Source organism: Actinomadura luzonensis, assembly GCF_022664455.2.
Classification (GTDB): domain Bacteria; phylum Actinomycetota; class Actinomycetes; order Streptosporangiales; family Streptosporangiaceae; genus Nonomuraea; species Nonomuraea luzonensis.
Map to the genome: position 1 here is coordinate 5,648,693 of NZ_JAKRKC020000001.1, position 56,135 is coordinate 5,704,827.

Sequence of the window (56,135 nt, forward strand, 5' to 3'; positions counted from 1 at the left end):
GGGCGTGGGCCTCGGGCAGCGGCTGCGCCGGGTGGTGGAGCTGGTCGTCGGGGTCAGCCTCGGGGTCGGGGTGGGCGACCTGCTGGTGTCCGCGATCGGGTCGGGGCCGTGGCAGATCGCGCTGGTGGTGGCGCTGGCGATGGCGATCGCGGTGCTGCTGGACGGCGGGGGGCTGTTCGTGGCGCAGGCCGGGTCGTCGGCGGTGCTGGTGGCCACGCTCGTCCCGACGGCGGGCGCGGGCGGCCTGGACCGCATGGCCGACGCCCTGACCGGCGGCGTCATCGGCATCGCGGCGGTCGCGCTGATGCCCGCGAGCCCGTTCACCATCGCGGCCAAGCACCTGTCCGGGGTGCTGGACGCGCTGTCCACCGCACTGGAGCGCGCCGCCGAGGCCATCGAGAAGCGGGACGTGGACCTGGCCGCCGAGGCGCTGGAGGAGGCGCGCGGCACGCAGGCGGCGGTGGAGGAGTTCGAGAAGGCGCTGGAGACCAGCAAGGAGATCACCACGATCTCGCCGCTGCACTGGCACCGGCGGGCCCGCCTGGCCCGCTACGAGACCGCCGCCGTGCCGGTGGACCTGGCGATGCGCAACGTCCGCGTGCTGTGCCGGCGCACGCTCGCCTCGCTCGGCGAGGCGAGCCCGCCCCCGGCCACGCTCGCCGAGGCCATGCGCGAGGTGTCGGAGGCCGCGCTGCTGCTGCAGCTCGAACTGGGCGCGGGACGGGAGCCGACGCTGGCCAGGCAGGCGCTGCTCGCGGTGGCGGCCAGGGAGCGGCCCGAGCACCTGGGGTTCTCCGCGCACGTGATCATCGCGCAGCTCCGCTCCGTCGTGGTGGACCTGCTCCAGGCCACCGGCATGGAGCACGAGGAGGCCACCGCCACCCTGACCCCGCTGGACGGCACGACCGGCTGACGGGCGCCGGGTCAGCGCCCGGGGGTGAGGTGGAAGAACGAGCCGTCCGCCGGGGCGGTGTCCACACGGGAGACCTCCTCCAGCCGGGCCCGCGCCTCCTCCGGCAGGTCCAGCTCGAACGCCGCCAGGTTCTGCCGCAGCTGCTCCACCGACCGCGGCCCGATCAGGGCCGAGGTCACCCCGGGCCGGGAGGCCGCCCAGGACAGCGCCACGTCGGCCGGCGCGGCCCCCACGGCGGCGGCGACCGCGGCCACCTCCTCGGCGATCTCCAGGTTGCGCCGGGTGAGCAGGGACTCGGCCCAGTGCCGGGCGCCGGGCAGGTCGCTGCCGAGCAGGCGGCCCATGCGGGTGTCCCGGCCCGGGGCCTCGCCGGCGCGGTAGCGGCCGGTCAGGACGCCGCCGCCGAGCGTGCCGTAGGCGATGACGCCGAGGCCGTGGCGTTCGCAGGCGGGCAGGATCTCGGCCTCGGCGGCCCGCTGGATGAGCGAGTACTGCGGCTGCAGGGCGACGAACGGGGTGCCGCCCGCCCGGGCCGCGGCCCACTGGGACTCGACGATCTGGGCGGCGCTGAAGTTGGAGCAGCCGAGGTAGCGGACCTTGCCGGCGCGCACGAAGCCGTCCAGCGTGGCCATGGTCTCCTCGATCGGCGTGCGCGGGTCCCACTGGTGGCACTGGTAGACGTCGACGTGGTCGGTGCCGAGGCGGCGCAGGCTGGCGTCGAGGGCGCGGGTGAGGTGGCGGCGCGACAGGCCGCGGCCCTCGGCGCCGGTGGGCATGGCGCCCTTGGTGGCCAGCACCACCTCCTCGCGCCGGCCCTTGATCGCGCGGCCGACGATCTCCTCGGTCTCGCCGCGGTGGTAGAGGTCGGCGGTGTCGACGAAGGTGCCGCCGGCGTCGAGGAAGGCGTGGATGATGCTCCTGGCCTCGCTCTCGTCGCAGGCGGCCAGGCCGTGGGCGGTGCCGAAGTTCATGGTGCCGAGGCAGGCCCGGGTGACGCGTAGGCCGGAGCGGCCCAGGTTGAGCTGCTGCATGAGACAATCCCCTAGAGGCGGAATGCGTGTTCCGCTTGGACCATACGGAACACCGGTTCCGCTTGTCAACGGGAGGAACGGATGATGCGCGCCGACGCCCAGCGCAACCGCGCCCGCGTGCTGGAGGCCGCCGAGCAGGTGCTGGCGAGGGACGGCCTGGCCGCGTCGATGCGGGAGATCGCCGAGGTGGCCGGCGTCGGCGTGGGGACGATCTACCGCCAGTTCCCCACCAAGGAGGCGCTCTACCAGGCCATCGTGCTCGACCGCCAGCGGCGCCTGGCCGAGCGGGCCGCCGAGCTGACGGGAGCGTCCGACGCCGGGGAGGCGTTCTTCGCCTTCTTCACCCGGATCGTCGAGGACTCGACCGTCAAGAAGGTCCTCATCGACGCGCTGCGGGAGGCCGGCATCGACCCCAAGGCCGGCATGCCGGACATCCGCGGCGCGATCGAGGCGTTGCTGCGGCGCGCCCAGGACGCCGGCGCGGTGCGCGCCGACGTCGGCATGCCCGAGCTGCTGGCGCTGCTCAGCGCCACGTCCCTGGCCGCGCAGCACAACAACTGGGACGCGGGCCTGCGCACCCGCACGCTGCGGGTGGTCTTCGACGGGCTCAGGCCGACAGGCGCTTGAGCCGCGCCACCGCCTCGTCGATCACCTCGTCCTTCTTGCAGAAGGCGAACCTGACGTAGTGCCGCCCGCGTTCCTGATGCTCGTAGAAGACCTGCGTCGGGATGGCGACCACCCCGGCCAGCTCGGGCAGCCGCCGCGTCAGCTCCAGCCCGTCGGTGAAGCCGAGCGGCCGGATGTCGGTCTGCACGAAGTACGTGCCGGCCGGCCGCAGCACCTCGAACCCGGCCGCCGTCAGCCCCTCCATCAGCCGGTCGCGTTTGTCCTGCAGCCCGGCGCGCAGCGCGGAGACCCACTCCAGCTCGTGCCGCAGCCCGTAGGCCACCGCGAGCTGCCACGGCGCGCTCGCGGTGAAGGTGAGGAACTGCTTGACCGTCTGCACCGCCGTGACCAGCGGCGCGGGCGCGCACACCCAGCCGGTCTTCCAGCCGGTCACCGAGAACGTCTTGCCCGCCGACGAGATCATCACCGTGCGCTCGCGCATGCCGGGCAGCGTGGCCAGCGGCACGTGCGCGACGCCGTCGAAGGTCAGGTGCTCGTACACCTCGTCGGTGATCGCGATCAGGTCGCGCTCGCGGCACAGCCCGGCGATGACCTCCAGCTCCTCGCGGGTGAACACGGTCCCGGTCGGGTTGTGCGGCGAGTTGACCAGGATCGCCCTGGTACGCGGCGTGACGGCGGCGCGCAGCTCGCCGGGGTCGAAGGTGAAGCGGCCCGCGACCGGCCGCAGGGTGACCGCCACCAGCCGCGCCTGGGCGAGCGCGACGGAGGCGGCGTAGGAGTCGTAGAACGGCTCGAACACGACCACCTCGTCGCCGGGCTCGCACAGCGCCAGCACGCTCGCCGCGATCGCCTCGGTGGCGCCCACCGTGACCAGGACCTCGCCGGACGGGTCGTAGTCGAGCCGGTAGTGGTCGGCCCGGTGCTCGGCGACCGCGCGGCGCAGCTCGGGCAGGCCGGGGCCGGGCGGGTACTGGTTGGCGCCGGAGGTGATGGCCTGCATCGCCCGGTCGAGCATGGCGGCCGGCCCGTCGGTGTCGGGGAACCCCTGGCCGAGGTTGATCGATCCGGTCTGCACGGCGAGAGCGCTCATCTCCGCGAAGATGGTGGTACCGAAGGCTCGCATCCTGGACACAAGTGGTTCCGTCACGGTCACAGACTATTAGTCTCGTGCCGTGATCATTCGGGTCGTGCTCGCCCTCGCCCTGTCCGCGCCGCCGGTCCTGATCCCCGCGGCGCCGGCGTCCGCGGCGCCGCAGCCCCGCCCCTGTCCCGTGGCCGTGCCCGCGCGGACGACCTGCGGCTTCCTCACCGTCCCCGAACGCAGGGACGCCCCCGGCAGGACGATCCGCGTCGGCTACGCGCTGCACCGCTCGGCCGCCCGCGACCGCAGGCCCGACCCGGTCGTCTACATGAGCGGCGGCCCCGGGTCGGCGTCGCTGCAGCTCACCGGGTTCCTGGCGCAGATGTTCCCGGACCGGGACGTGGTGACGGTCGAGCAGCGCGGCGGCCGCTACTCCGAGCCCGTGCTGAGCTGCCCCGAGACCGCGGCCGCGCTGCTCGGCCAGCTCCGCACCCCGCGCGACGACGTCGCCGCCGCCGCCGTGAGGTGCCGCGACCGGCTCCGCGAGCAGGGCGTCGACCTCCGCGGCTACACCACCAGGGAGATCGCCGCCGACGTCGTCGCGCTGCGCCGCGAGCTGGGCTACCCGAGCTGGAACCTGTTCGGCGTCAGCTACTCCACCCGCGTGATGGCGCTGGCCGCCGCGACGGACCCGGACGGCACCCGGTCCCTGGTCCTGGACTCCTACCTGCCGCAGAGCGTCGCCTGGTACGACGACGCCGCGCGCAACCTCACCGACACGATCGCCCGCCTCGGCGCCGCGGACGCCTACGCGGCCATGGTCGCCCGGCTCAACGCCTCCCCCGCCCGCGTGCCGACCACCGACCCGCTGCTCGGCCGCGCGTTCACCGCCAGGATGAGCGGCGACGACGTGTCCGCGGTGCTGTTCGAGGGGCTGGCCGAGGCGGACGTGGCGGCCGTGGCCCCCCAGCTGGTGCGCGCGCTCGCCACCGGCCACGACGAGCTGCTGCGCCCGCTCGCCGACGCCGTGGGCGAGGGGCTGGTGTCGCACGAGTTCGGGCTGTACCACGCGGTCCAGTGCCAGGACGAGCTGCCGTTCAACACCGGCCGCTCCCCGCTGTTCACCCACCGGGCCGACCAGGCGGTGTGCGACGCCTGGGGGCTGCCGCGCTCGCCGCCGGAGCAGGGCGTGCCGCGCGCGCCCGCGTTCGTGCTCGGCGGCCGGTACGACCCCACCACGCCGGTCCGCACCAGCAGGCCGGCCGCCGCCGCGCTGCCGGGCGCCCGGTTCGTGGAGGTGCCGCACGCCTCCCACGCGGTCTTCCTGTCCAGTGCGTGCGCCCGCCGCGAGATCGCCGGGTTCGTCGCGGACCCGGCCGGCCGGACCGCCGCCCCCTGCCTGGACCCGCCGATCACGCCGGGCGAGCTGCGCGTGACGGCGGCCCCGTACGAGATCTCGCGGGCCCCCTGGCTGGCCGCGCCGTTCGCGGTGTTCGCGCTGACCGCGCTGGCGCAGCTCGTGGTGGCCGGGCTGCGGGGCCGGGCGTTCGCCGCCTTCGGCGGGTTGTGCGGGGTGGCGTTCGCCGGGCTGACCGGCCAGGCCGTCTGGGGGCTCGCCGCCCGCAACGAGACGGCCCTGGCCGTCGGCGTCCCCGCGGTCGTCGGGCCCTGCACGTGGATCGCGGTCGCCGCGGTGGCGCTCACGGCCGTCGGCGCGGCGCTGCGGTGGCGCCGCTGGCCGGGCTGGGCGGCGACCGCTGTCGGCGGGGGATTCCTCGTATGGTGGTTGGTCTGGTTCCTATGACGCGCATCAGAGAGCTCGACGCGCTCCGCGGGTTCGCGGTGTGCGGCATCATGCTGGTCAACACCTGGCAGCACACCCGCGAGCCCGACGTGCCGCTCAACGGCGTGGACCTGGTGGTCCAGAACCTCTTCCAGAGCCGCTTCTACCCGATCTTCTCGGCGCTGTTCGGCATCAGCTTCCTGCTGTTCCTGCGCGGCAACAGCCGGTGGGCGCTGCTGAGCCGGCTGTTCTGGCTCTACTGCATCGGGCTGGGGCAGGGCCTGTTCTACGAGGGCGAGGTGCTGACCGACTACGCCTTCTGGGGGGCGGTGGTGCTGCTGCCCGCCTCGTTCCTGCCGGGCGGCTGGGCGCAGCTCGCGCTCGGCGTGGCGGGGCTGGTCGCGGCCCAGCTCGCCAAGGGCGGCGGGGCGTGGCTGATCCCCGGCCTGCTGCTGGTGGGCATGGGGCTGTGGCGGCTGCGGCCGCCCCGGTCGTGGCTGCTGCCGGGCTTCGCGGTGTCCGCGGCGGCCACGCTGCTGCTCACCTGGGCCGCGGGCGGCGCCTTCCGCTGGCACCTCTACAGCGCGGCGGCGCTGGCGGGGGCGCTGGCGTACGCGCTGGGCCTGCTGCTGGTGCTGCGGCCGGGCCTGTCGGCGGTGCTGGAGCCGCTCGGCAGGATGGCCCTGACGAACTACGTGACCGGCACCGCCGTGATCGTGCTGGCGCTGCCGCTGCTCAAGGCCGACCCGACCCGCTGGGCCGTGGTGGGTCTCGCGGCGGTCACCGTGGCGGTGCAGGCGGCGGGCAGCAGGTGGTGGCTGGCCCGGTTCCGGTACGGGCCGCTGGAGTGGGTCTGGCGGTGCCTGACCTGGTTTCGACGGGTGCCCAACCGGTTAGAGTCGGGCCGTGACCACAATCGCCCTCTGCCAGATCCCGGTCTCACCTGACCCCTCGACGAACCTCAAGAGGGCCAGGGAGGCGCTTTCCCGCGCCGAGGGGGCCGACCTCGCGATCTTCCCCGAGGCCACGCTGACCCGTTACGGGCGGCGCGTCACGAGCCTGGCCGAGCCGCTGGACGGGCCGTTCGTGTCGGGGCTCGCCGACGCGGCGCGCGAGCACGGCCTGGCGGTGATCGCCGGGGTGTTCGAGCCGGGCGGCGACCGCGTCCACAACACGGCCGTGGCCCTCGACGCCCAGGGCTCGCTGCGGGCCGCGTACCGCAAGATCCACCTGTTCGACTCCTTCGGGGCGAAGGAGTCCGACCTGGTCGCGCCGGGCGCCGAGCCCGTCGTGGTCGAGCTGGCCGGGCTCCGCGTCGGGCTCGTCACCTGCTACGACGTGCGCTTCCCCGAGCTGGCCCGGGCGCTGGTGGACCGCGGCGCGGAGCTGTTCGCGGTCATCGCCGCCTGGGGCTCCGGGCCGCTCAAGGAGGACCACTGGGTGACGCTGGTGCGGGCGCGGGCGCTGGAGAACACCATGTGGACGGCCGCCGTCGGCCAGGCGCCGAACCCGGGCGAGTCCTCCGACGGCTACGGCGTGGGCCGCAGCATGCTGGTCGACCCGCTCGGCGTGGTGCGCGCCGACCTGGGCACCGCGCCCGGCGTTCAGGTGGTGGAGGTGGACCGGGAGTACACCGGGACCGCGCGGGCGACCCTGCCCTGCCTTCAGCACCGGGTCTTGTAGGGGTCAAGCGACCGTAAAGTAGATGCGTGAGCGGAACGCAGATGCAGAAAGTGATCCCGCCGCGTCTGCTCGTCCCCTATCTGTCGGGCAAGCGCACGGTGATCTCCGGTTACGTCTACCGGGTGCAGGACTGCGTCAGGCTGACCAGCCCGGAGGCGCTCTATTGGGGGCTCGACCTGTCCTTCGACGGGTCCGAGCTGTTCGCGGAGGTGCCCGAGGTGTATCTGATGCGCTGGTACGCGCGTGACGTCGACACCTACGCGGTGCCGTACGGGCCGCACATGGGCGGCGACTGGAGCGACGCGCCGCCGTTCGCGGGCAACGGGTTCACCACCTCGCCCGACCACGTGGTGCCGCAGTTCCACACCGTGCCGATGCCGATCCCGGCGGGCGCGGAGATCGTCCACGTGACGCGCGACGGCGAGCGGCCCTTCGCCGGCTACGACGGGCTGACCTGGCGGCCCGCCGCATGAGCGAGGACATCACGCCGGTCGCCTCCGGCTTCGTCGCCCGCTTCGGCGATCGCACCCTGCCCGCCGCCCTGGGGCCCGACAACGACCAGGTGGTGCTGTTCAGCGAGGTCGAGCTGCCCGGCTTCGAGCCGGGCAGCGGCTACTGGCGGCGCACCGTGCCGCGCTCCGAGGTGGAGTGGGTGGTGCTCATCCGCACGGTCGGGGCCTTCGGCGGCGAGCCGTGCATCGTCCTCGACGAGGACGAGGACGGCCTGCACATCGCCTACACCGGGCACAGCGGGATGAAAGCGGAGGCGTTGGGCTACTGGATGGTGGATCATGGCGCCTACGAGGTCGTGGTGCCTCGCGAGGAGGTCTTCTCCCTCCGGGTCGAACGCATCCCGGTGCCCTGAGAGGTGAGCTGACGTGTTCGCGACCGAGCTGGGCGGCGGCGCGCTGCTGCGGCCCCTGGAGCCGTGGCGGGCCGAGGAGTTCCTGGCGCACATGGAGCGCGGCCGGGAGCACGTCGGGCGTTTCATCGGCCTCGCCGACGCGGTGACCGACCTGGAGTCCAGCCGGGCGTACCTGCGCTCGTACGCCGACAAGGCCGCCGCCGACACCGGCCGCCTCTGCGGCATCTGGCTGGACGACAAGCTCGTCGGCGGCGTGCTGCTCCGCACCATGGACCTCGCCCTGGGCGTCGCCGAGGCGGGCTGCTGGCTGGAGCCCGCGGCCACGGGCAGGGGCCTGGTCACCAGGGCGGCCGGCGTGCTCATCGACTGGGCGGTCGAGGAGCGCGGCATCCACCGCGTCGAGTGGTGGGCGGCGGCGGAGAACACCGCCAGCGTCGCGGTGGCGCGGCGGCTCGGCATGAGCCGCGACGGCGTGCTGCGGGAGTACTACCCGCATCGCGGCAGGCGGCTCGACATGGAGATCTGGTCGGTGCTCGCCCCCGAGTGGCGCGAGCGGCGCCGTTCCGCCTGAGACGTCAACCTGATCCGGGTCCGGGTGTCTCTTCAGATGTGATCGACACACCGACCACGGCGCCCCCGTCGTTCGCGGAGCTGTTCGCCGCCCAGTACCCGCACCTGGTGCGGCTGGCGGGCCTGCTGGGCGCCGACGACCCCGAGGACATCGCCCAGGAGGCCTTCGCCCGGCTGCACGCCCGGCGGCTGCGCGACGACGCCGCGGCGCTGTCGTACCTGCGGGCGACCGTCTGCAACCTGACCCGCAACCGCCTGCGGCACCTCCGCCTGGTCCGCCTGCGCCGTCCCGACCCGCCCGAACCGGCCCGCAGCAGCGAGCACGCCGTGCTCGTCGCCGAGGAGCACCGCGCGCTGCTGGCCGCGGTGGACCGCCTGCCGCGCCGCCAGCGCGAGGCCCTGGTCCTGCGGTACTGGCTGGACCTGTCCGAACGGGAGATCGCCGAGGCCATGGGCGTCTCGCCCGGCTCGGTGAAGACGCACGCCAGCCGCGCCATCGCCGCGCTCGGCCGGGCGCTCAAGGAAGAGGAGGACGCGCGATGACCGAGCTGGAGGAGCGGCTGCGGGCCGCGTTCGACGCGCGGGCGAGGACCTTCGAGTCGAGCCCGGACGCCTGGGCCCGCGTCCAGGCCCGCCACGGCCGCCGGGACTACCGGCGCTGGGCCCGGCCGCTGCTGGCCGCGGTGCCCGTGGCGTTGCTGGCGGCGTTCGTCCCGGTGCTGCTCGGCGGGGGCCTGGGCCGGGAGATCGCGGCCGGCCCCGAGGAGGTCTACGGGCGGCTGATGAAGGGCCGCGAGCCCGCCGGCGAGCAGGTGACCGTGGACAACCCCACCGAGGGCCGCCCGATGCGGATCTGGTTCGCCGAGGCGTCGCTCGGCTACCCGGAGGTCTGCTACGTCGTGGAGCGCGCCGCCGCCGAACCGTACGGCGGCTGCGCGCCGGTCCAGGAGTGGGCGCAGGCCGACTTCGTCGGCAGCACGCTGCGGAGCGGCGCGGAGACCGCGATGGACTGGGGCGTGGCCACGCCGGAGGTCGGCGCCGTCACCGGCGTCACCGCGGGCGGGCGGCGGATCCCCGGTGCGGTGCTGGCCCCGGCGGGCGCGCCGTACCGGATCTGGACCGTGGACTACCCGGAGCGGGAGCCCATCCAGAAGATCGAGTACGCCGACGCGCGCGGCGGGCACCTCGGCTGGTCCTCCCGCGACATGCTGGCGACCACGCCGGGACCGGCGCTGGGCCAGGCCGTCGAGCTGCCCGAGGGCGTCACCGTCCGGCCGCACCTCGCGGAGCAGGGCACCACGCTCGCCTGGACGCGCGCCGGCGCCGGGATCGCCGAGAGCCGGGTCGACGGCAAGGAGACCCTGTACGTCGGCGTGACCCGCGACGTGATCGCCGGGTACGCCCCCGCCGGCGTCACCCGGGTCGCGGTGTCCTTCCCCGGCGAGGGGACGGTCACCATGGAGGTCACCCCCGACCCCTGGGGCCTCGGCATCGGGCTGTTCTCCGGTGCGAGCCCGCGGTCCGACACGTACGCCGGCTACACGGCGATCGCCTACGACGCCTCCGGCAAGGAGGTCAAGCGGCTCCAGGAGCCGGTCAGGGAGCAGCCAGGAGGGGCGGAGAAGCCGATCGGCGCGGTGATCGACCTGCCCGGCACCGAGAACTCGGGCCGGCCGACGCGCGTCTGGTTCGCCCGCCCCGGCGACGGGCCGACCGTGCTCTGCGCGACGGGCGGCGCGTCGCCGTACGGGCAGGGCTCGTCGTGGTGCGCCCAGACCGGCCCGGCCAGTGACCTCCCGCGCTCCACCGCCACCGCGTACCTGCCGAAGCCGGGCGTGGTCGTGCACTTCGGCCCGGCCGGGGACGACCTGGAGCAGGTGGAGGCGGTGCTGTCCGACGGGAGCCGGGTGCGCGCCGCGTTCCTGCGGCCCGAGGGCGCGCCCGGCCGGCTGTGGCACGTGGCGGTGCCGCTCGGGGCCCGGGTCGGCGGCTACCTGGTCAGGACGCGCGGAGCGGAGCCCCGGGCGGTGCCGGTCGTCGACAAGACGTGCGGCCGGACGGTGTCGGCGGCCGAGCCGGGCGGGGTGAGCCTGCCCGCGGACGTCACGGCCCGGCTGAACGGGTCCTGCCTGGCCTTCCGCGAGGGCGGCGAGCTGGTGCCGGCGCTGCCGGGGCCGGTGCCGGGGAGCAGGCTGAGCGAGCAGTTCGGCGGGCGTTTCCCCGCGTACTGGGCGCACGGCGAGCGCGCCTGGTACGGCTACGCGCCGGCGGGCACCGCCAAGGTGGTGATCACCTGGAAGGGCGGCGGCCGGGCCGAGGCGGCGGCCACGCCGGACCCCTGGGGCCAGGGGGTGGCGCTGTTCGCGGGCCAGGGCCCCGAGGGCGCCGACTACGCCGAGACGCGCCTGACGGGGTACGGCGCGGGCGGCGAGGAGCTGTGGCAGGCCCCCCGCTGACCCACCCCGCCTGAATCCCGGCAGCCGCCGGGGCTCAGGCAGCCGCCGGGGTTCAGGCGCCGAGCCTGCGGTAGCGGGCCTGGCGGGCCGCGAGGCGGTCCGCCGGGCTCTGCCGCAGCAGCCCCGCGATCTCGTACTGCAGCGCCCGCCCCACCCGCTCGCAGAACCGCCGCGGCTCGTAGGCGGCGTCCGGCACCTCCGGCACCACCCGGTCCACGATGCCGTCGCGCCGCAGGTCGGTGGCGCGGATGCGCTGGAGCTGGGCGATCTCGGGCGCGAAATCGACCGAGCGGTAGAGGATCGCCGAGGCCCCCTCGGGCGGCAGCGGCGACAGCCAGGCGTGCTGGGCGCACAACACCCGGTCAGCGGGCAGCAGGGCGAGGGCCGCGCCGCCCGCGCCCTCGCCCAGCAGCAGGCAGACGGTCGGCGCGTCGAGCAGGACCAGCTCGGCCAGGCAGCGGGCGATCTCGGCGGCCAGCCCGCCCTCCTCGGCCGCCTTCGACAGGTCGGCCCCCGCGGTGTCGATGACGGTGACCAGCGGCAGGCCCAGCTCGGCGGCCAGCCGCATGCCGCGCCTGGCGACCCGCAGCCCGGCCGGGCCCAGCGGCGAGTTGACCCGCTGCAGCCGCCGGTCCTGGCCGAGCACCACGGCGGGCGCGCTGCCGAAGCGGGCCAGCGCGAGCAGCAGCCCCGGCTCGTTGTCGCCGGTGCCGGTGCCGCTGAGCGGCGTGACGTCGGCCGCGGCGAGCTTGAGCAGCGTGCGCACCCCTGGCCGGTCGTCGCGGCGGGAGCGGGTGATCGCCTCCCACGGCTCGACCGGCCGCAGGTCCTCCTCCGGCGGCTCGCCGGCCACCACGGCGTCCTTGTCGGCGGCCAGCACGGTCAGCGCCCTGATCGCCACCGCCCGCAGGTCGCCGGCCGACACCACGGCGTCGAGCAGGCCCTTGTGGTAGAGGTTCTCGGCGACCTGCACGCCCTCGGGGAACGGGTAGCCGTGCAGCGCCTCGAAGACGCGGGGCCCCATGAACCCGATCAGCGCCCCCGGCTCGGCGGCCGTGACGTGCCCGAGCGAGCCCCAGGAGGCCAGCACGCCGCCGGTCGTCGGGTGGCGCACGTACACGAGGTAGGGCAGGCCGAGCGCGCGGTGCGCCTGGACCGCGGCGGCGATCTTGACCATCTGCACGAACGCGAGCGCGCCCTCCTGCATGCGCGTGCCGCCAGAGGACGGCGCGGCCAGCAGCGGCAGCCGCTCGCGCCCGGCCCGTTCGACGGCGGCGGTGAACCGCTCGGCCGCGGCCACCCCGATCGAGCCGGCCATGAACGAGAACTCGCAGGCCACGACCGCCACGCGGCGGCCGTCGAGCAGGCCCTCACCGGTGATCACGGCCTCGTCGTAGCCGGACTTGACGCGGGCCGCGGCCAGCTCGTCGGCGTAGGAGGAGCCGGGCTCGGCCGGATCGGCGGGCGGCGCGTCCCACGACTTCCACGACCCCCGGTCGAGGACCGTTTCGATCAGTGTGCGCGCGTCCGGACGGCTCACTATCGCTCCCTAGATGTCGGCCGAGTCTGCATGGTTGACGCACGAGCGTCCGGGCGGGTGGCGCCGCGTGCCGGTCATCGCCGGCGCTCCTGCGGCCGGCCGGGCACCGGGTGCCCCACCTCGGCGACGAGGCCCCGCGAGGCGCGGTGAACTGCCGGGAAATAAGTCGATATTTCGTGATCAGGGCCGACGAACGCGGCGTGCGGCCCGGCCGGCGCCCTGGACAGGTCCGGCACGACGATGTCGCCGAGGGGTCCGAGCACGGTCAACCTCCCGCTTGCGTCCAGGGTGAAAGAACATTCTCTCAGTTGCCGGTCCCCCGTCATCTACCCTGGGTCGGTGAATTCGCCGGCCGCCCGCATCAGCAGCCTGCCGCCGTCGTGCGGCCCGGTCCGCCTGGTCGCCGTGGACGGGCCCGCCGGATCGGGCAAGACGACGTTCGCCGGGCGGCTGGGAGCGGCGCTGGGCTGCCAGGTCGTGCACAGCGACGACTTCCCGGTGCCGTGGGAGGAGGGGCCGGGCGGCTGGTTCGCGGCGCTGGAGGAGCAGGTGCTGCGGCCGCTGCGCGAGGGGCGGGCCGGCGGGTTCCGGCGGTACGACTGGGTACGGGGGGTGTACGACGGGCACGTGAGCGTGCCGGTCGCGCCGGTGCTCGTCGTCGAGGGCGTCGGCACGGCCCGCGCCTCGGCGGCGCACCTGGTGGCGTACACGGTGTGGGTGGAGGCCGCCGAGCCGGTGCGCCTGGCCCGCGTGCTGGAGCGCGACGGGGCGGAGCTGGCCCCGCGGTGGCGGGCGTGGTTCGCGGCCGAGCGCGAGTGGTTCGCCGCCGACCGCACCCGCGAGCGGGCCGACCTCGTCATCACCACCTGAGAGCCCGCGACGCTCAGTCCAGGTGCCCGACGTCGTTGAAGCGCACCAGCTCGAAAACGCCCTCCCCGGTCCGCCACACCGACACCGACGCGTTCAGCACGGGCGCGAACGCCAGCACCCCGGCCAGCTCGGCGTCGGGGGCGCTCGCGATGACGTGCCGCAGCCCCAGCACCACCGAGTCGTGCGCGACGATCAGCACCCGCCGCCCGTCGGCCGCCGCGTTCAGGTCGGCGACGAACGCGCGCAGCCGCACCACCACGTCCGCCAGCGACTCGCCGCCCGGCGGCCGGTAGGCGTAGGCGCCCTCCGCCTCCCGCCGCGCCACCTCCTCGGGGAACCGCTCCCCCGCCGCCGCCAGGTTGAGCCGGTCGAAGGCCCCCTGCTCCTGGTCGCGGAGCCGCTCGTCGACGGTGACGGGCAGCGGCGCGACGCCCCACGCCGCGTGCGCGGCCTGCCAGGTCTGCAGCGCCCGCGGGTACGGCGAGCACCACACCTGCTCGGGCTCCTCCCCCGCGGGCAGCGCCGCCAGCAGCCGCCCGAGCGCCGCGGCCTGCCGCCTGCCCAGGTCGGTGAGGTTGACCTCGGCGTCGCCCCGCCCGTACACGAGGGGCCGCTCGCCCGCCTGCCGGTGCGCGAGGTTGGCCTCGCTCTCGCCGTGCCGTACCGCGATGATCCGGGAAGGTCCCACGCAGTCATTCTTCCATGAGCCTTTGTCCAGATTCGGACAACAACCTCGTCAACAGTGCCAGCGAAGCGCACCATGGAGGGGCCCGCAGGAAGGTGCGAGCTGATGTCCAGCCCGGGGAACTACCACTACCAGCACTCGCAGCTCCCTGGCGTGAGCAAAAGAATGTCTGTCGGCTATGTCGTCTATTGCTGGGAATGCTGCTTCCTTGATGTCTTCGAGGAGAACCAACCATCTCGCGATGCTCTGTGCCGCAACGGTGGGCACGCGAAGACCGAGATTCTCCGGTGCGTGATCTGTACCAGGTGCAAGATGCAGGTGCTGTATCGGATCAAGCATGACCAGACACCCCCATCCCCAGCGTCGATCGAGTGCGACGGCGAAACGCACTGGCCACCACCGCTGGTCACTCGCGAGAATAATGAGGCATTGACAATCGATCCTCCCCTGCCTGAAGACTGATCTATGTGGTTGGCAAATCTGCTCACTTCCGGCGCCGCGTCGCTCGGCCGACTGCTCAGTGTCAACCTCCTGCCCACTGCGCTTTCAGCTCTGGCAGTTTGGATCTTCACCGTGTCAGGCAGTTTCACCGGCCGGAGTCATTGGCAGGCTCTCATCCCGACCGCGCTCAAGGCCGACGCGGGAACGGTCCTGCTCTTCGTCGTTGGGGTCGTGCTGGTCTCGGTCATCCTTGAGCCGTTCCAGATCCGGCTGGTACGCATGCTGGAGGGTTACTGGTCGAACTGGACTCCGAGTGCTCGCCTCGCCAATGTCATGATCGCCCGTCACCAGCAGCGGGTGCAGAGGCTCCGCGAGACAGTGCGCCTCCCACTCGCGCCTCGCGAGGACGTACGGTCGCCGCTACAAGTTCGCATGGCCGCGAGGCGTAGGTATTCGCGTCAGGTGGCCGCCCGGCAGCGAGCGCAGGACCGCCTGGCTCGCTACCCGTTCGTCGAGGACGACAACCTTCTCCCCACGGCACTCGGCAACGCTCTGCGCTCCGGAGAACGAAAGGCCGGCGAAAGATATGGTCTCGATACCATCCATTCCTGGCCAAGGATACTTCCGCAGGCATCCCCGCAACTGGCGGGAATGGCCAACTCGGCACGCGATGCGCTGGATGCCAACGCGAGCCTTTGTCTGCACTTCTTCTTCGTCGGGGTACTATCACTGATCGCTCTCGTCGACGAGCCGCTCACCCTCTGGGTACCGGCCGGCGCATTCGCGCTGTCCGTCGTGGCGTACTCGGGAGCCATCGCCGCCGCCGTCGCCTACGCCAGAATCTTGTGTGTGGTGTACGACCTTCATCGGTTCGACATGGTGAAGGGTTTGCACTACAAGCAGCCAGAGAGCTGGCAGGAAGAAAAAATTCTGTACGACAGTCTCAATACTTTCTTCCGACGCGCCGAGGTCACCTACGAGAGCCGACGCGACATCGGTGGCCAGGTCGGTCAACCTTACGACCATGGAACGGACAAGGAGGACGCCGACCCTAACGCCGGGAAACCGTGACAACTCCCAAGAGGCCGGTCAATCTCAACATCACCCGATAATCCGAGCTCTGCTCCGTCCGGGTTCCGGAATCGTTCACCCTCACCCAGCCGGAAGAATGCGAGCCGTCCTCCGGCAGTCTGACCTCCCAGGCCCGAGGGATCTTCAGGTGAACGTGTCCCAGAACAGCCCCGAGCGCGATTTCGGGGACCGCCGCCCCGCCCGGATGCTGTGCGCCGGTAAGATCAAGATGTAACTCGCCTACTATGGCTTGCGCCGAAACCTGTGGAGCGAGCTGGTCGTGCACCCGTACGAATCCGGTCGACAGCACACGCGTCCACTGTTGCTCTCGATGCGTACGTAGAGACAGAGCCAGTGAGCCTCCGGCGAGGACGAGGACGCCTGGCAGGATGACATCGCGGGCGACGGACGGGCTCACGCCGTACCTGACCGCGAGCGCCACGAGAGGCACAGCGGCGACGAGGCCGGGAGCGAGCAGAGATTCGATTCGGAGGATGCCGCGTCCGACGTTGATCGCCGCAAGTCCCAGCGCAGCCCATGGCCACCAATCCGACACCAACCGCCAGGCCACGCCCAGACGATGATCGACATCGCCGATAAGGTAGCAACCGATCGCCAGCACCGCGATCCCGAGCCACAATCGCACCCGGGCACGTGAAGCCGTGGAGATCGGCGGGGCCTTGTATGAGGACATGCGTGACTCTCCTGGCTCCTCAACGAGACATCAGCGCAGACCCATATAGACATACAAGCGCGCTATACCCTAATCGCTCTTAGTTGATGATGCCGAACGACAGGAGTCAGTTCCATAGCACGCCTGTCGCCCTACCTGTTGACAATCAGAAAGCGATACAGCCCGGTAGGACCCGGCATCGTGAGCGGTCGTATGGTGATCCCATGACTTCAGTCGCAATTCTCGGAACCGGGATCATGGGCGCCCCCATGGCGCGCAACCTGGCCGCCGCCGGCCTTCGCGTCACCGCCTGGAACCGGACGCAGGAGAAGGCGCGCCCGCTGGCCGCCGACGGCGTCACGGTGGCGGACACCGCCGCCGCCGCGGTGGAGGGCGCGGACGTCATCGTCACCATGCTGCTCGACGCCGGCACCGTGCGCGCCGCGATGACCGCCGCCGCCCCCGCCCTGCGGCCCGGCCAGGTGTGGGCGCAGATGAGCACGGTCGGCCCGGCCGGCGCGGCCGAGCTGGCGGCGCTGGCCGCCGAGCACGGCCTGACGTACGTGGACGCGCCCGTGCAGGGCACCCGGCAGCCCGCCGAGCAGGGCAAGCTCGTCGTCCTCGCGGCCGGCCCGCAGGAGGCGCGCAAGGCCGTGGAGCCGGTCTTCGACGCGGTCGGGCAGCGCACGCTCTGGGTCGGCGAGGACGGCGCGGACGGCACGGCCTCCAAGCTGAAGCTGGCCGCCGTCGGCTACGCCATCTCGCTGACCGCCGTCGTCGCCGAGTCGCTGGCCCTGGCCAAGGGCCTCGGCCTCGACCCCGACCTGGTCCGCCAGGTCATCTCGGGCGGCCCGCTGGACAACGCCTACTTCCAGGGCAAGTCGAAGGCGATCATGGAGGGCGACTTCACGCCGAGCTTCACCGTCGACAACGCCGAGAAGGACACCCGGCTGATCGTCGAGGCGGGCGCGGCCGCCGGGGTGCGCATGGACGTGGCGGCGGCGGCCCGCGAACGCTTCCGCCGCGCCTCCGCCCAGGGCCACGGCGGGGAGGACATGGCGGCCACCTGGTACGCCAGCTTCACCGGCCAGGGCTAAAGGTCGTCCACCTCCGCCTGGGTCCGGCCGCCGGAGAGCTTGGCGTAGCCGGGCCCCCGGTCGAAGAAGCGGTTGGACGGGGGCCGCAGGGTGGCGCGCAGCTCGGCCGTGCCCTGCTCGTCGATGCGGTCGCCGTCCAGCACCACGCCGTAGTCGCCGAGCGCGCCGGCGATCGAGACCTTGCCGTCGCGCACGTCCGCGGCCACCGCGCGCGGGTCGCGGTCGTAGGGGGAGCCCCAGCCGCCGCCCCCGGTGGTGCGGATGCGGATGATCTCGCCGGCGTGCACCGGGTGGTCGTCCACCAGGCCGTCCATCTCGCGGCCGTTGATCTCGACCCGGAACGGCCGCCCGGCCAGCCCGCCGTTGACGCCCCAGCATGACAGGATCGAGCGGTCGGCGATCGACATGTACGAGGCGTCGCGGAGCATCCGGATGTGCTTGTCGTAGCCGAGCCCGCCGCGGAACATGCCCGGCCCGCCCGAGTCGCAGGCGAGCCCCAGCCGCTCGACCCGGAACGGCCAGCGGGCCTCGGCGAACTCGACCGGGATGTTGCGTGAGTCGGGCACGACGTGGATGGTGTCCTCGCCGTCGGCGTACCAGCGCCCGCCGGAGCCGCCGCCCAGCACCTCGCGCATCAGGTACGGCTGCCCGTCGGCGTCGGAGCCGTGCACGCCGGTGTAGCGGATCGTCTCCTGGTCGGCCGGCATCCGCCCGCCGGTGGCCTTGGCCAGCACGCCGGCGAGCACGCCGAGCAGGCGCAGGATGACGAACGTGCGCGCGTTCGTCGGGGCCGGGAAGACCGGCGTGAGCAGCGTGCCCTTCTTCGGGAAGATCATCCGGATCAGCGGCACGACGCCCTCGTTGACGTCCAGCTCGGCCATGCGCTCGGGCGTGTCGGCCAGGTTGCGCAGCACCGGGGCCAGCCACTTCTTCAGGAACACGCCGTCGGCGTAGTCGCCGGCGTGGTTGATCGGGCCCTTCGCCTGCGGCGAGGTGCCGGTGAAGTCGATGGTGAGCGGCGCGTCGGCGTTGTGGTCGACGGTCAGCGTGATGCGCTGGGCGTGCAGGCGGGGCTCGTCCACGCCGTCGTGCTCGGCGTAGTCCTCCCACACGTACGTGCCCTCGGGGATCTTCGACAGCAGCTCGCGGCGGAAGGTCTCGGTGGTCTTGCCGATGATCGCGTCGAAGCACTCCTCGACGGCCTGCCGGCCGTAGCGCTCGAACAGCTCGCCGAGCCGCCGCGCGCCCATCAGGCAGGCCGAGCACTCGGCGTCGAGGTCGCCGGCGAGGGAGTCGGGCATGCGCGAGTTGCGGGTCATGATGCGGAGCGCGGCCTCGTTCGGCACGCCCTGGTCCCACAGCTTGATCGGCGGGACCATCAGGCCCTCCTCGAACACCGAGCGCGCGTGCGAGGGCATCGAGCCCGGCACGCTGCCGCCGATGTCGTCGTGGTGGCCGAACGCCTGCACGAACGCCACCACCTCGTCCTCGTGGAAGACCGGCACGGTCACGCACAGGTCGGGCAGGTGGCCGATGCCGCCCTCGGACAGGTAGACGTCGTTGTGGAAGTAGACGTCGCCGGGCCGCATCGTCGCGATCGGGAAGTCGCGCACGACCGGCTGCACCAGCGCGCTGTAGGAGCGGCCGGTCAGCTTGCGGAGGCGGGCGTCGTGGATGCCGGCCCGGAAGTCGTGCGCGTCGCGGATCATCGGCGAGCGGGCGGTGCGGGCGATGGCGGTCTCGACCTCCTTCTCGACCGACGCCAGCGTGCCCTCGACGATCTCGACGAGGATGGGATCAGTCACGCTTGACCTCCACGTTGCCGTACGCGTCCACGGTGGCGGTGAAGCCGGGGTGGATGGGGATGGTCGAGCCGTACTCCTCGATCACCGCCGGGCCCTGCACGGTGGCGCCGGGGCCGAGGGCGACGCGCTGGTGGATCGGCGTGTCGCGGGTGTCGTCGAAGTGCACGGACCGCACGGACGTGGCGCCCGCGCCCGGCCGGTCCAGGGGGCGCAGCGCCGGGCGGGTGATGGGGCCGACGCCCGACACGCGCAGGTTGACCCATTCGACCGCGTGGCGGGGGTCGTCGCGGTAGGCGTAGCCGTACAGCTTCTCGTGCTGCTCGTGGAAGCGCGCGACCACCTGGGCCTGCCAGTCGGCGTCGATCTCCCCGGCGGGGGCCGGGACGCGGACCTCGTAGCCCTGGCCGTAGTAGCGCAGGTCGGCGCTGCGGACGTACACGGGGTCGTCGAAGCCCTCGCGGTCGAGGGCCTCGCCCGCCTGATGCTCCAGGTCGTGGAAGATCTCGGCGGCCTTGCCGAGCGACAGGTCGCGGGTGACGTACGTGCGCACGTAGTCGTTCTTGACATCCACCGTGAGCAGCCCGAACGCCGAGACGTTGCCCGGGTCGCGCGGCACCACGACCGACGGCAGCCCCAGGATGTCGATCAGCCGGCAGGCCAGCAGCGGCCCCGACCCGCCGAACGTCACCAGCGGGAAGTCCCGGACGTCCAGCCCCCGCTTGACGGTGAGCTGCCGGATCGCGTTGCTCTGGTTGAACGCGCTGATCTCCAGGATCCCGGTCGCGGTGCGCTCGGGGGTGAGGCCGAGCTTGTCGGCCAGGGCCTCGATGCCGGTGCGAGCGGCGTCGGCGTCCAGCGGGATCTCCCCGCCCAGCAGGTGCGGCGGGATGCGGCCGAGGAAGACGTGCGCGTCGGTGACGGTCACCTCCGTGCCGCCCCGGCCGTAGCAGATGGGGCCGGGATCGGCGCCGGCCGAGCGGGGGCCGACCTTGAGCGTGCCCTCCGGCGAGATCCACGCGACCGAGCCGCCGCCCGCGCCGACCGTCACCAGGTCGATCATCGGGATCTTGCACGGGTAGCGGCCGACCGAGCCCTCGGTGGTGACGGACGGCTCGCCGTCGATCACCACGGCCACGTCGGTCGAGGTGCCGCCGCCGTCCAGGGTGATCACCGACCGGTGGCCGGCGGTGGAGGCGATGAGGGCCGCGCCGAGCGCCCCGGCGGCCGGGCCGGACAGCACGGTGGTGATCGGCTGGTTGACGACCTCGCGGGCCGACAGGATGCCGCCGTTCGACTTCATCACCGAGAACGGGCGGCCGAGGCGGGTGGACAGGTTCGCCAGGTAGCCGCGCATGGCGGGCTTGACGGCGGCGTCCACGAGCGTGGTGACCGAGCGCTCGTACTCGCGGTACTCGCGCAGCACGTCGCTGGACAGCGAGATCACCGCCTGCGGGTGCTCGCGCCACAACACCTCGCGCATGCGCCGCTCGTGCTCGGGGTTGGCGTAGGAGTGCAGGAAGCAGACGCCGATCGCGGTGATGCCCTTGCCGCGGAACCAGCGGGCCGCCTCCACGGCCTGCTCCTCGGAGAACGGCCGCACCTCGTTGCCCAGGTGGTCCAGCCGGCCGCCCACCGTGCGGACGTGGTGGACCGGGACGATCCGGGGCGGCTTCACCCAGAAGTAGGAGTTGCCGTAGCCGTCGGGGACGCTCTGCCGGCCGATCTCCAGGATGAACTCGAAGCCCTCGGTCGTGATGAAGCCGAGGCCCGCGATGCGGTCCTCCAGGAGCTGGTTCGTCGCGACGGTCGTGCCGTGCACGATGCCGCCCACGTCGAAGCCGCCGGGGACGCCGTCGGGGCCGGCGTCCAGCTCGCTCAGCTTGGCGATGCCCGCGAGGAAGCCGTCCGCCGGGTTCGCGGGGGTCGAGGGGGTCTTCGTGGTGAGGATCTCACCGGTCTCTTCGTCCACCGCGACCACATCGGTGAACGTGCCCCCGGTGTCCACTCCGATTCGCACGCTTCGCATGGCTCCTCAGCTTCGGCGTCGGCCGAGCACTTCGTCGATGACCCGTGGCGCGTTCGCGGTGCCGACGTGCGCGGCCAGGCGGATCGCCAGCTCCTGGGTCCTGGCCAGCTCGGCCTCGACCCTGGTCTTGCCGGACTGGCCGGCCTGCACGCCGAAGTACGCGCCGACGATCGTACCGACCACCCCCGCCACTCCGGCGAACAGCGCGGCGAACTCGCGCGTGGCGAACACGGCCGCGGCGAACGCGACCAGGACCGCCACGATCCCCGCCACCACCACGTAGAAGCCGTAGCGCCAGCGGGTGGCGTCGGCCTGCGCGGCGGTGAGGTCGTCGTGCTGCAACATCGCGTCGAGCGACGGCGGTTTGTCGGTGACCACAGTTCCTCCTGAAACCTCAGGGGAGAAATGTCCCACGAGGTCATGGAACAAGCCAAGCCGCTAAGCTGGCGGCCCGTGACCCAATCGTCTGCCTTGTCGCCGGTGCCGTCCGGGGCGCGCCACGCCGTGCTGAAGTTCTACTTCGGCCCGATGGACTGCGGGAAGTCCACCCTCGCGCTCCAGATGAACTACAACCACGGGAGGCAGGGCCGGCGCGGCCTGGTGCTCACCAAGCACGACCGCTCGGGCGCCCCCAAGGTGACCAGCCGCATCGGGCTCGGGCTGGAGGCCATCGAGGTGGCGGACGGCCTCGACCTCGTCGCGCTGGTCACCGCGCACGACCGGGTCGACTACCTCATCTGCGACGAGGCGTGCTTCTACACCGTCGAGCAGATCGAGCAGCTCGCGGACCTGGTGGACGAGCACGGCGTGGACGTCTACGCCTTCGGGCTCGCCTCCGACTTCCGTTCGGTGATGTTCCCGGCGGCGCAGCGGCTGTTCGAGCTGGCCGACGAGGTGTGCCGGCTGCAGGTCGAGGTGCTGTGCTGGTGCGGGCGGCCCGGCCAGCTCAACGCCCGGGTGGTGGGCGGGACGATGGCGCGCACCGGGGAGCAGGTGGTGATCGGCGACACCGACGACTCGCCGGTGCGCTACCAGGTGCTCTGCCGCCGCCACCACCGCGCCGGCCAGCTCGGCGAGGGCACCGCGCCGCCGGCTCCCTCAGCCGAGCAGCCGCTCCAGGAGGACGCGGAAAAGGCGGGCGTCACCCTCCTCTAGCCCCGACAGGAACGCCGCCTCCGCCTCGTCCACCGCCCGGGTGGCCTTCTCCAGCGTCTCGCGGCCGTGCTCGGTCAGCTCGACGACGTTCTTGCGCCGGTCGTCGGGATGCGGGCGGCGGGCCACCAGCCTCTTGCGCTCCAGCCCGTCGACCAGGCCCACCATCGTGGAGCGGTCGACGCCGAGCCGCTGGCCCACGTCGAGCTGGGACAGCGGGCCCGGCTCCCCGATCACCGCCAGCACCGCGAACTCCCGCCCGTCGAGCCCGTACGGAGCCAGCGCGGGCCCGGTCAGGTCGGTCAGGCGGAGGTTGGCGTGCTTGAGCAGATAGCCGAGGCGGCGAGGACGCGACACCCCTCGATTCTCCCACCCCTCCCGGGGTTCACAGGGCGGGGTTCACACGGCGCAGTGGCCGTCGTCGCCGCACCCGTCGGCCGGGGCAGCGAGCAGCGTGACCGGCTGCTGCCCGGTGCGCTCGGCGACCTCGTCGATGGCGGCGTCGAACGCCTCGGCCGGCTGCGCGCCCGACACCGCGAACTTGCCCTCGAACAGGAACAGCGGCACCCCGGTGATCCCGAGCGCGCGGGCCCGGCCGATCTGCTCGCGCACCTGCTCGGCGCCCTCGCCGGTGTCCTCGACGCCGGTCTCGGCGGCCAGCTCGGCCAGCACGGCGGGGTCGGCCACGTTGCGGCCCTCGGCGAAGTGCGCGCGGAACAGCCGCTCGGCCATCTCGCCGCCGCGTCCCTGCCGGCCGGCCAGCTCGATGAGCCGGTGCGCCTCGAACGTGTTGGCGCTCACGCCCTTGGCGTAGTCCAGGGTGAGGCCGTCGGCCGCGGCCACGTCCACCACCCTCCGCACCATCTGGACGGCGCCGGGGCCGAACTTGCGCTCCAGCATCGGGATCATCGGCTCGCCGGCGGGCGAGGCGTCCGGGTCGAGCTGGAACGGCCGCATCGTCACCTCGATCGCGCCGCCCTTGGCGCGGAACCGGTCGGCCGCCGCGCGGAACCTGGCGTGCCCGATGTAGCACCAGGGGCACGCGATGTCAGAAAAGATCTCAACCTTCACGCCTGGGGACAACTCCGGGACGCGCGGCGGGATTCCGCCGCGCCCCTCAGCCGGCGGCCAGCTCCTCCAGCCGGTACGGCAGGTACGCCGAGTCGTCGACCAGCGCCGAGGCCCCCCGCCACCACCCGAACCACTCGCCGCTGCGCCACATCCAGTCGACCCGCTCGATGGCCGCCACCACGTCGCCGACCGTCTCCCAGCGCTCGCCGAGCTGCTCGCGGGTGGCGCCGTGGCGCAGCGCCCAGGCGCGCAGGATGCCGGAAGCCCGGGTGGAGACCTCGCGGGCGTACGGGTCGGGCTGCTCTCCCGGCAGCCGGTGCGGGCCGAGCCCGGCCGCCACGCCCCAGCTCCACTGGGCCTCGGCGGGCCGCGAGTAACGCAGGGAGTGGAAGTCCAGGTTGGAGCCCAGGTCCTCGTCGGCGCGGCGGGTGACGACCGCGTCCAGCCGGCCGCCGGCGTCGAAGTGCACCACGAGCCGCTGCCCGGGCTTGACGCCCGGCGGCAGGTCGAAGCGGTCCTCGGCCTGCCAGGAGTTGAGGTCGACCTGCGCGACCGGGGTGCCCCAGAGCTGGTCGGCGGCGTCGTCGGAGACCCAGGCGGCCAGCATCTCCAGCGCGGTCAGGTCGGTCCACGGCTCGATGGCCACGGCCGTGCGCACCACCTCGTCGGGCGCGGGCAGCTTGCCGCCCCGGGGGCGGGACCACCACTCGGCGCCCAGCTCGCGGGTGCCGACCAGCAGCGCGGCGAGGGCCGCCAGCTCGGCCGAGCGCCGGGTCAGCGACGCGCCGAGCGCCAGTTCGAGGACGCGGCCGGTGCGCTCCTCCCCGAGCACGGGACGCACGTCGGCGATCAAGGTCTGGGCGGTCGGCCGCTCCTCGCCCAGCAGGTTGCGTACGATCCGCCTGGCTTCGGTCCGTGCGTCTTCCGCGTGTGCCTGCCGCATACCGCCACGCTACGCCGGGAGATCCTTTTCCGCGAGAGCCCGCGCACGGACCGTCAGGCACCGCTTCCCGCGGACGCTCTCACGAGCGGGAACGCCGGGAGGCCCGGCCGAACAGCCAGCCCACGGCGACCCCGGTGAGCGCCACGCCCGCGCCCATCCCGAAGGAGGCCAGCATGACCCAGGGCCGCGTCTCGGTGTGCGCCCGGGGCCGGGCCGGCCGCTCGTACACGGCCCCGCCCTGCCGCGCCCGCTCCTCCGGCTGCCCCTGTTCCTCCGGCCGCCCGGCCTTCTCGGCCACTTCGACCTCTTCGGCCTCTGCGCCCTCTTCGGAAGGGGCGGCGCAGAGCTGCCGCTCGACCGCCGAGAAGAACTCCCCCGCCGTGCGCTTGGCCACCGAGCCGAGCATGCGCTGCCCGACCCCGCCGATCATGCCGCCGATCACCGCCTCGGCGTCGTAGTCGACCCGGGTGGCGGCCGCCTCAGCGAGCTCGCTGAGCCGCAGCTGCACGATGGCCTCGACCGTGCCGGGCGCGCCCTGCCCCCGCGCCTTGAGCGTGAAGCCCTCGGGCGGCACCGGCTCCGTCAGCACGACCTCCCCCTGGTAGACCCCCTTGACGGAGGCCACCCCCGCGTTGACCGTCATCCGGTACGCGCCCGGCCCGGTCTCCTCCAGCCGCTCGCACCCGGGGATGGTGCGCACCAGGACCGCCGGGTCCTGGAGCGCCGCCCACAGCCGATCCCTCTGCACGCCGATCACGGCGCTGCCCGCCACTCGCATGCCGCCACTCTAGGCAGCCGCACGCCCCCGGATAAGGGCAACTCCTGCCAGACGGCGGCCGCGTGTCCCGGAACTGGCAGGATGGTCCCTCATGCGTCCCGGAGCCGTGCCCGCCGTGTCCCCGCGGCCGGCCGCAGTGTTCCCGCTGCCGGCCGCCGTGTCCCTGCTGCTGGTCGCAGTGTTCCCGCTGCTGGCCGCCGTGGCCTGCGCGCCCGGCCCCGCGGACCCCCCGCCCCCGGCCACCCCGGCCGCCCCGGCCGCCTCTGCCGCGCCCTCTCCGGGAACCTCTGCCACCGCCGGCCCGCCGCAGGGCCCGCCCGGCGTGCTCCCCCGCCCCGGCGAGGTGCGCCCGCTGCCCGCCCCCACCGGCCCGCTCCCCGTGATCAGCTCGATCCCCACCAGGCGCAAGGTCGTCTTCCTCACCATCGACGACGGCTGGGAGCAGGACCCGGGCTTCCTCGGCCAGGTACGCGACCGGCGCATCCCGGTCACCGTCTTCGCCATGCGCGACGCGGTGGAGGCGAAGGGCGTCCCCGACCAGGCGGGCGGCACGGCCCGCTACGTCGGCGCCGGCAAATGGGACTACTTCCGCGCGCTCCGCGACGCCGGCGCCCCCGTCGAGAACCACACCCTCACCCACCCCGACCTCCGCACCCTCCCCTACGCCGCCCAGCGCCGCGAGATCTGCGGCTCCTCCCGCCTGATCGAGAAGCAGCTCGGGACGCGCCCGGCCCTGTTCCGCCCGCCGTTCGGCTCGTACGGCGCCGACACGCTGCGCGCCGCGAAGAGCTGCGGCATGGACGCCGTCCTGCTCTGGACCGCCACCGTCCAGCCGGGCGGCAAGATCGCCTACCAGGTCCCCGACAAGCGCCTGCGCCCCGGCGACATCCTGCTCCTGCACTTCCGCCCCAACCTGGCCAGGGACTTCCGCGTCCTGGTCAGGAAGATCGAACGCCGCGGCTACGAGCTCGGCAACCTCCAGGCGTACCTGGAGGCCGCCGTACGCCCCGCGGCGGACGGCTGAATCAGCCCGGCGGGTGACGCCCCCGGACCCCCTCGGGCGGCATTGTCGGTACCCGGCAACCAGCACATTCGGAGCGGTGTGACCAAGGTCGCATCGCGTTGCTCTACGGGCTGTAGTACTACTTGAAGTAGATGTACTACAGCTTGTAGAGCTCAGGAGTCGACGGGGAAGATGGACGCACTTGACCTGGCACGGTGGCAGTTCGGGGTGACCACCGTGTACCACTTTCTGTTCGTGCCCCTGACGATCGGTCTCGGGGTCTTCGTGGCCGGGCTGCAGACGGCCTGGCACCGCACCGGCAACGAGCAGTACCTGAAGCTGACGAAGTTCTTCGGCAAGCTGTTCCTGATCAACTTCGCCATGGGCGTCGTGACCGGCATCGTGCAGGAGTTCCAGTTCGGGATGAACTGGAGTGAGTACTCCACGTTCGTCGGGGACGTCTTCGGGGCGCCCCTGGCGATGGAGGCGTTGCTGGCCTTCTTCATGGAGTCCACGTTCCTGGGCCTGTGGATCTTCGGCTGGGACAAGCTGCCGAAAAAGGTGCATCTGGCGTGCATCTGGGCGGCGGCCATCGGCTCCAACCTGTCGGCGTACTTCATCCTGGCCGCCAACGCCTGGATGAAGCACCCGGTCGGGTACGAGGTCGTGGACGGCAGGGCGCGCATGACGGACCTGTGGGCGGTGCTGACCAACTCCACCGCGCTGGCCCAGGTGCCGCACGTGATCGGGGCGGCGTTCATCGTGGCGGGCGGGTTCGTGCTGGCGGTCTGCGGCTACTGGATGCTGCGTACGAAGGCGCCCATGTGGCGCTCCGCGGCGCGGGGCGCGCTGGTGATGACGGCGATCGCGGGGGCGGTCGTGGCCGGGACGGGCGACATGTCGGGCAAGCTGCTGTACGAGCAGCAGCCGATGAAGCTGGCCTCCGCCGAAGGGCTCCGGCACGACACCGCCGGCGCCGGCTTCAGCCTCGTCCCCGGCGTCGAGATCCCGAAGGTGCTGAGCTTCCTCGCCACCAACGACCTCAACGCCACCGTCCAGGGCACCGAGGACCTGCAGCGCCGCTTCGAGCGGCAGTTCGGCCCCGGCGACTACCGCCCGGACCAGGACGTCGTCTTCTGGTCGTTCCGCCTGATGATCGGCTTCGGCATGGCCACCGTGGGCCTGTCGGTGCTCGGGCTCTGGCTGACCCGCCGCCGGCGCGCGTTCCCGCGCTGGTTGTCGCGGGCGCTGCTGGCCGCCCTGCCGCTGCCGCTGCTCGCGGTGATCGCCGGCTGGCTGCTGAGCGAGATCGGCCGCCAGCCGTGGACGGTGGCCGGCGAGCTGCTGACCGCCTCCAGCGTCTCCCCCGGCGTGTCGCTGGGCGAGGTGGCGATCTCCCTGACGGTCTTCACCCTCCTGTACGGCGCGCTCGCCGTCGCCGAGGCCGCGTTGCTGACCCGGCACGTACGCCAGGGCGTCGCCGAGCCGGAGCCCGTCCCCGCGGCCGAGCAGCGGCGCGAGCCGCAGCTCATGTACTGAGAGGCCCCGCAGCCATGATCGACCTGTGGTTCGTCATCATCGCCTTCCTCTGGACCGGCTACTTCGTCCTGGAGGGCTTCGACTTCGGCGTCGGCCTGCTGGCGCCCGTCCTCAGCAGGAACGCCGCCGAGCAGCGGCAGAGCCTCGAGACCATCGGCCCGGTCTGGGACGGCAACGAGGTGTGGCTCATCACCGCCGTCGGCGCGATGTTCGCCGCCTTCCCCGCCTGGTACGCGGGGGTGTTCAGCGCGTTCTACCTCCAGGTCACGCTGATCCTCGTGGGGCTGATCCTGCGCGGCGTGGGCCTGGAGTGGCGCGGCAAGGTGCGCGACCCGCGCTGGTGCGACCTGGCGGTGATGGTGGGCAGCGGGCTGCCGGCGTTCCTGTGGGGGGCGGTCTTCGCCGGCCTGCTGTCCGGCAGCGCGCCCGCGGCCCTGCTGGGCGGCGCGTTCACGCTGGCCGTGTGCGTCCTGCACGGCGCGGTGTTCCTGGCGCTGAAGACCACCGGCCCGGTCCGCCGCCGCGCCCGCGCCACCGCCCTGACCGCGAGCGCCGTGGTCATCCCGGTGGCCGTGCTCGCGCTGTCCAGCCTGGGGACGTTCCCCGCGCTGGCCGCCATGGCGGCGCTGGCCGCGGCGGCCGCGCTGACCTGGCGGCGCCGGGAGGGCTGGGCGTTCGCCGCCACGGCGGGCGCGATCGTGCTGGCCACGCTCGCGGTCTTCATGGAGCTGCGGACGAGCCCGCTGCCCGGCCTGACGCTGACGGAGGCGGCCTCGGGGTCGTACACGCTGACGATGCTGAGCTGGATCGGGCTGGTCACGCTCCCGTTCGTCCTGGTCTACCAGGGGTGGACGTACTACGTGTTCAGGAAGCGCGTCCGGGTCGCCGTCTGAGCGCTCTGCGGACGACGTTCATCCGCTTGGTGCGGTGGTCGGTGAGGTGGAGGTCGCCGCCGAGCCGTTCCCTGAGCAGGTCGAGCACCTGGCGGCCGGACAGCACCGTCCACAGGTTGCCGACCAGGTGGGGGCTGTACTCGGGGGCGGCGTCCATCCAGGCGTCCTTGCCGGCCTGGGTCCTGAACGTGGTCACGAAGAACTCGCCGTCGGCGGTCCTGCAGTAGCCGGTGCGGAGCTCGGCGGCGTCGACCTGGATGCGCGGCTTGCAGCCCACCTTGGCGGACAGCTGCTCGACGCTGGGGGGCGCGGCGCCGGCCTGGCCGCCCGCGGCGGCGGGGCCGCCGCCGCTCCCGCTGCCCTGGGAGCAGGCGGCGGCCAGCCCGGCCAGCAGCACGAAGGCGGCCAGACGTGGAAAAGTCGTCATGTGCGGAGGTACGCAGGCTTCCCCGCCCGGGTTCGGCCCCATACCGGTTGCCTCTCGGACCGGTTACTTCGGCGTGGGCGTCTGGGAGACGCGGTGGTCCATGAGGTGCAGGTCGCCGTTGAGCGGCGACTTGAGCTGCTCCAGCACCTCCAGCGGCCCGAGGACGGTCCAGCGCGGGCCGACCAGGTGCGGGTTGTACTCCGGCGCCTGGTCCATCCAGGCGTCCTTGAGCTTCTCCGTCTTGAAGGTGTTGACGAAGAACTCCCCGACCGAGGTCTTGCAGTACCCGGTGCGGACTTCCGCGCCGTCGACCTGCATCTTCGGCTTGCAGCCCACCTTGGCGGAGAGCTGTTCGACGGTCAGCGGAGCGGCGTTGGCCTGCTGCTGGTCCTGGCCTGCTGCGACGTAGCCGCCCCAGCCCCCTGAGGAGCATCCGGCGACCAGTCCGGCCAGCAGCGCGAAAGCGGCCAGACGTGGAAATGTCGTCATGTGCGGAGGTACGCAGGGACACCGGGGGCGGTTCAGCGCAGGATGATGCAACCTCGGGCAGTCAGGGCATCGAGGACGCCGGGGTCGCCGTCGAGCTTGTTCCAGCGCAGGTCCAGCTTCTCCAGCGCGGTCAGCCCGGCGAGCCCGGCGGGCAGCTCGCGCAGGCGGTTGTTGCGCAGGTCGAAGTGGGTGAGCCGGGGCGGGAGCACGTCCGGCAGCTCGCGCAGGCGGTTGTCGCGCAGGTCGAGCACGCGCAGCTCGCCGAGCGCGGCGAGGGAGGCGGGCAGGCGGGTCAGCCGGTTGCCCTGGAGGTGCAGCTCGCGCAGCCGGGCCAGACGGCCGATGGGCTCCGGCAGCTCCTCCAGCCGGTTGTCGTACAGGCGCAGCTCCAGCAGGGCGGACATGGCGCCGATCGCGTCGGGCAGGCGGGTGAGGCGGTTGTCGGTGAGGTTGAGGTAGGCCAGGCGGTCCAGCCGGCCGAGCGCGGCGGGGACCTCGGTGAGGCCGTTGTCGCTGAGGTAGAGGTAGTCGGTGAGCGGCAGGTCGCCCAGCTCGGGCGGGATCTCGGTGAGGCGGTTGTGGCCGAGGTCGAGCATGCGCAGCCGGGTCAGGCCGGCGACGGCGGCGGGGAGCTCGGTGAGGGCGTTCTCGGCCAGGTTGAGGGATTCGAGGCCGGTCAGCTTCCACAGGGCGGCGGGGACGGCGGTCAGGCCGTTGCCGCCGGCGGCCAGGTGGCGGAGGGCGGGCGGCAGCCGGTCGGGCAGCTCGGGGACGCGGTTGCCGTACAGGGAGAGCGTCTCCAGGCCGGGCGGGCAGGCGGGGAAGGCCGTCAGGCGGTTGCCGTCCGCGTGCAGCGCCCGCAGGGCGGGCAGGCCGGACAGGTCGGGCAGGGCGGTGAGGGCGTTGCCGTCGAGCCGCAGCTCCTCCAGCGCGGCGAGGCCGCCGACCCAGGCGGGGACGTCGCGCAGCTCGTTCCAGGCGAGGTCGATCAGCCGGACGCCGGCGGGCACGTCGGGGAAGGCGGTCAGGCCGGCGGCGGGGGAACGCATGCCGCCGATCCTGCCAGACCCGCCCCCTCCCGCTCACGGACGCGGGGCGGTGCGGAGATGGTAGAGGTCCGAAGGGGACAGCGGCATGCGGTCGATCGGGAACCCCTCGGCGTCCTCGACGGCCGAGGCGATCACGGCTGAGACCGGGATGACCCCCGCCTCCCCCGCCCCCTTGATCCCGAGCGGGTTGAGCGGCGACGGCGTCTCCAGGTGGGCGGTCTCGACGCGCGGCACCTCCGTCGCGTACGGCATGAGGAAGTCCATGAAGGAGGCGTTGACGAGCTGCCCGTGCGGGTCGTACACCATCCGCTCGTAGAGCGCGCCCCCGATGCCCTGCGCCACTCCTCCGTGGATCTGCCCCTCCACGATCATCGGGTTGATCAGCCGCCCGCAGTCGTGCACCACCGCGTAGCGCAGCACCCGGATCTCGGCGGTGTCGGGGTCGGTCTCGACGATCGCCGCGTGCATCCCGGCCGCGAACGTGGAGCGGATCGGCGAGTAGTAGTCGCGCCCCTCCAGCCCCGGCTCCTCGCCCTCGGCGACCGGCGGACGGTCGGGCGCGGCGGCCCCGGCGAACTGGGTGGCCTTCGCGGTCTCCTCGTCGAAGGCGTAGCGCAGCGGGTTGGCGAGGACGGCCACCGTGGACAGCGGGACGGCCGCGTTGGGCGCCCCGGCGACGTGCACGACGCCCTCGGTGATCTCCAGGTCGGCCGGGTCGGCCTCCAGCGCGTCGGCGGCGATGCGCAGCGCCTTCTCGCGCACCTTGCGGCAGGCCAGCGCGATCGCGTTGCCGCTGACCACGGCCGCGCGCGAGGCGAAGGTGCCGACCGCGTAGCCGAACCTGCGGGTGTCGCCGGTGACCACGCTGACCCGCTCGATCGGCACGCCCAGCTCGGTCGCGGCGATCTGGGCGAAGACGGTCTCGTGCCCCTGCCCCTGCGAGGTGAGCCCGGTCGAGACGTGCACCCGCCCGTCGGAGGTGATCTGCACGTGCCCGCCCTCGTACGGCCCGACGCCGGTGCCCTCGACGTAGCAGCCGATCCCGATGCCGCGCCCCGGCGCGCGCTCGAAGGAGTCCCAGCCGATGAGCTCCTTCAGCAGGCGCAGCATCTCGGGGTAGTCGCCGCTGTCGTAGACGAGCGGCCGGCCGTCCTGGAACGTCATGCCCTGGTCGTAGGGGAACTCGCCGGGGCCGATGAAGTTGGCGGCGCGCACCTCCGCCCGGTCGCGGCCGAGGTAGCGGGCGATCTTGTCCATGGTGCGCTCCATGCAGAACACGCCCTGCGGGCGGCCCGCCCCCCGGTACGGCGTGACCTGCACGGTGTTGGTGTAGACGGAGCTGAACTCGACCCGGTACGCACCGATCTTGTACGGCCCGAGAAGCTGCGTGGAGGTGACGATCGGCACGATGATCCCGTACGGGGTGTAGGCGCCGTGGTCGTGCAGGATCGTCACGTCGAGCCCCAGCACCCGCCCGTCGTCGTCGAACCCGACGCGCACGTACTGCACCTGCGCCCGCTCGTGCGCGGAGGAGACGAAGTGCTCGCGGCGGTCCTCGGCCCACTTGACCTCGCGGCCGAGCGTCATGGCCGCCCACGGCACCAGGATCTCCTCCGGCCACGGGTGCACGATCTTCACCCCGAACCCGCCGCCGACGTCGGGGGCGATGACCTCGACCTGCGGCAGCGGCAGGCCGAGCGCGGCCGCGACGGCCATGCGGACGCTGGTGGAGGTCTGGGTGCTGGAGTAGACGCGCAGGTCGCGGCCGTCCCAGCGGGCGTACACGCCGCGCCCCTCCAGCGGCATGCTGGCGCTGCGCTCGATGTCGAGCCGGAAGGCGAGGGTGTGCGGCGCGGTCTCGACGGCCTCGCGCGCGCCGCGCCCGCCGGCGCCGGCGACCTCCTGGACGAGGTGCGCGCCGACGTTGCCGGGCACGTCCTCGTGGACGAGCGCCGCGCCCTGCACCGCCTCCTCCAGGCCGACGACCGGCTTCAGCACCTCGTAGTCGACCTCGATGAGCGCGCAGGCGTCCTCGGCGGCGTAGCGGTCGGCGGCGACCACCATCACCACCGGCTCGCCCACGTGCCGGACGACGTCCCTGGCCAGCGGGTGCGCGGTGCGGCCGTGGGTGAGCGCCGGGTGCGGGATGAGCAGCGGCAGCGGCCGGCCGACCCGCTCCGGCAGGTCCTCCCAGGTGTAGATCGCGACCAGGCCCTCGACGTCGAGCGCGGGGCCGACGTCCACGTCGCGGACGCGGGCGTGGGCGTGCGGGGAGCGCACGAACGCGGCGGCGAGCGCCTCGGGACCGAGGTCGTCGAGGTAGCGGCCCTGGCCGGTGAGCAGCCGGGGGTCCTCGCGCCGCTGGACCGGCTCGCCGAACAGCCTCGTCGTCATGTCTCCTCCGCCAGCAGCTCGGCGGCCCGGTGCACGGCCTTGACGATGTTCTGGTACCCGGTGCAGCGGCACAGGTTGCCGGAGATGCCCTCCAGCACCTCCTCCTCCGTCGGCGCGGGGTTGCCGGCCAGCAGGGCGGTGACCGTGCAGAGGAAGCCGGGGGTGCAGAAGCCACACTGCAGGCCGTGGCACTCGGCGAAGGCCCGCTGCACCGGCGACAGGCCGCCGGGCGGGGCCAGCCCCTCGACGGTGGTGATCTCGCGGCCGTCCACGGTGACGGCGAACGTCAGGCACGAGCGCACCGGCTCGCCGTCGAGCAGCACGGTGCAGCAGCCGCAGACGCCGTGCTCGCACCCGACGTGGGTGCCGGTCAGGCCGAGGTCGTGGCGCAGGCAGTCGGACAGCAGCCGCCGGGCCGGGACGCGGGCCCGCCGGGCCGCGCCGTTGACCACGAGCGTGATCTCATGCTCCATCGCCCGCCTCCCTCGCGGCCTCGCGCAGCGCCCGTCCGGCCAGCACGCCGACGAGGTGGCGGCGGTAGGCGGCCGTGGCGTGGACGTCGTCGTCGGGCTCGCACGCCTCGCGGACCGCGCGGGCGGCGGCGGCCCAGTCGGGGGCGAGGCCGCTCACGTCCACGACCACGGGGACGTGGCCGACGCCGATGCAGGCCACGCGGGCGAGGCCGGGGCCGGCGACGGCGCAGACCCCGGCCAGGGCGTAGTCGCCGTGGCGGCGGGAGACCTCGGTGAACGCGCAGCCGGCCCCCTCCCCCAGATCCGGGAAATATGCCGACACGGCCAGCTCGCCGGGGCCCACGGCCGACTCCATGGGGCCGAGGAAGAAGCCGGCGGCCGGCACGTCCCGCTCCACCGCCCCGCCCGGCTCCCAGCGCGCGACCCGTACGGACCCGCCGAGCACGGCCAGCACGGCGGGCAGCTCGGCGGCCGGGTCGGCGTGCACGAGGCTGCCGACCACCGTGCCCCGGTTGCGGATCACCGGGTGCGCGACCAGCTTGAGCGCCCGCGTGAGCAGCGGGTGCGCGCCGGCCCGCTCGACCTCGGCGTGCCTGGCCAGCGCCCCGACCCGGACGCCGCCCGCCGCCCGGGCGACGCCGCCGAGCCCCGCCACCCGGTTGATGTCGACGAGGTGGCCGGGCGCGGCCAGCCGCATGTTGAGCATGGGGATGAGGCTCTGCCCGCCCGCCAGCACCTTCCCGCCCGCGCCGCCGGAGTCGCGGATCTCGGCCAGGGTGCGGAGCGCCGCGCCCGTGTCGCGCGGGGCGTGGTACTCGAACGGCGGCGGCTTCACCCGGCCTCGCTCCTCTCCGGCGCGGCCGGCCGGAGCGAGCGCCCGGCGATGGCCCGCAGCAGGTGGTAGCCGCCGAGCACGACGATGGTGCCGAGCGCGATGCCCTGCAGGGTGAAGCCGCCGCCGATGAGGTGGCTGACCGGGCCGATGGCGAGGATGATGCCGGCGCCGGTCGGGACCATGTTGACCGGGTCGGCGAAGTCCACCCGGTTCTCGATCCAGATCTTGGCGCCGAGCAGGCCGATCATGCCGTACAGGATGACGGTGACGCCGCCCAGCACGCCGCCCGGCGTGGCCGCGACAAGCTGACCGAACTTGGGGCACAGCCCGAACAGGATCGCGATGACGGCCGCGATGTAGTAGGCGGCGGTGGAGTAGACCTTGGTGGCGGCCATGACGCCGATGTTCTCGGCGTAGGTGGTGGTGGGCGAGCCGCCGACCGCGGTGGCGACGACGGTGGCGACGCCGTCGGCGGCGACCGCGCGGCCGACGTACGGGTCGACGTCCGCGCCGGTCATCTCGCCGACGGCCTTGACGTGCCCGACGTTCTCGGCGATGAGCGCGATGACCGCGGGCAGCACCAGCAGCACCGCCGAGAAGCGGATGTCGGGGCCGTGGAAGTCGGGCAGGCCGAACCAGTCGGCCTTGGCCACGCTGTCGAAGCTCACCCGGTCGTGCGGGAAGGCCGTGGCCACGCAGTACGTGCCCTCGGGGGCGCAGACGTCGCCGGCCGCGTCGCGCAGATTCGCCGACGGCAGCACCGACGTGATCGGCCCGGCCAGGCGGTCGAGCACCCACGACAGCACGAACCCGGCGACCAGCCCGACCAGCACCGCGATGCGCCCGACGAAGCCCTTGAACACCACGATCACCAGGAACGTGATCAGCATCGTGGCGAAGGCCACCCAGTGGTCCTGCGGCCAGTAGACGTCGGCCACCACGTACGCCAGCCCGAACCCGATGAGCATGACCACCGCGCCGGTGACGACCGGCGGGAACACCCGGTGGATGATCTGCACGCCGAGGAAGTGGATCGCGACGCCGGCCAGCGCCAGCACCAGGCCGGCGACGAGGATCGCGCCGGTCACGACGGCGTCGGCGCCGTCGCCGCCGAAGGCCGCCCGGACCGCCAGCACGCCGCCCACGAAGGAGGCGCTGGTGCCGAGGTAGCTCGGCACCTTGCCCTTGACGATGAGCAGGAACAGGATCGTCGAGACGCCCGACATCATCACCGCGATGTTCGGGTCGAGCCCCATCACCAGCGGGAAGACGAACGTCGCGCCGAACATCGCGATCACGTGCTGCGCGCCGAACCCCACCATCCTGGGCCAGCTCAGGCGCTCGTCGGGCCTGACCACCTCGCCGGGCGCCAGGTGCTTGCCGTCACCGTGTCTGGTCCATCCCACAACCATGAGCGCCCCTTTTGCGCTGGGCCTTGCCGGCGACTCGTTGCCGTTGCGGGCACATTAGGCCCGCCCCGGCACTCCTACACGGGCATGATCTGCCAAATCTGCGCCGCCCACCAGTGGAAACCTCGCGCACACACCGGATCTAGGCGACGTGAATGGAGAAGCCGTCCCCGCTCACGACCTGGCCTGCCCTGATCTTGGCGGTCTTGCGCAGCTCCACCTCGCCGTCCACGAGCACCAGGCCCTCGGCGATGAGGTGTTTGGCCATGCCGCCCGTCTCGGTGACGCCGCAGTACTTCAGCAGGTCGCACAGCGGGATGTAGTCGGAGCGCAGTTCGAAGTCGAGGTCCACGGGCACCCAGCCTAGATGCCTCGCATGCGGAGGACGTGCAGGGCCAGGGTGAGGTTGAGCCGCAGGTGCGGGTCGTCGGTGAAGTTGCCGAGCAGGCGCTCCAGCTTGCCGATGCGGTAGCGCAGCGTGTTGTAGTGGAAGTGCAGCCGGCGGGCGGTCTCGGCCACGTTGAGGTTGGTCTCCAGCAGCACCTGGAGGGTGCGGCGGAGGTCGGCGTTCTCGGCCTCGTCGTCGGCGGCCAGCGGGCCGAGCGTCTCGCGCACGAACGCGTGCAGCTCGTCGGTGTCGTTGACCAGGGACAGCAGCCGGTAGACGCCGAGCTGGTCGAAGTGGGCGACCGCGCCGGGGCCGTGGAGCTGGCGGCCCACCCTGGCGGCCTTGAGCGCCTGCGCGTACGCCTCCGGCAGCGCCTCAGCGCCGTGGCTGGGCCGGGAGGTGCCGGTGGAGAACGTGGCGGGCGGCACGTCGGCGAAGGCCGTGGCGGCGTCCTTGGCCACCCGCGTGGCGTCGAGCGCGGCGTCGACCACCGCCACCACCTCGTGCGAGAACCCGGCCACCGCGCCGCGCGGGTCGTGCCGCCTGATCGCCGCCGTCCAGCAGGACACCAGCCGGTCCTGGGCGCTGCGCTCGTCGCCCTCCGGGTCGAGCTCGGCCACCAGGACGACGACCGGCCGCGCCAGGTCCCAGCCGAAGGCGCGGGCCCGGCCGGTGACGCGCTCGGCCGTGCCGGCCCGGCCGGTCAGGACGTCGCGCAGGAAGTCGGCGCGGTACTTGCTCTCGACGGCGTTGACCGCCTCCTGCCGGGTCACCACGAGCGCGGCGACGGTCGCGGCGCGCTCCAGGATGCCGACGTCGCTGTCCCTGATCGCCTTCGCGGCGCTGTAGGCGACGATCCTGCCGTGGTGGTGGCCGCCGGCCAGCACCGGCACCGAGGCGAACTCCCGTCCCCCGGCGGCCCGCCCCGCCGTCGCCCCCGGCCGGGCGCGGCCGGCCGGCGGGCGGGCCGCCGGGGACGGGCCGCCGGCGGGCCTCGCGGGCGATCGACCCGCGCAGCACCGCCACGTGCTCGGCGGGCCCGGCGGCGGCCAGCACGGCGCCGGTCCCGTCCACGGCCGCCACGGACACGTCGAGGAGCTGCGCCACCTCGGCGGCCACCTCGGCGAGCCCGCCGCCCGCCAGCACGACCTGCACCAGCGCGCGGTGCGCCTCCTCGGCGCGGGCCAGCACGGCGGCCTGCCGGTTGAGTATGTCGGTGAGCACCTGGTTGAGGATGTCGTCGAAGCCGACGTCGTTGGGCAGCAGGATGAGCGGGAAGCCGAGCCGGTCGGCCTGCTCCACCATCTCGGCGGGCAGCTCGTCCACGTACCGGCCGAGCTTGATCGCCAGGGCGGCGAGGCCGCGCTCGTCGAGGTCGGCGACCAGCCGGCCGAGCGACTGCGGGGTGTTGCGCAGCGGGTAGCCGGTGGTGAGCAGCAGCTCGTGCGGCTTCACCCAGGCGAGGATGTCGGGGACCTCCATCACGTTGAGCCGCTGGACGATGCGGCCGAGCCCGCTCTCCCCCGCGATCAGCCGCGCCTCCGCGAGGGTGGAGACGCCCAGGACCTCTCCGACGGACACGCCGTGAATGATGGTGCCGGTGCTGGCGAGACGGACCGGGGGCTCCATGAGGAAATTGTGACCCCGGAAGCGGTCTGTCAGGAAGAGCCAACCTTCCCGCTGACTGTTGGCAAATTTCTCCGTACGGAGGGTTCCCCGGTCGTTCTACGGTCAGGTCCAAGGTCGGTCAGGGAGGTCCGGTGCCCGTCGGTGTCCATGTCAGCACGCCCGTGGTCAGCACGCCCGTGGTCGGCAAACCCGGGCGGCGGGGCCGCGCCGGCGGGGCGCCGCGGCCGGGGCGCGTCCACGTGCCGGGGGCGGCGAGCGCCGCGGTGCGGCCGCTGCTGGAGGCGCCGCGGCGGCCCGCCCGGGTGCTGGCGGCCTTCCCCGCCGGCGTCTACCTGGAGGTCAGGACGGAGCCGGAGCCCACGGTGATCGCGGTCATCACCGGCGAGGCGGTCCGGCTGCCCAACGCGGTGCTGCTGGCCGGCGCGCTGCCCCGGGTCGAGGTGGGCGAGGACGCGTGGGTCGGCGAGCGCGGGGTGGACCTCGGTCCGCTCAGCCTGCGCGTGCGGCGCTGGTGGGACCCCGCGCCGCCGCTCGGGCGGGTGGACCCGGCGGGCCTGGAGGGGGCCGCCGGCGTGCTCGCCGCGCCGGCCGGGCCGGCGCCCGGCCTGGCCGGCAACGGCGCGGTGGCGGCGCTCGCGGCGGCCTGCGGCCGTGGCTGGCTGCTGGGCATGGCGACCGCGGCCGAGGAGCTGGTCGGGCTCGGGCCCGGGCTCACGCCGAGCGGGGACGACGTGCTGGCCGGGCTGCTCGTGACGCTCCGGCACCTGGGGACGGCGACGGGCGCCGGGCGGGCCGTGTGGCTGGCCGGCTGGCTGGCGGCGACCGTGACGTTCGACGCGCGGAGCCGTACGACGCCGCTGTCGGCCGCGCTGCTGCACTGCGCGGCCAGGGGCGAGGCGTGCCCTGAGGTGATCGCGGTGCTGCGCGGCGTGGCCGGGCGGCAGCCGCTCGGCCCGGCGCTGCGCCGGCTGCGCCGCCTCGGCCACACCAGCGGGGCCGACCTGGCGCAGGGCGTGGCGATCGGCGTGGACGCGGTGCTGGACCTCGGCGGCCACCGGTGAGCGGCGAGGTGGTGCTGGTCCGCCAGGGGGCCTATCACGACTCGGTGCAGCTCATGCGGGTCAGCCGGGCGCTGGCGGAGACGCCGGGCGTCGAGGCGGCCATGGTCGCGATGGCGACCGAGCTGAACGTCGCGGTGATCAGGGACCTCGGCTTCACGGTGCCGCCGGCCGCGCCCGGCGACCTGCTGATCGCGGTGCGCGCCGCCGATCCCGCCGCGGCCGTGGCGGAGGCGGACCGGCGGCTCGCCGCGCTGGAGCCCGCGGCGCCGGGCGGGGAGGCCGGGCAGCCGCCGCTGACGACGGGGTCGGCGATCAGGCGCACGCCCGCCGGGCTGGTGCTGGTGTCGGTGCCGGGCGAGCACGCCTTCTGCGAGGCGCACGACGCGGTGCTGGCCGGGCTGCCGGTGATGATCTTCAGTGACGGGGTGCCCGTCGCGCAGGAGCGGCGGCTGAAGGAGCTGGCGGAGCAGCGCGGCGTCCTGGTGATGGGGCCCGACTGCGGCACCGCCTCGATCGGCGGCGTGGGGCTCGGCTTCGCCAACGTGCTCGCCCCTGGGCCCGTCGGCGTGGTCGCGGCGTCCGGCACCGGCGCCCAGCAGGTCACCTCGCTGCTGGACTGGGCGGGGACGGGGGTCAGCCACATCCTGGGCGTGGGGGGCAGGGACCTGTCGGCCGAGGTCGGCGGGCTGTCCACGCTGCGCGCGCTGCGCCTGCTGGAGGAGGACCCGGCCACGGAGCTGATCGTGCTCGTCTCCAAGCCGGCCGCCCCTGAGGTGGCGCGGGCGGTGGAGGAGGCCGCGGCCGGGCTGTCGAAGCCGGTGGTGCGCGCCCTGCTGGGCCGCCCCTCGCCCGCTTCCTCCGCGCCGGTGGGGCTCGTGGCCGCCGATCTCACGGCGGCGGCCGAGGCGGCGTTGCGGGCGCTCGGGCGGCCGGTGCCCGCGTGGCCGTCCTGGCCGGGACGCCCGCCGCGCGGCGCCCCCAAGGCGATCAAGGGCCTCTACTCGGGCGGCACCCTGAGCGCGGAGGCCGCGCTGGTCGCGGGCCAGGGCGACTTCGTCGACTACGGCGACGACGCCTACACCCGGGGCCGCGCCCACCCGATGATCGATCCGACGCTCCGCGTGGAGGCCCTGGCGCGGGCCACGGAGACGGACGTGGTGCTGCTGGACGTCGTGCTCGGCCACGCCGCCGACCCCGACCCCGCCGCGACACTCGTCCCCGCGGTCGCCCGCACGCCCGCCGCCGCCGTGGTCGTGGCGCTGGTCGGCACCGAGGGCGACCCGCAGGACCCGCACCGCCAGGCCGCCGCCCTGCGCGAGGCGGGCGCGGCCGTCCACCTCTCCAACGCCCAGGCCGCCCGGCACGCGAGGAGCCTGCTGTGACCTTCCTGTCCGCCCTGTCGCAGGGGCCGCCGCGCGTCGTGACGGCCGGCGCGGGCCTGCTCGACGAGGCCCTGGCCGCGCAGGCCGTCCCGACGACCCCCGTCGCGTGGCGCCCGCCGCTGCCCGGCACCGCGGACGCCCTGGCCAGGGTGCTCGCCGACCCGCGCAGGCAGGCCGCCAACGAGCTGGCCGTGCGCCGGCTGACCACCGCGCGGCCGCGCCTGGTGGGCGTCCGGCGCGCCTCGGAGGCGCTGGCGGGGCCGCTGGACGGCGCGTTCCTGCACGCGGGCCCGCCCATCACGTGGGAGCGGGCGTCCGGCCCGATGCGCGGCGCGCTCGTCGGCGCGATGATGCTGGAGGGCCGGGCGGGCGACGAGCACGAGGCGGCGCGCCGGCTGGCGGCGGGCGAGGTCGCGCTGCGGCCCTGCCACGAGCACGGCGCGGTCGGGCCGATGGCGGGCGTGGTGAGCCCGTCGATGTGGCTGTTCGAGGTGCGCGACGAGGAGCACGGCGGCACCGCGTACTGCTCGCTGAACGAGGGACTGGGCAAGGTCCTGCGGTACGGCGCGTACGGGCCGGAGGTGCTGGAGCGGCTGCGCTGGATGGACGAGGTGCTCGGCCCGGTCCTCGCCGCGGCGCTGGCCGCCGCCGGGCCGCTCGACCTGCGGGCGCTGGCGGCGCAGGCGCTGCAGATGGGCGACGAGCTGCACAACCGCAACCGCGCGGCCACCTCGCTGCTGCTGCGCGCGCTGGCCCCGGCCGTGGCCGAGGCGGCGCCGGACCGGGCGGCGCAGGTGCTGCGCTTCATCGACGGCAACGACCACTTCTTCCTCAACGCGGGCATGGCCGCCGCCAAGGCCGCCACGGACGCCGCCCGCGACGTGCCCGGCTCGTCCCTGGTCGTCGCCATGGCCCGCAACGGCACCGACTTCGGCGTGCAGGTGTCGGGGCTCGGCGGGCGCTGGTTCACCGGGCCCGCCGGGGTGCCGGACGGGCTCTACCTCGGCTCGTACGGCCCCGCCGACGCCAACCCCGACATCGGCGACTCCACGATCACCGAGACCGCGGGGCTCGGCGGCTTCGCGATGGCCGCCTCGCCGGCGATCGTGCGCTTCGTCGGCGGCGAGGTGGCCGACGCCGTGCGGGCCACGCTTTCCATGTACGAGATCACGCTCGCCGAGCATCCGGCGTACCAGATTCCCGGGCTCGGGTTCCGCGGCACGCCGGTGGGCGTCGACGTCACGCTGGTCGCCAGGACGGGGCTGCTTCCCGTGGTGAACACCGGCATCGCGGGCCGCGTCCCGGGAACGGGACAGGTCGGAGCGGGGCTGGTCAAACCGCCCGTAGAGGCGTTCACAGCTGCATTGCTGGCATTGGCTGACGAAGTAAGTGATCCATTTGAAAATGGACATATCAGCACGTCAGCGCGGCAGTAAAGGTCCTTCAGCTTCCCTTGCGCATTCCCCACCGTTATCGTAACGAACCTCGCAATCTGCAAGTAGCGTGAAGAACGCACGTGACGGATGAGGGAAATGGGGGCGGGATCATGGCAGCCGACCGCTTGCTCAGCGGACCCGGCCCGGAGGGGGAAGCCGCGAGCGGCGCGACGCAGAGCCAGGGCCGCCTGATCGGCCGGCGGTACCGGCTGATGTCCCCCGTCGGCAGGGGCGGCATGGGCATGGTGTGGCACGCCCACGACGTGCTGCTCGACCGGGACGTGGCGGTCAAGGAGCTCATCCTCCCCTACGGGCTCGACGAGGCGGGCAAGCAGCTGGCCCACCGCCGCATGCTGCGCGAGGCCAGGTCGGCGGCGCGGCTGCAACACCCCGGCATCGTGACCGTCCACGACGTCGTCGAGGAGGACGGGCGGCCCTGGATCGTGATGGAGCTGGTCCGGGCGTGGTCGCTGGAGCAGGCGGTGCGCCAGAGCGGGCCGCTGCCGGTGATCCAGGCCGCCGAGATCGGCATCCGGGTGCTGGACGCGCTCATGCACGCGCACGCCGCCGGCATCCTGCACCGCGACATCAAGCCGGGCAACGTGCTGCTGACCTCCGACCGGGTGGTGCTGACCGACTTCGGCATCGCCGCCATCGAGGGCGACGTCACGATCACCCAGACCGGGCTGCTCATGGGCTCGCCCGCGTACATCCCGCCGGAGCGGCTGTCGGCGCAGCCGATCACGCAGGCCGCCGACCTGTGGTCGTTCGGCGCGACCCTGTACGCCGCCGTCGAGGGACGCCCGCCGTACGAGGGGCCCGACCCGGTCGCCGTGCTCGGCCAGGTGCTCACCCAGCCCCCGATCACGCCGCAGCGCGCCGGCTCGCTCATGCCGGTGATCGAGGGCCTGCTGCGCAAGAACCCCGCCGAGCGGCTGACCGCCTCGCAGGTCGTCGAGATGCTGGAGGCGGTGCTGCGGGCGCACGGCTCGGTCCGGCCGCGGGCCCCCGAGCCGCTGCCGAGCCCGGTGGACCCGACGCCCGCCGGGCTGCTGCCGCCGCTCGACACGCCGTCAGGGCCGATGCCGTCGCGGATCGTGGAGACGCCCTCGGGGCCGGTGCGGGTGCCCTACGACCCGCTGACCAGCCCGTCGGGCGGGCACGCGATGCCGTACGACGGGCTGTCCACGCCGTCGGGCAGCCACCGCACCGACCGCATCCCGCGCCCGCCGGGCGACCCGGGGCCGCGCCCGCCGTTCGCGGGAGGCGCGGGACGGCGCGTCCCGGCGCGCGACCTCGACGACGACCTCGACGACGACTTCGGCGACCCGTCCGGCCCCCATCCGCGGCCGATCCTGCCGCTGACCACCGACAGCCGCTCCGCCGGCCCCGCCGACACCCCGTGGCCGCTCGCCTCCCCCGACGACCTGCGCGAGCACTCGCGCGGCCTGTCGGACGGCCTGCCGGGCGGCCCGCGGGGCGGCCCGGCGGACGGCGGCCGGCTGTCCCGGCTGCCCGCCGCCGCGCCGCGCGCCGGGCGGAGCCGGCGCCGGGCCGAGGACGACGACGGCCTGTTCGTGCGCGGCGGGCGGCCGACGCCGCTGACGATCGCCGGCTCGCTGGTGGCGGTGGGCGGCGCCATCGTCGCGGGGATCCTCTTCCTGTCCAGCGGCGGCACCGCCCAGCAGGCGGCGGGCCCGCCGGCGGCCACGGCCTCCACCCGCACGCTGCGGAGCGAGCCGTCGGCGGTGCCCGACGGCTACCGGGAGCAGACCCCCGCCGGGTTCACCGTCGCGGTGCCCGACGGCTGGAAGCTGGCCGCCTCGGGCGGCGAGGCCACGTTCACCGGGCCGAAGGACTCCGGCCTGCGCGTACGGGTCGAGGACGCCTCGCCGCAGGCCGACGGCGGCCTCGCCGAGCTCGGCCGGCTGGAGGCCGAGGGCGGGATGGAGAGCTACATCCAGGTGCAGCTCCAGGGCGTGGACTACCGCGGCTGGAAGGCCGCCGACTGGGAGTACACCTACACGACCGCGAACGGCGTCCCCATGCATGCCCTGACCAGGTACGTCACGATCGACGACGCCACCGCGTTCAAGATCACCTTCGACGTGCCCGAGCTGAAGTGGGACGAGCAGGCGGAGACGCGCAAGGTGTTCCTGGACACCTTCAGGAAGACCACCTGACCCGTATTGCACTGGTCGTTCCAAAACGTGCTAGCGTGGCCGTCATGGCGCGACCGAGGAAGTTCGAGGAGGGGCGGGCGGTCGAGGCGGCCATGCGCGCCTTCTGGCGGGCGGGCTACGAGGCCACCTCGACGGAGGACCTGTGCGCGGCCACCGGGCTCGGCCGCAGCAGCATCTACAACACCTTCACCGGCAAGCGCGAGCTGTTCCTGCGCGCCCTGCGCCACTACATGGACGAGCGCGACGCCGCGCTCGTCGAGCTGATGGACGGCGAGCTGCCGATCAGGGAGAAGGTGGCGACCGTGCTGGGCTGGGCGGTCGAGCCCGACCCTGGCGACCCGGCCGGTTGCCTGGTGGTCAACTCGATGATCGAGCTGGCGCCGCGCGACGACGACGTGGCCGAGCTGCTGCGGCGCGACAACGACCTGCGGACGCGCATCCTGCGCGCGGCGTTCGAGGACGCGCGGGCGCGCGGCGAGCTGGGGCCGGGCAAGGACCCGCTGGCGCTCGCCAGGTTCGTGGTCGCGACCGTCAGCGGGCTGCGCGTGCTGGCGCGCGGCGGGGCCGGCGGGGCCGCGCTCGCCTCCGTCGCGCGAACCGCGCTGGACGCGATCTGATCTTTTCGCGCCCAGGTTTTGAACTGATCAATCTAAAACGGAAGGGGGCCGTCGTGCCGCTGGCGGTGTACATACTGGGGCTCTCGATCTTCGCGCAGGGCACCTCGGAGCTCATGCTGGCCGGCCTGCTGCCGGAGCTGGCCGCCGACCTCGGCGTGTCCGTGCCGCGGGCGGGGCTGCTGATCTCGGCGTTCGCGATGGGGATGCTGGTGGGCGCGCCGGTGCTCGCCGTGGTGACGCTGCGGTGGCCGCGGCGCACGGCGCTGCTGACGTTCCTGGCCGTCTTCGCCCTGACGCACGTGGTGGGGGCGCTGACCTCCGACTACGCGACGCTGTTCGTCACCCGGGTGGCCGGCGCGTTCGTGTACGCCGGGTTCTGGGCCGTGGCGGCGGGCACCGTCATCGGCCTGGTGCCCGCCGAGGCCCGGGGGCGGGCGATGAGCGTGCTGGCGGGCGGGCTGACCGTCGCCACGGTCCTCGGGCTGTCGCTCGGCACGGTCATCGGGCAGCACCTCGGCTGGCGGGCGGCGTTCTGGGCGGTGGCCGGCATGACCCTGCTCGCGGGCGCCGGCGTCCTCGCCACCCTCCCCGGCCGGAGGGCGGCGCACCCCGCCCAGGAGCCCGCACAGGAGCCCGCACAGCAGCCCGACCAGCAGCCCGCCGCCGTCCCGGCGGAGCCCGGCGCCGCCGCGTCCCGGCTGGCCGCGGAGCTGCGCGCGCTCGGGGACCCGCGCCTCTGGCTCGCCTACGCCACCACCGCGCTCACCACCGGCGCCCTGCTCGCCTCCTTCAGCTACCTGAGCGCCACGCTCACCGCCACCACCGGCCTCGCGCCCGCGTGGGTGCCCGCCGTCCTCGCCCTCTACGGCCTCGGGGCGCTCGTCGGCATCACCGCCGGCGGTCGCACCGCCGACGCCCGCCCCTTCCCCACCCTCTTCGCCGGCGTCACCGGCCTGGTCGTCACCTCGGCGGCGCTGGCCCTGGCCGCCTCGGTCCCGGTCCTCGCCGTCGTGCTGGTCCTCCTGCTCGGCGCGTTCGGGTTCGGCACCAACCCGGCGCTCCAGACCAGGGCCTTCGCGCTGGCGGGCGGCGCTCCGACGCTCGCCGCCGCGGGCAACGTCGCCGCCTTCAACGTCGGCATCACGGCCGGCCCCTGGCTGGGCGGCCTGGCCATCGACGCGGGACTCGGCTACCCGTCGGTCTCGTGGATCGGGGCGGCGATCGGCGTCGCGGCCCTCGGCGCGGTCGCGTTGTCCGCGCGCCTGAGCCGGACGCCCGCCGCGGCCGTCCAGGAACGGGTCGGAACGGGTGATATACGGTCGGCGCTATGAAGCTGGCGAGCATTCATTACTACCCCGTCAAATCCACCGCGGGGCATGACACCACCACGGCCGAGGTGCAGCCCTGGGGGCTGGCGGGCGACCGCCGCTACGTGATCACCGACGAGCGCGGGTACGTGCTCACCGCCCGCGAGCGTCCCCGGCTGCTGGCCTGCGTGGCCGAGCTGGACGGCGACCGGCTCACGCTGACCGGCCCGCACGCGGCCCCGCTGCCGGTCACCCCGGCCGGCGAGCCGGGCACGGGCGAATTGTCCACGATCGTGATGGGCGGCACGCCGGTGGCGGTCACCGACTGCGGCGACGACGCGGCGGCCTGGCTGTCGGAGCTGGCCGGGCAGCCGGTCCGGCTGAAGTGGCTGGACGACCCGACCCGCCGCCCGGTCGAGTCGGCGTACGGGCGGCCCGAGGACCGGGTCAGCCTGGCCGACGGCTTCCCGCTGCTGCTCACCACCGCGGCCTCGCTCGCCCGGCTGAACGAGTGGGTCGCCGAGGGCGCGCTGGAGCGCGGCGAGGAGCCGCCCGCGCCGCTGGCCATGCGCCGCTTCCGCCCGAACGTGGTGGTGGACGGGGCGGACGCCTTCGCCGAGGACGAGTGGAAGCGGGTGCGCATCGGCGCGGTGGACTTCCGCGTCACCAAGGGCTGCGACCGGTGCGTGCTGACGACCGTCGATCCGGAGACGTACACGAAGGGCAAGGAGCCCATCAGGACGCTGTCCAGGCACCGCAAGTGGGACGGCAAGGTGTGGTTCGGCGTCAACCTGATCCCGGACACGACCGGCCGGATCACAGTGGGCGATTCGATCGCCATTCTCTGAAATATTACAGAAAAGTTCTTCCCAGACAGAAAAGGGTTACTGTCCCTCTTTTGGGGGGTGTTGGGGTATATGCGAGACTTCACAGGTGACCAGCACCCCCACCAAGCCGGCCGTCTCCTCCCCTGACCCGATCCGGAGCATCCAGCGCCGCACCCTGGGCGTGTTGTCGGCGGCTCAGATCATGGGCGGCGTGGGGGTCGCGGTCGGGCTGGCGCTCAGCTCGGTCGTGGTGGACGAGCTGTCGGGATCCACGGTCATCAGCGGCTTCGCCGGCACCGCCACCACGCTCGGCGCGGCGCTGCTGGCCCTGCCCACGGCCAAGGCCTCCGGCAGGGGCGGCCGGCGCGCCGGGCTGACCCTCGCGTACGTGGCCGCGCTGACCGGCTGCCTGATCTCGGTGACCGCCATCAACCTGCGGACCTGGCCGCTGCTCCTGGCCGGCCTGGTGCTGGTGGGCGGCGGCAGCGCGGGCGGGCTGGCCGCGCGGTACTCGGCGACCGACCTGTCGCCGAAGGGCCGCTCGGCCCGGCACCTGTCGCTGGTGGTGTGGGCCTCGACCATCGGCTCCGTCGCCGGCCCGAACCTGGCCAAGCCCGCCGACCAGATCGGTGTCCGGCTGGGGCTGGTGGACAAGGCCGGGCCGTTCGCGTTCGCGGCGCTGGCCTTCACCCTGGCCATGATCATCATCCTCGGCCTGCTGCGTCCCGACCCGCTCCGGCTGGCCCGCCGCCTCGACGGCGCGCCCGACGCCGGACCGGCGGGCAACCGCACGATCAGGACCGCCTGGCACACCCTGCGCACCACCCCGACGGCCCGCCGCGCGCTGGTGATGATCGCGGTGAGCCACACGGCGATGGTGTCGGTCATGTCGATGACCCCGGTGAAGCTGCACCACGACGGCTCCACCCTGGACGTCATCGGCCTGGTGATCAGCCTGCACATCGCCGGCATGTACATGTTGTCGCCGGTCGTCGGCTGGCTGGCGGACAAGGCCGGCAAGGTGCCCGTGCTGGTGCTCGGCATGGCGCTGCTGCTGACCGCCGCCACGCTCGCCGGCACGGCCGGGCACCGGGTGACGCAGGTGACGGCGGCGCTGTTCCTGCTCGGGCTCGGCTGGTCGTGCGGGCTGGTGGCCGGCTCGGCGCTGGTGACCGAGTCGGTGCCGATCGAGCGCCGTCCCGCCGTGCAAGGGCTGTCCGACCTGCTGATGAACGTCTGCGGCGCCACCGGCACGATCGTCGCCGGCGCGATCGTCGGCGTGCTGTCCTACGGCTTCCTCGGCCTGGTCGTCGGCGTCATGGTGACCCTCGCCGCGGCCTGGCTGCTGACCCTGCGCGCCCGCGGCTGACCCCACCTCCCCGGGCCCCTGCTCGCTCGCGGCGGGGCCGGCGTCACTTGGCGTCGCCGTAGCACCGGACGGCGACCGCCTCCATCGGGAAGCGCACCGGCGTGTCGCCGAACAGCAGGCGGGTGGCCTCGGCGGCGGCGGCCTGCACCGCCGCGGCCACCTCGGCCGCCTGGTGCTCGGGGCAGTGCACCATCACCTCGTCGTGCTGGAAGAACACCAGCTCGGCGGGCTCGGGCAGCAGCCCGCGCAACACCGCCAGCAGCGCCAGCGCCCATTCGGCGGCGGTGCCCTGCACCACGAAGTTGCGGGTGAAGCGCCCCCGGTCGCGGGCCGCGCGCCCGCCCTCGGGGCCCGACACCAGCTCACGCCAGCGGGCCGACGGCGGCGGGCTGGTGCGGCCGAGCCAGGAGCGCACGAGCCGGCCCTCCTCCCCCGCCTTGGCGGCGTCCTCCACGAACTGGTACGCCTTGGGGAAGCGCTGCCGCATCACGGCCAGCAGCTTGGAGGCGTCGCCGCTGGTGCCGCCGTACATGGCCGACAACATCGCGACCTTGGCGTTGTCGCGCTGCCCGCCGAACGACCTGGCGAGCGCCGAGTACAGGTCGATCTCGCCGGCCGCCCGCGCCAGCCCCACGTCGCCGGCCATCGCGGCCAGCACCCGGGGTTCGAGCTGGGCGGCGTCGGCGACGACGAGCGTCCATCCGTCGTCGGCCAGCACCACGCGCCGCATGACCTTGGGGATCTGCAGCGCGCCGCCCCCGCTGGTGGCCCAGCGGCCGGACACCACGCCGCCCACCACGTACTCGGGGCGGAAGCGCCCGCCCCGCACCCACTGGTCGGCCCACGCCCAGCCGTGCGCGCTGAACAGCCTGGCCAGCTCCTTGTACGCCAGCAGCGGCGCCACGGCGGGATGCTCGATCCGCTTGAGCTCCCACGACCGGGTGCTCTTCAGCTCGACCCCGGCCCCCTTGAACGCCTTGACGAGCTGCTGCACCGAGTCGGGGTTGACCGGGTGGCCGAAGGCCGCGGCCACCTCGTCGGCGAGGGCCTGCAGCTTGGCCGGCCGCATGCCGTGCACCGGGCGCGGCCCGAGCAGGTCGGTCAGCAGGGCGTCGTGCACGTCGCGGCGCCAGGGCATGCCCGCGTGCGCCATCTCGGCGGCGACCAGCGCCCCCGCCGACTCGGCGGCCACCAGCAGCCGGAAGCGGCCCGGCTCGGGCAGCGCCGCGACGCGCCGGAGCTGGTCGGCCAGCACCTCGGCGACGGCCCCTGCGGGCAGCGGCTCGGGCGCGAACAACGTGCCCGGCGCGCTCGGCGCCTCCTCGGGCACGGGCAGCCCGTGCAGCCGGGCGTGGGCGGCCCTGGCCGAGCGGCTCTCGCCGTGGCGGCCCTCGTGGGCCAGCAGCAGGCCCTCGGTCAGCGCGAGGTCGTGGCAGCGCCCGACCCGCACGCCGGCCTCCAGCAGCGCGGGGTAGGTGTCGCGGGCGTCGGCCCACACCCACCGGGGCCGCTCGGCCGCCTCGATCTCCCGCACGGCCGCCGCCAGGTCGGCGGGACGGCTCGCGGCGCCCCCGACCGGGAGCACCGTCTCTCCGGCGACCACGACATACACGTGGTCAAGGGTGCCAAACGGCTACGACAGATCGATGCGCACCTCGTCCTCGACGGGCGGCTCCAGCTCCTGGGCGAGGCAGCCGGTGACCGCGAGGCACCGCAGCGTCAGCTCGCGCGGGGTGACGGAGGCGTGCAGGAAGTGCTTGAAGAACGGCGGCGTGTCCCAGTCGGACAGCTCCGACAGGAACCGGTGGTTGACCTTGCCCACGGGCAGCCGCAGCGGCCACGGCCAGGAGCCGAGCAGCCGGGCCGCCCACCGCATGCGGGCGGTGATCTCGACCGGGCCGTCCGGCGTGCGCACCGGCTTGTTGCCGATCTGCTCGGCCATGATGCACGCCGCCTCGCGGGGCTGGAGGCACATCCACGGCATGCGCAGCCGGCGGGCGTAGAGCTGGCTGTAGAACGACAGGGAGTCGCCGCGCAGCGGGTAGCACCGGAAGTCGTCCTCGGCCACCCCCGCCACGTCCACCCGGTCGATGGTGTGGGTGGCGTGCATGAACGCGCCGCCGCCGCCCGAGACGAGGTACTGGATGACCCGGTCGCCCACCCGGACCGGGTAGCGCTGGTAGTTGTGCACGTCGCCGCCGACGGCCGCGACGTAGCGGTGGGCCGGGTCGCGCACGATGTCGTCGATCGTGCCGCCCTCGGCGAGCTGGGACGGTTTGTAGGCGTTGTTGACGTAGATGGGCTTGCCGGTCACCAGGATCTTGGGGCGCGGGTCGCGGGAGACGCGGCGCAGCCAGGCGGTCTGGCCCGGGTCGATGACGTTCTTGATGCCGGTGTCGACGCCGACGATCAGCAGGCTGCCGGTCTCGATCGCCCAGTAGGGGCCCGGCTGCGCCGCCTGCTGCGACGGCCTGCCGCGTAAGGCGCGGGCCTCGGCGAGCCGGGTCTCGTCGATGGTCTCGGGCTTGCGCCAGAGCAGCCCGCGCAGGCCCCGGTCGGGCTGCGGCTTGAGCGGCGGCGCGGCGCAGAAGACGCGCATGAAGCCGCCGAGGCCGTCGTACCAGTCGTGGTTGCCGGGGATCGCGTAGATCGGGGCGTCGTAGTCCTGGTACGGGCGGAAGAACTTGGCGCCGTACTCGTTGCCGGACCCGGTCGGGTAGATGACGTCGCTGGCGATGACGGCGAAAGCGGTGCCCGCGCCCGCTTTCAGCATCGGCGGGACGACCGCGTACTGCGAGGCGTCGCCCTCGCCGGTGTCGCCGAGCAGCAGGAAGTCGAAGCTCTCCCCGACCGGCGGCCTGATGCGGAACTCCGGGTCCGCCCCGCGCGCCTCCTGCTCGGCCACCCACCGCGCCCGCACCTCGCCCGACGGGTCGCCGAACAGCCCGGCCAGGATCTCGTTGCGCGAGCGCCACAGCGTGGCCGCGTTCAGCCAGGTGAAGCCGCGATCGTCGGGCCGGAGCGCGGCGAACGCGCCGACCTGGGTGCAGGCCCAGCCCGCCCCCGCCTCCGACTCCCGAGAGGAGACCCCGTTCCCGTGCCCGGCCGCCGCTTCCGCCATGCCCACATCTTTGCCGTGATCTACCTTTCGCGCGACCCGAACGCTCCGTGCCGTAAAGAACACAGATGGTTCCCGATGGTGTACCCTCACCTCCCCAAGCAAGCGGTTGGGACCGCCGAGGGGAGGCTCCCATGACGCGTAACGGCCCGGACGACGCGACCCGTAAGGGAAGCGTGGAGACGGCCGAGATCGAGGGCCTGCTCGCCTTCGCCGCCACCAGGCGGGGCAAGGCGCGGCTGAACGTCATGAGCGAGGCGATCGCCAAGTGCAGGGCCCTCGTCCGCAAGTCCCCCGGTCAGCACGAGGTCCTGCTCGCGCACTGCCTCCGCACGTCGTCGCGGATGCTGCTCGACGAACGCCGGCTCACCCAGGCGCTGCCCGCGGCGCAGGAGGCGGTGGCGCTCACCCGGAGGTGCGGCGGCCCTCCGCTGGCCGCGGCGCTGATGTGCCTCGGCAACGTCCTGGAGGCGCTCAACCGGTTCAGCGAGGCCGCCGCCGCCATGGCCGAGGCGGACGCCGTCATCGGCAAATCGGACTAACCCCGGAGCCAGGCTCAGGGGACCAGGACGCCCGGATTGAGTATCCCGGCCGGGTCCAGGCGGGCCTTGACCGCCCGCAGCACCTCGGCGCCCAGCGGCCCGATCTCGGCGGCGTAGGCGTCGCGGTGGTCGCGGCCCACCCCGTGGTGGTGCGAGATGGTCCCGCCGGCCGCCACGACGGCCGCGTTCACCTCGGCCTTGGCCCGCTCCCACTGCGCCACCGGGTCGCCGTCCTGCGCCGTCACGACGGTGAAGTAGAGGGAGGCGCCGGTCTCGTACACGTGCGAGATGTGGCACATCACCAGCGGTGAGCCGAGCGCGCCGAGCAGGGCGAGGCGGACCGCGTCGTAGAGCCGGGGCAGGTTCGCCCAGAAGCCGGCGGTCTCCAGCGTCTCGACGGTGGCCCCGGCGGCGAGCAGCGAGTCCCGCAGGTACGGGGCCGAGAAGCGGCCGTGCTCCCACGCCCGGCCCGGCCCCTCGCCCAGCGGCTCGCCGCCGAGCCGCGCCAGCACCGCCCCGGCGGCCTCCCGCCGCCGGGCGACGTCCCCGCCCGCGCCCTCGTAGCCCGCCACGAGCAGGCACCCCGGGCCGCCGGAGCCACCCGAGCCGCCGGAATCGCCGGAACCGCCCGGCCCGCCGGAACCGCCCGAGCCGCCCGAGCCGCCCGAGCCGCCCGAGCCGATCGCGTCCGGCTCGGCCAGGCCGATCATCGTCTCGGTCTCGTCCGACAGGCGCAGCACCGTGGGCGCCGGCCCCTCCTGGGCGAGCGTCCGCACGGCCGCGGACCCGGCCGCCCACGACGGGAAGCGCCACCCCTCGTAGGCGCGCTCGGCGGGGGCCCGCCGCACGCGCAGCCGCAGCGCGGTGATGACGCCGAACGCGCCCTCCGAGCCCAGCACGAGCTGCCGCAGGTCGGGCCCGGCCGCCGACTTGGGGGCGCGGCCGAGCTCGAGGGTGCCGGCGGGCGTGGCCAGGGTGAGCCCGGCGACCATGTCGTCGAAGCGGCCGTACCCGGCCGAGGCCTGGCCGCTGGAGCGGGCCGCGGCGAAGCCGCCGAGCGTGGCGTACTCGAAGGACTGGGGGAAGTGCCCGAGGGTCAGCCCGTGCGCGGCGAGCAGCCGCTCGGCCTCCGGCGCGCGCACCCCCGGCTCGAACTCGGCGAGCATCGACTCCGCGTCCACGGATCGCAGCCGGTCGAGCCGGGCCAGGTCGAGCGCGACCACCCCGGCGAAGCCGGTCCTGGCGGCCGCGAGCCCGCCCACCACCGAGGTGCCGCCGCCGAAGGGCACGACCGCGACGCGCTCGCGCGAGCACAGCTCCAGCAGCGCGGCGACCTCCTCGTGGGTGCCGGGCAGCACGACCGCGTCGGGCGCGTCGGAGCCGTCGCCCGCCCGCATGCGCAGCAGGTCGGGGATGGACTTGCCGCGCGTGTGGCGGACCCGGGCCTCGTGCCCGGTCCGCACCTGTTCCTCCCCGACGACGGCCGCCAGGGCCGCGAGGTGGTCCGGGGTGAGCGCGACCGGCGGCAGGCGCACCGACTCCAGCGCGACCGCCCCCGCGCCGGGGGCCCGCACGCCCAGGAGGTCGCGCAGCAGGCCGCGCACCTGCGCGGGCAGCTCGCGCGCCCGGGCGGGGTCGCCCCAGCCGCACCACAGCATCGGTTCTCGGGTCATGCGTACACTGTGACACATGGCGTCTATTCGTCACAATGACGGCGTTCTGGACGCCGCCCGGGACTGCGTGCTGGCCTACGGCGTCCGCAGGACGACGCTCACGGACGTGGCGCGCCGCGCGGGGGTGTCCAGGATGACGCTCTACCGCCGCTGGCCCGACGTGCGCACGCTGGTCGCCGACCTGATGACCAGGGAGTGGGTGCGGGTGCTGGCGGGGCTGGACGCCGCCGCCGACCCGGTGCGGGCGGTCGTCGAGGGCGTCCGCGCGCTGCGCGCCCACCCGCTCTGGCGCAAGATCGTCGAGACCGACCCCGACCTGCTGCTGCCGTACCTGCTGGACCGGCGCGGCGCCACCCACGAGGCCGTGCTGGAGCTGCTGGAGCCGGTCGTCGGCGACGCGCGGCGGGCCAGGGCGGTGCTGCTGGTGGCGCAGTCGTTCCTGCTGTCGGCGCCCACCATGACCGGCCCCGCCACGGGAGCCCCCGCCGGGCCCGGCACCGTCACCCTGGACGAGCTCGACGCCGAGCTCGCCGCCCTGCTGGAGGCCTATCTTGGACAGCTCGCTCAACGCCGCCCGCCGCTCACGTGAGCTGCGCCTGGTCGCCGAGGAACGGCTCGACGTGCTCGTGGTCGGGCTCGGCGCGACCGGCGCGGGGGCCGCGCTGGACGCCGCCGCGCGCGGCCTGCGCGTGGCCGCGATCGACGCGCACGACCTCGCCTTCGGCACTTCGCGCTGGAGCTCCAAGCTGATCCACGGCGGACTGCGCTACCTGGCCAAGGGGCAGGTCGGCGTGGCCCGCGAGAGCGCGGAGGAGCGCGGCGTCCTGCTCCGCGTGACGGCTCCGCACCTGGTCAGGGCGCACCCGTACGCGCTGCCGCTGACCCCTGCCGTCACCCGCCGCCAGGCCGCCCTGGCGATGACCGGCTACCGGCTCGGCGACGCGCTGCGGGCCGCCGCCCGCCCCGCGCCGGCTGCTGCCCGGCCCGGCGCGGCTGGACGCGGCCAGGGCGCGCACGCTGGTCCCGTTCGCGCCCGCCGCCGACCTGCGCGGCGCCCTGCTGTCGTGGGACGGCCGGCTGCTCGACGACGCCCGCCTGGTGGTGGCGATCGCCAGGACCGCCGCCGCGCGCGGCGCCCGCGTCCTGACCCGCTGCCGCGCGCTGCGCCTCACCCCCGGGGGCGCCGTCGCGCGGGACGAGCTGACCGGCGAGGAGTTCGAGATCCGCGCCCGCACGGTGATCAACGCCACCGGCGTGTGGGCGGGCGCCCTGGACCCCCGGGTGCGGCTGCGCCCGTCCCGGGGCACGCACCTGGTGCTGCGGCCCGGCACGCTGCCCGGCCTGATCGCCGGCCTGCACCTGCCGCTGCCGGGCGAGAACAACCGGTTCGCCCTGGTCCTCCCCCAGCACGACGGCCGCGTGCACGTCGGCCTGACCGACGAGCCGGTGGACGGCCCGGTGCCCGACGTTCCCGAGGCGCCCGAGAAGGACGTCACAACGCTCCTGGAGGTGCTGAACGAGGTTCTCGGGACCCGGGTGACCAGAGAGGCGGTCGCGGGCGCGTACGCGGGCCTCAGGCCCCTTCTGGCCGCCGATGGGCGCACGGCCGACCTGTCCCGGCGGCACGCGGTGCTGTCGGAGGGCGGCCTGGTCACCGTGGTGGGCGGAAAACTCACGACATACCGGCGCATGGCGGAGGACGCCGTGGACCGCGCGGTTTCGTGCGGGAACCTGCGGGCAGGACGTTGTCTCACCCGGCGCATCCCGCTCGTGGGGGCGGAGCCCCGGCCGTCCGGGCCGCCGGCGGGCGTGCCGGCCCGCCTCGCGGAGCGGTACGGCAGCGAGGCCGCCGCCGTGCACGAGCTCGTGCGGGCGTACCCGGAGGAGGTCGGGCCCGGCGTGACCGAGGGCGAGCTCCTGTGGTCGGTCCGGCACGAGGGCGCGCTGGACGAGGGCGACCTGCTGGACAGGCGGACCAGGATCGGCCTGGTCGAAGAGGACAGGGAGCGCGCTCTGCCCGCGACACGTGACGTGCTGGCGCGAATCACCCGCCTCTAAACCCGCTTATCCGTTAGGTTAGTCTTACCTAATTCAACGGCGAAGAGGGGGGACAGGCGTTGGCGAAGGGCTGCGATCATCCGCTCGGGTGCCACAGCGGGGAGGTGCCCACGCTCGCCAGCGCCACCGCGGGGGCCCGGCTGTGGCTGCTGATCGAGTATCCCGGCCCGTGGCCCTCCCACCTCGAAAGCTTCGAACTTCCTGAAGAAATCTCGGAACTGGTCCGCCGGGCGCTCGAACGCGGTATCAGGCCCCAGCTCATCCGCCGCCCCGGCCGCCGGACCCGTCCGCGGGACCAGGGCCTCCGTGTGCTACTCGCGCACGCGGCAGGAGAGCGTCCCTGGCTCGCGAGCGGCGTCGTCGCAGGTCCCGAAGATCTTGACCTGGACGCGCTGGTGGCCGGAGTGGTCCCGGAGTCCTGCATACTTGAAGACGAGCCGGTATTTCTGGTCTGCACGCACGCCAAGCGCAATGTGTGCTGCGCCCGCATTGGACTACCCCTCGCCCGGTCCCTGGCCGAATTTCTGCCGGACAGAGTGTGGGAAACGTCACACGTTGGCGGCGATCGCTACGCCGCCAACCTCGTGTGCTTGCCACACGGAATTTTCTACGGCAGCATGTCTCAGGCTGCTGCACTGGCAGCGGCTAACGCGTACCGGTCGGGCGAGGTCATTCTCGACCGCTACCGGGGACGCGCAGGCATCCCTGAGCCATTGCAGGCCGTCGAGCACTTCGCCCGAGCCCATACGGGAGAGCGCTCCGTCGGCGCGGTGGCCGTGGAATCCTCCAGGTCGGACGGTGACGTCACCGAAGCCATCGTGCGCTGCGGCGACGTCCGGATCCAGGTTGTGGTTGAGCCATCGGCGTTCACAG

The 56,135-nt window shown here is 73.9% G+C and carries 53 protein-coding genes and 2 pseudogenes (2 of these 55 running past the window's edge); 29 read left to right on the forward strand and 26 right to left on the reverse strand.

What is annotated here, in order from left to right; translation table 11 throughout:
• A protein-coding gene (locus MF672_RS26825) for an FUSC family protein (protein ID WP_242374999.1) crosses the window boundary here: on the forward strand, nucleotides 1-913 show its 3' portion. It extends 170 nt beyond the left edge of the window; the window shows 913 of its 1,083 coding nt (coding positions 171-1,083); the start codon falls outside the window, past its left edge; it ends in the stop codon at nucleotides 911-913.
• A gap of 11 nt (nucleotides 914-924) precedes the next feature.
• Here MF672_RS26825 and MF672_RS26830 read toward each other — a convergent pair whose 3' ends face one another.
• The gene (locus MF672_RS26830; RefSeq protein WP_242375000.1) at nucleotides 925-1,944 is read right to left on the reverse strand and encodes an aldo/keto reductase; all 1,020 of its coding nucleotides are present in this window, start codon (nucleotides 1,942-1,944) and stop codon (nucleotides 925-927) included.
• A gap of 81 nt (nucleotides 1,945-2,025) precedes the next feature.
• On the opposite strand from MF672_RS26830, the gene MF672_RS26835 reads away from it, so the two are divergent.
• The gene (locus MF672_RS26835) at nucleotides 2,026-2,571 is read left to right on the forward strand and encodes a TetR/AcrR family transcriptional regulator (protein ID WP_242375001.1); all 546 of its coding nucleotides are present in this window, start codon (nucleotides 2,026-2,028) and stop codon (nucleotides 2,569-2,571) included.
• On the opposite strand, the gene MF672_RS26840 is transcribed toward MF672_RS26835, so the two are convergent.
• Complete coding sequence (locus tag MF672_RS26840) at nucleotides 2,552-3,718, reverse strand: pyridoxal phosphate-dependent aminotransferase (RefSeq protein WP_242375002.1); 1,167 nt, start codon at nucleotides 3,716-3,718, stop codon at nucleotides 2,552-2,554. The two genes, MF672_RS26835 and MF672_RS26840, sit on opposite strands and share 20 nt — an antisense overlap.
• Nucleotides 3,719-3,743: 25 nt before the next feature.
• Here MF672_RS26840 and MF672_RS26845 point away from each other — a divergent pair, with 25 nt between their 5' ends.
• Genes MF672_RS26845 through MF672_RS26880 form a run of 8 tightly spaced genes read left to right on the forward strand, consistent with a single transcriptional unit; the run spans nucleotide 3,744 to nucleotide 11,009 of the window.
• Complete coding sequence (locus MF672_RS26845) at nucleotides 3,744-5,456, forward strand: alpha/beta hydrolase (RefSeq protein WP_242375003.1); 1,713 nt, start codon at nucleotides 3,744-3,746, stop codon at nucleotides 5,454-5,456.
• The gene (locus MF672_RS26850; RefSeq protein WP_242375004.1) at nucleotides 5,453-6,382 is read left to right on the forward strand and encodes a DUF418 domain-containing protein; all 930 of its coding nucleotides are present in this window, start codon (nucleotides 5,453-5,455) and stop codon (nucleotides 6,380-6,382) included. Before MF672_RS26845 ends, MF672_RS26850 begins: the two co-directional genes overlap by 4 nt.
• On the forward strand, nucleotides 6,342-7,118 hold the full coding sequence (locus MF672_RS26855) for a carbon-nitrogen hydrolase family protein (protein ID WP_242375005.1): 777 nt from the start codon (nucleotides 6,342-6,344) through the stop codon (nucleotides 7,116-7,118). The genes MF672_RS26850 and MF672_RS26855 overlap by 41 nt, the downstream gene beginning before the upstream one ends.
• A gap of 26 nt (nucleotides 7,119-7,144) precedes the next feature.
• Nucleotides 7,145-7,591, forward strand: coding sequence for a hypothetical protein (locus MF672_RS26860; RefSeq protein WP_242375006.1), 447 nt, complete (start codon nucleotides 7,145-7,147; stop codon nucleotides 7,589-7,591).
• Complete coding sequence (locus MF672_RS26865) at nucleotides 7,588-7,983, forward strand: UCP033725 family protein (protein WP_242375007.1); 396 nt, start codon at nucleotides 7,588-7,590, stop codon at nucleotides 7,981-7,983. The genes MF672_RS26860 and MF672_RS26865 overlap by 4 nt, the downstream gene beginning before the upstream one ends.
• A gap of 13 nt (nucleotides 7,984-7,996) precedes the next feature.
• Nucleotides 7,997-8,554 (forward strand): GNAT family N-acetyltransferase, encoded by a 558-nt coding sequence (locus MF672_RS26870; RefSeq protein WP_242375008.1) that lies wholly within the window; start codon nucleotides 7,997-7,999, stop codon nucleotides 8,552-8,554.
• A gap of 38 nt (nucleotides 8,555-8,592) precedes the next feature.
• Nucleotides 8,593-9,096 (forward strand): sigma-70 family RNA polymerase sigma factor, encoded by a 504-nt coding sequence (locus MF672_RS26875; protein WP_242375009.1) that lies wholly within the window; start codon nucleotides 8,593-8,595, stop codon nucleotides 9,094-9,096.
• Complete coding sequence (locus MF672_RS26880) at nucleotides 9,093-11,009, forward strand: hypothetical protein (protein WP_242375010.1); 1,917 nt, start codon at nucleotides 9,093-9,095, stop codon at nucleotides 11,007-11,009. The genes MF672_RS26875 and MF672_RS26880 overlap by 4 nt, the downstream gene beginning before the upstream one ends.
• 52 nt (nucleotides 11,010-11,061) lie before the next feature.
• Here MF672_RS26880 and MF672_RS26885 read toward each other — a convergent pair whose 3' ends face one another.
• On the reverse strand, nucleotides 11,062-12,549 hold the full coding sequence (locus MF672_RS26885) for a carboxyl transferase domain-containing protein (RefSeq protein ID WP_242375011.1): 1,488 nt from the start codon (nucleotides 12,547-12,549) through the stop codon (nucleotides 11,062-11,064).
• A 74-nt stretch (nucleotides 12,550-12,623) separates the two neighbouring features.
• The gene (locus MF672_RS26890) at nucleotides 12,624-12,812 is read right to left on the reverse strand and encodes a hypothetical protein (protein ID WP_242375012.1); all 189 of its coding nucleotides are present in this window, start codon (nucleotides 12,810-12,812) and stop codon (nucleotides 12,624-12,626) included.
• Nucleotides 12,813-12,888: 76 nt separating this feature from the next.
• Here MF672_RS26890 and MF672_RS26895 point away from each other — a divergent pair, with 76 nt between their 5' ends.
• On the forward strand, nucleotides 12,889-13,419 hold the full coding sequence (locus MF672_RS26895) for a uridine kinase family protein (protein WP_242375013.1): 531 nt from the start codon (nucleotides 12,889-12,891) through the stop codon (nucleotides 13,417-13,419).
• Nucleotides 13,420-13,432: 13 nt separating this feature from the next.
• On the opposite strand, the gene MF672_RS26900 is transcribed toward MF672_RS26895, so the two are convergent.
• The gene (locus tag MF672_RS26900) at nucleotides 13,433-14,107 is read right to left on the reverse strand and encodes a histidine phosphatase family protein (RefSeq protein WP_242375014.1); all 675 of its coding nucleotides are present in this window, start codon (nucleotides 14,105-14,107) and stop codon (nucleotides 13,433-13,435) included.
• Nucleotides 14,108-14,575: 468 nt separating this feature from the next.
• Between MF672_RS26900 and MF672_RS26905 the strand changes: the two genes are divergently transcribed.
• On the forward strand, nucleotides 14,576-15,616 hold the full coding sequence (locus MF672_RS26905) for a hypothetical protein (RefSeq protein WP_242375015.1): 1,041 nt from the start codon (nucleotides 14,576-14,578) through the stop codon (nucleotides 15,614-15,616).
• Here MF672_RS26905 and MF672_RS26910 read toward each other — a convergent pair.
• Nucleotides 15,597-16,310, reverse strand: a complete 714-nt coding sequence (locus MF672_RS26910) for a hypothetical protein (RefSeq protein ID WP_242375016.1) — start codon at nucleotides 16,308-16,310, stop codon at nucleotides 15,597-15,599. The genes MF672_RS26905 and MF672_RS26910 overlap by 20 nt on opposite strands.
• 203 nt (nucleotides 16,311-16,513) lie before the next feature.
• Between MF672_RS26910 and MF672_RS26915 the strand changes: the two genes are divergently transcribed.
• Nucleotides 16,514-17,386, forward strand: a complete 873-nt coding sequence (locus MF672_RS26915; RefSeq protein ID WP_242375017.1) for an NAD(P)-dependent oxidoreductase — start codon at nucleotides 16,514-16,516, stop codon at nucleotides 17,384-17,386.
• Here the strand turns inward: MF672_RS26915 and MF672_RS26920 are convergent.
• From MF672_RS26920 to MF672_RS26930, 3 genes are read right to left on the reverse strand one after another with little or no spacing between them, the layout of a single operon-like run.
• Complete coding sequence (locus tag MF672_RS26920; RefSeq protein ID WP_242375018.1) at nucleotides 17,383-19,191, reverse strand: hydantoinase B/oxoprolinase family protein; 1,809 nt, start codon at nucleotides 19,189-19,191, stop codon at nucleotides 17,383-17,385. The genes MF672_RS26915 and MF672_RS26920 overlap by 4 nt on opposite strands.
• Nucleotides 19,184-21,217, reverse strand: coding sequence for a hydantoinase/oxoprolinase family protein (locus tag MF672_RS26925; RefSeq protein ID WP_242375019.1), 2,034 nt, complete (start codon nucleotides 21,215-21,217; stop codon nucleotides 19,184-19,186). The genes MF672_RS26920 and MF672_RS26925 overlap by 8 nt, the downstream gene beginning before the upstream one ends.
• Before the next feature lie 6 nt (nucleotides 21,218-21,223).
• Nucleotides 21,224-21,595, reverse strand: coding sequence for a hypothetical protein (locus MF672_RS26930; protein ID WP_242375020.1), 372 nt, complete (start codon nucleotides 21,593-21,595; stop codon nucleotides 21,224-21,226).
• Between the two features lie 75 nt (nucleotides 21,596-21,670).
• On the opposite strand from MF672_RS26930, the gene MF672_RS26935 reads away from it, so the two are divergent.
• Complete coding sequence (locus MF672_RS26935) at nucleotides 21,671-22,372, forward strand: thymidine kinase (RefSeq protein ID WP_242375021.1); 702 nt, start codon at nucleotides 21,671-21,673, stop codon at nucleotides 22,370-22,372.
• Here the strand turns inward: MF672_RS26935 and MF672_RS26940 are convergent.
• The 4 genes from MF672_RS26940 to MF672_RS26955 form a co-directional block, all read right to left on the reverse strand.
• Nucleotides 22,316-22,726: a MarR family winged helix-turn-helix transcriptional regulator gene (locus MF672_RS26940; protein ID WP_242375022.1), complete on the reverse strand. Its 411-nt coding sequence runs from the start codon at nucleotides 22,724-22,726 to the stop codon at nucleotides 22,316-22,318. The genes MF672_RS26935 and MF672_RS26940 overlap by 57 nt on opposite strands.
• Before the next feature lie 42 nt (nucleotides 22,727-22,768).
• Nucleotides 22,769-23,440: a DsbA family oxidoreductase gene (locus MF672_RS26945; RefSeq protein ID WP_242375023.1), complete on the reverse strand. Its 672-nt coding sequence runs from the start codon at nucleotides 23,438-23,440 to the stop codon at nucleotides 22,769-22,771.
• A 46-nt stretch (nucleotides 23,441-23,486) separates the two neighbouring features.
• Nucleotides 23,487-24,383, reverse strand: a complete 897-nt coding sequence (locus MF672_RS26950) for a hypothetical protein (RefSeq protein ID WP_242375024.1) — start codon at nucleotides 24,381-24,383, stop codon at nucleotides 23,487-23,489.
• A 79-nt stretch (nucleotides 24,384-24,462) separates the two neighbouring features.
• A complete protein-coding gene (locus MF672_RS26955; protein WP_242375025.1) occupies nucleotides 24,463-25,161 on the reverse strand; it encodes an SRPBCC family protein in 699 nt (232 codons plus the stop codon).
• A gap of 91 nt (nucleotides 25,162-25,252) precedes the next feature.
• Between MF672_RS26955 and MF672_RS26960 the strand changes: the two genes are divergently transcribed.
• From MF672_RS26960 to cydB, 3 genes are all read left to right on the forward strand, one after another.
• Complete coding sequence (locus tag MF672_RS26960) at nucleotides 25,253-26,185, forward strand: polysaccharide deacetylase family protein (protein WP_242375026.1); 933 nt, start codon at nucleotides 25,253-25,255, stop codon at nucleotides 26,183-26,185.
• 171 nt (nucleotides 26,186-26,356) lie between these two features.
• Nucleotides 26,357-27,703, forward strand: coding sequence for a cytochrome ubiquinol oxidase subunit I (locus MF672_RS26965; RefSeq protein WP_242375027.1), 1,347 nt, complete (start codon nucleotides 26,357-26,359; stop codon nucleotides 27,701-27,703).
• Nucleotides 27,704-27,717: 14 nt separating this feature from the next.
• Entirely contained in the window at nucleotides 27,718-28,596 is an 879-nt protein-coding gene (gene cydB / locus MF672_RS26970) for a cytochrome d ubiquinol oxidase subunit II (protein WP_242375028.1), read from the forward strand.
• Here the strand turns inward: cydB and MF672_RS26975 are convergent.
• From MF672_RS26975 to MF672_RS27020, 10 genes and pseudogenes are all read right to left on the reverse strand, one after another.
• Nucleotides 28,568-29,023, reverse strand: a complete 456-nt coding sequence (locus tag MF672_RS26975; RefSeq protein WP_242375029.1) for a hypothetical protein — start codon at nucleotides 29,021-29,023, stop codon at nucleotides 28,568-28,570. The two genes, cydB and MF672_RS26975, sit on opposite strands and share 29 nt — an antisense overlap.
• Nucleotides 29,024-29,086: 63 nt before the next feature.
• On the reverse strand, nucleotides 29,087-29,512 hold the full coding sequence (locus MF672_RS26980; protein WP_242375030.1) for a hypothetical protein: 426 nt from the start codon (nucleotides 29,510-29,512) through the stop codon (nucleotides 29,087-29,089).
• Nucleotides 29,513-29,544: 32 nt separating this feature from the next.
• The gene (locus MF672_RS26985) at nucleotides 29,545-30,561 is read right to left on the reverse strand and encodes a leucine-rich repeat domain-containing protein (protein WP_242375031.1); all 1,017 of its coding nucleotides are present in this window, start codon (nucleotides 30,559-30,561) and stop codon (nucleotides 29,545-29,547) included.
• A 33-nt stretch (nucleotides 30,562-30,594) separates the two neighbouring features.
• Nucleotides 30,595-32,955 (reverse strand): aerobic carbon-monoxide dehydrogenase large subunit, encoded by a 2,361-nt coding sequence (cutA, locus tag MF672_RS26990; protein ID WP_242375032.1) that lies wholly within the window; start codon nucleotides 32,953-32,955, stop codon nucleotides 30,595-30,597.
• A complete protein-coding gene (locus MF672_RS26995) occupies nucleotides 32,952-33,428 on the reverse strand; it encodes a (2Fe-2S)-binding protein (RefSeq protein WP_242375033.1) in 477 nt (158 codons plus the stop codon). Before MF672_RS26995 ends, cutA begins: the two co-directional genes overlap by 4 nt.
• On the reverse strand, nucleotides 33,418-34,263 hold the full coding sequence (locus MF672_RS27000; RefSeq protein WP_242375034.1) for an FAD binding domain-containing protein: 846 nt from the start codon (nucleotides 34,261-34,263) through the stop codon (nucleotides 33,418-33,420). The genes MF672_RS26995 and MF672_RS27000 overlap by 11 nt, the downstream gene beginning before the upstream one ends.
• Complete coding sequence (locus MF672_RS27005) at nucleotides 34,260-35,675, reverse strand: uracil-xanthine permease family protein (RefSeq protein WP_242375035.1); 1,416 nt, start codon at nucleotides 35,673-35,675, stop codon at nucleotides 34,260-34,262. The genes MF672_RS27000 and MF672_RS27005 overlap by 4 nt, the downstream gene beginning before the upstream one ends.
• Nucleotides 35,676-35,814: 139 nt before the next feature.
• On the reverse strand, nucleotides 35,815-36,024 hold the full coding sequence (locus MF672_RS27010) for an RNA-binding S4 domain-containing protein (protein ID WP_242375036.1): 210 nt from the start codon (nucleotides 36,022-36,024) through the stop codon (nucleotides 35,815-35,817).
• Between the two features lie 11 nt (nucleotides 36,025-36,035).
• Nucleotides 36,036-36,953: a PucR family transcriptional regulator gene (locus tag MF672_RS27015; protein WP_247815452.1), complete on the reverse strand. Its 918-nt coding sequence runs from the start codon at nucleotides 36,951-36,953 to the stop codon at nucleotides 36,036-36,038.
• A 376-nt stretch (nucleotides 36,954-37,329) separates the two neighbouring features.
• Nucleotides 37,330-37,689: pseudogene (locus tag MF672_RS27020) on the reverse strand (PucR family transcriptional regulator ligand-binding domain-containing protein); the annotation flags it as partial.
• Between the two features lie 131 nt (nucleotides 37,690-37,820).
• On the opposite strand from MF672_RS27020, the gene MF672_RS27025 reads away from it, so the two are divergent.
• From MF672_RS27025 to MF672_RS27060, 8 genes are all read left to right on the forward strand, one after another.
• Complete coding sequence (locus MF672_RS27025) at nucleotides 37,821-38,750, forward strand: oxamate carbamoyltransferase subunit AllH family protein (protein WP_247815454.1); 930 nt, start codon at nucleotides 37,821-37,823, stop codon at nucleotides 38,748-38,750.
• A complete protein-coding gene (locus tag MF672_RS27030) occupies nucleotides 38,747-40,132 on the forward strand; it encodes an AllF/FdrA family protein (RefSeq protein ID WP_247815455.1) in 1,386 nt (461 codons plus the stop codon). The genes MF672_RS27025 and MF672_RS27030 overlap by 4 nt, the downstream gene beginning before the upstream one ends.
• Nucleotides 40,129-41,568 carry a YlbE family protein gene (locus tag MF672_RS27035; protein WP_247815457.1) on the forward strand — a complete coding sequence of 480 codons (1,440 nt, stop codon included), beginning with the start codon at nucleotides 40,129-40,131 and terminating at the stop codon, nucleotides 41,566-41,568. The genes MF672_RS27030 and MF672_RS27035 overlap by 4 nt, the downstream gene beginning before the upstream one ends.
• A gap of 110 nt (nucleotides 41,569-41,678) precedes the next feature.
• Nucleotides 41,679-43,751, forward strand: coding sequence for a serine/threonine-protein kinase (locus MF672_RS27040; RefSeq protein WP_247815458.1), 2,073 nt, complete (start codon nucleotides 41,679-41,681; stop codon nucleotides 43,749-43,751).
• Between the two features lie 44 nt (nucleotides 43,752-43,795).
• Nucleotides 43,796-44,368 carry a TetR/AcrR family transcriptional regulator gene (locus MF672_RS27045; protein WP_242383094.1) on the forward strand — a complete coding sequence of 191 codons (573 nt, stop codon included), beginning with the start codon at nucleotides 43,796-43,798 and terminating at the stop codon, nucleotides 44,366-44,368.
• A gap of 53 nt (nucleotides 44,369-44,421) precedes the next feature.
• Nucleotides 44,422-45,699: a Cmx/CmrA family chloramphenicol efflux MFS transporter gene (locus MF672_RS27050; protein WP_242383092.1), complete on the forward strand. Its 1,278-nt coding sequence runs from the start codon at nucleotides 44,422-44,424 to the stop codon at nucleotides 45,697-45,699.
• The gene (locus MF672_RS27055) at nucleotides 45,696-46,523 is read left to right on the forward strand and encodes an MOSC domain-containing protein (RefSeq protein WP_242383090.1); all 828 of its coding nucleotides are present in this window, start codon (nucleotides 45,696-45,698) and stop codon (nucleotides 46,521-46,523) included. Before MF672_RS27050 ends, MF672_RS27055 begins: the two co-directional genes overlap by 4 nt.
• Nucleotides 46,524-46,608: 85 nt before the next feature.
• Nucleotides 46,609-47,871 (forward strand): MFS transporter, encoded by a 1,263-nt coding sequence (locus MF672_RS27060; protein WP_242383088.1) that lies wholly within the window; start codon nucleotides 46,609-46,611, stop codon nucleotides 47,869-47,871.
• A 43-nt stretch (nucleotides 47,872-47,914) separates the two neighbouring features.
• Here MF672_RS27060 and MF672_RS27065 read toward each other — a convergent pair whose 3' ends face one another.
• Together MF672_RS27065 and MF672_RS27070 are read right to left on the reverse strand one after the other, a co-directional pair.
• Complete coding sequence (locus tag MF672_RS27065) at nucleotides 47,915-49,483, reverse strand: bifunctional 3'-5' exonuclease/DNA polymerase (RefSeq protein WP_407654741.1); 1,569 nt, start codon at nucleotides 49,481-49,483, stop codon at nucleotides 47,915-47,917.
• Nucleotides 49,484-49,504: 21 nt separating this feature from the next.
• Nucleotides 49,505-50,992 carry a metallophosphoesterase family protein gene (locus tag MF672_RS27070; protein ID WP_242383086.1) on the reverse strand — a complete coding sequence of 496 codons (1,488 nt, stop codon included), beginning with the start codon at nucleotides 50,990-50,992 and terminating at the stop codon, nucleotides 49,505-49,507.
• 131 nt (nucleotides 50,993-51,123) lie between these two features.
• On the opposite strand from MF672_RS27070, the gene MF672_RS27075 reads away from it, so the two are divergent.
• The gene (locus MF672_RS27075; protein WP_242383085.1) at nucleotides 51,124-51,531 is read left to right on the forward strand and encodes a hypothetical protein; all 408 of its coding nucleotides are present in this window, start codon (nucleotides 51,124-51,126) and stop codon (nucleotides 51,529-51,531) included.
• A 14-nt stretch (nucleotides 51,532-51,545) separates the two neighbouring features.
• Here MF672_RS27075 and MF672_RS27080 read toward each other — a convergent pair whose 3' ends face one another.
• Entirely contained in the window at nucleotides 51,546-53,189 is a 1,644-nt protein-coding gene (locus MF672_RS27080; RefSeq protein WP_242383095.1) for an FAD-binding oxidoreductase, read from the reverse strand.
• A 31-nt stretch (nucleotides 53,190-53,220) separates the two neighbouring features.
• Between MF672_RS27080 and MF672_RS27085 the strand changes: the two genes are divergently transcribed.
• The 3 genes and pseudogenes from MF672_RS27085 to MF672_RS27095 form a co-directional block, all read left to right on the forward strand.
• Entirely contained in the window at nucleotides 53,221-53,793 is a 573-nt protein-coding gene (locus MF672_RS27085; RefSeq protein WP_242383083.1) for a TetR/AcrR family transcriptional regulator, read from the forward strand.
• Nucleotides 53,756-55,262: pseudogene (locus MF672_RS27090) on the forward strand (glycerol-3-phosphate dehydrogenase/oxidase). Before MF672_RS27085 ends, MF672_RS27090 begins: the two are co-directional and overlap by 38 nt.
• 104 nt (nucleotides 55,263-55,366) lie before the next feature.
• Nucleotides 55,367-56,135, forward strand: partial view of a sucrase ferredoxin gene (locus MF672_RS27095; RefSeq protein WP_242373626.1) — the 5' portion only. 101 nt of this gene lie beyond the right edge of the window; the window shows 769 of its 870 coding nt (coding positions 1-769); it begins with the start codon at nucleotides 55,367-55,369; its stop codon lies beyond the right edge, outside the window.

Bases quoted from the DNA above. Each gene is read 5' to 3' on its own strand.
- MF672_RS26830 (WP_242375000.1), bottom strand. From the start codon at position 1,944: ATGCAGCAGCTCAACCTGGGCCGCTCCGGCCTACGCGTCACCCGGGCC.
- MF672_RS26835 (WP_242375001.1), top strand. From the start codon at position 2,026: ATGATGCGCGCCGACGCCCAGCGCAACCGCGCCCGCGTGCTGGAGGCC.
- MF672_RS26850 (WP_242375004.1), top strand. From the start codon at position 5,453: ATGACGCGCATCAGAGAGCTCGACGCGCTCCGCGGGTTCGCGGTGTGC.
- MF672_RS26865 (WP_242375007.1), top strand. From the start codon at position 7,588: ATGAGCGAGGACATCACGCCGGTCGCCTCCGGCTTCGTCGCCCGCTTC.
- MF672_RS26880 (WP_242375010.1), top strand. From the start codon at position 9,093: ATGACCGAGCTGGAGGAGCGGCTGCGGGCCGCGTTCGACGCGCGGGCG.
- MF672_RS26910 (WP_242375016.1), bottom strand. From the start codon at position 16,310: ATGTCCTCATACAAGGCCCCGCCGATCTCCACGGCTTCACGTGCCCGG.
- MF672_RS26915 (WP_242375017.1), top strand. From the start codon at position 16,514: ATGACTTCAGTCGCAATTCTCGGAACCGGGATCATGGGCGCCCCCATG.
- MF672_RS26925 (WP_242375019.1), bottom strand. From the start codon at position 21,217: ATGCGAAGCGTGCGAATCGGAGTGGACACCGGGGGCACGTTCACCGAT.
- MF672_RS26950 (WP_242375024.1), bottom strand. From the start codon at position 24,383: ATGCGGCAGGCACACGCGGAAGACGCACGGACCGAAGCCAGGCGGATC.
- MF672_RS26955 (WP_242375025.1), bottom strand. From the start codon at position 25,161: ATGCGAGTGGCGGGCAGCGCCGTGATCGGCGTGCAGAGGGATCGGCTG.
- MF672_RS26960 (WP_242375026.1), top strand. From the start codon at position 25,253: ATGCGTCCCGGAGCCGTGCCCGCCGTGTCCCCGCGGCCGGCCGCAGTG.
- MF672_RS26965 (WP_242375027.1), top strand. From the start codon at position 26,357: ATGGACGCACTTGACCTGGCACGGTGGCAGTTCGGGGTGACCACCGTG.
- cydB (WP_242375028.1), top strand. From the start codon at position 27,718: ATGATCGACCTGTGGTTCGTCATCATCGCCTTCCTCTGGACCGGCTAC.
- MF672_RS26975 (WP_242375029.1), bottom strand. From the start codon at position 29,023: ATGACGACTTTTCCACGTCTGGCCGCCTTCGTGCTGCTGGCCGGGCTG.
- MF672_RS26980 (WP_242375030.1), bottom strand. From the start codon at position 29,512: ATGACGACATTTCCACGTCTGGCCGCTTTCGCGCTGCTGGCCGGACTG.
- MF672_RS26985 (WP_242375031.1), bottom strand. From the start codon at position 30,561: ATGCGTTCCCCCGCCGCCGGCCTGACCGCCTTCCCCGACGTGCCCGCC.
- cutA (WP_242375032.1), bottom strand. From the start codon at position 32,955: ATGACGACGAGGCTGTTCGGCGAGCCGGTCCAGCGGCGCGAGGACCCC.
- MF672_RS26995 (WP_242375033.1), bottom strand. From the start codon at position 33,428: ATGGAGCATGAGATCACGCTCGTGGTCAACGGCGCGGCCCGGCGGGCC.
- MF672_RS27005 (WP_242375035.1), bottom strand. From the start codon at position 35,675: ATGGTTGTGGGATGGACCAGACACGGTGACGGCAAGCACCTGGCGCCC.
- MF672_RS27040 (WP_247815458.1), top strand. From the start codon at position 41,679: ATGGCAGCCGACCGCTTGCTCAGCGGACCCGGCCCGGAGGGGGAAGCC.
- MF672_RS27045 (WP_242383094.1), top strand. From the start codon at position 43,796: ATGGCGCGACCGAGGAAGTTCGAGGAGGGGCGGGCGGTCGAGGCGGCC.
- MF672_RS27055 (WP_242383090.1), top strand. From the start codon at position 45,696: ATGAAGCTGGCGAGCATTCATTACTACCCCGTCAAATCCACCGCGGGG.
- MF672_RS27070 (WP_242383086.1), bottom strand. From the start codon at position 50,992: ATGGCGGAAGCGGCGGCCGGGCACGGGAACGGGGTCTCCTCTCGGGAG.
- MF672_RS27075 (WP_242383085.1), top strand. From the start codon at position 51,124: ATGACGCGTAACGGCCCGGACGACGCGACCCGTAAGGGAAGCGTGGAG.
- MF672_RS27080 (WP_242383095.1), bottom strand. From the start codon at position 53,189: ATGCTGTGGTGCGGCTGGGGCGACCCCGCCCGGGCGCGCGAGCTGCCC.
- MF672_RS27085 (WP_242383083.1), top strand. From the start codon at position 53,221: ATGGCGTCTATTCGTCACAATGACGGCGTTCTGGACGCCGCCCGGGAC.